Raw genomic sequence first — 56,734 nt, forward strand, 5'->3', positions numbered from 1 at the left:
GCTACGCCACCCCACGCGACACCGACAAGGCGGAGGCCGAGAAGCTCACCACCGCTCTCGTCGCCCTGGCCCAGGGACTCGACACCCGCGCCATCTGACCTCGGCCAGCGTGACGAGGCCCCCCGGCACAGCGTGAACTGCCTCGCCTCAAGATCCTGCGCCTGCTGCGCACAGGCGTGGGGCCGGGTGGGTCAGTGGGCGGCGACGAAGACCCGGGAGGCTACCTCGCGCGGCAACCTGATGCGGTCGCCCGAGCGGTCGATCGACACCCCGTCGCGCTCCTGCGCCACCGTCACCGTCGCGCCCGGGTCGACGCCGGCAGCGTGCAGCTGCCGGAGCACGTCCGCGTCGGTCTGCACGCTCTCGCAGATGCGTCGCACCACGACCGGCCCAGACAGCCCGGGGAACGCCAGGTTGCGCTCGCCCTCGATCGGGGCGGCGGTCGTCTGCTCCGGCGTGCCCAGCTCGTCCAGCCCCGGGATCGGGTTGCCGTACGGCGAGCGGGTCGGCCGGTTCAGCAGGTCGTAGACCCGCTTCTCGACGGCGTCGCTCATCACGTGCTCCCACCGGCAGGCCTCCTCGTGGGCCTCCTCGTAGGGCATCCCGATCACGTTGACCAGCAGCAGCTCGGCGAGGCGGTGCTTGCGCATCACGGAGACCGCGTTGCTGCGGCCGTGCGCCGTGAGCGCCAGGTGGCGGTCGCCCTCGACGGTCAGCAGGCCGTCGCGTTCCATCCGGGCGACGGTCTGGCTGACGGTCGGCCCGCTCTGCCCCAGCCGTTCGGCGATGCGGGCGCGCAGCGGCGGCACCCCCTCCTCCTCCAGCTCGAGGATGGTCTTGAGGTACATCTCGGTCGTGTCGACCAGATCATGCTTCACGTCAGCGGACCTCCGGCCAACGATGCTACCTCGGTGTTCAGCGAACGACCCACGGCGAACCGCCAGGTCGGTGCCGGGATGGTGTTGACTGGTCGCCATGTCCGCCTCCGATGATCTCCTTGTCGAGGCCGGTCGGCTCGCGGTCGAACTCGGCCAGCCCGACCCGCCCACGCTGCTCGACGTGCGCTGGCGGCTCGTCGGCGCGCCGGGTCGGGAGGACTACGCCGCTGGTCACCTGCCCGGCGCGGTCTTCGTCGACCTGGACACGGCGCTCTGCGGGCCGCCCGGCCCCGCCGGTCGCCACCCGCTCCCCGACCCCGCCGCCCTCCAGGCCGCGCTGCGGGCCGCCGGCGTGCGCGCCGGTCGTCCCGTCGTGGTGTACGACGGCGGCGACGGCATGGCCGCCGCCCGCGCCTGGTGGACCCTGCGCTGGGCGGGCCACCGGCCGGTACGGCTGCTGCACGGCGGCTTCCCGGCGTGGCTGGCCGCCGGGCTGCCCGTCAGCACGGAGGTGCCGACCCCGGAGCCGGGCGACGTCGAGGTGCGGCCCGGAGCGTTGCCGGTGCTCGACGCGGGCGAGGCGGCCCGGCTGGCCGCGGCCGACGATGGAGTCCTGCTCGACGTGCGCGCCGCGCCCCGCTACCGGGGCGAGACCGAGCCGATCGATCCGGTCGCCGGTCACGTCCCCGGCGCGGTGAACCTGCCCGCCGGCGAGTACGTCGCCGAGGGCCGGTTCCCCGCCGCCGAGGCGCTGCGCGAACGGTTCGCCGCCGCCGGGGTGGGCGAGGGCCGGCCGGTCGGGGCGTACTGCGGGTCGGGGGTGACCGCCGCGCAGGCCGTGCTCGCGCTGCACCTGGCCGGACGGGCGGACGCCGCGCTCTACGTCGGGTCGTGGAGCAACTGGGTAGCCGACCCGGCCCGCCCGGTGGCCACCGGAGCGACCCCGGCCGGCTGAGCGGGCACCGGGCGCCGGCGGGACCCGACGGCCCAGCGGAAGCCCGCACGGGCGACACCCGGCGGCTGAGCAGCGCGTGCGCGGGCGTGCCGGGGTGCGCGTGCGACGATGGGGCCATGTCCGACGACACTGTGGTGGTGTGGGACGAGTCGCTGCTCGCCTACGACATGGGGGACCATCCCCTCGACCCGGTACGGGTGGAGCTGACCTTCGCCCTCGCCCGGGAGTTGGGCGTCCTCGCGCGTCCCGGGGTGCGGCTGGTGAAGCCGGAGCCGGCCGACGACGCGCTGCTGAGCCGGGTGCACGACCCGCGCTACCTCGCCGCGGTGAAGGTCGCCCCCCGCGATCCCCTCTTCGCCGGCTTCGGACTGGGCACCTCCGACAACCCGGTCTTCGAGGGGATGCACGAGTCCAGCGCACTGGTCACCGGCGCCACGGTGGCGGCGGCCGAGGCGGTCTGGCGGGGGGAGGCCCGGCGGGCGGTCAACGTGGCCGGCGGCCTGCACCACGCCATGCCGGCCCGGGCGGCCGGGTTCTGCGTCTACAACGACCCGGCGGTGGCCATCGCCCGCCTGCTCGACCTGGGCGCCGAGCGGGTCGCGTACGTGGACGTGGACGTGCACCACGGCGACGGGGTGCAGCAGGTCTTCTGGAACGACCCCCGGGTGCTCACGGTCAGCGTGCACGAGACGCCGCTGGCGCTCTTCCCGGGCACCGGCTTTCCCGACGAGACGGGCGGGCCGGGCGCCGAGGGCAGCGCCGTCAACGTCCCGCTGCCGCCCGGGGTGGACGACGCCGGCTGGCAGCGCGCCTTCCACGCGGTGGTGCCGTCGGTGCTGCGCGCGTTCCGGCCGCAGGTGCTGGTCACCCAGTGCGGGGCCGACGCGCACCGGCTCGACCCGCTCGCCGACCTGAACCTCTCCGTGGACGGGCAGCGCGCCACCTACCTGGCCCTGCGGGCGCTCGCCGACGAGCTCTGCGAGGGCCGCTGGGTGGCCACGGGTGGCGGCGGGTACGCGCTGGTCGAGGTGGTGCCCCGGGCCTGGACGCACCTGCTCGCGGTGGCGGCCGGGGAGCCCGTCGACCCGGCGACGCTGACCCCGCCGGCGTGGCGGGAGTTGGCCGCCGCGCGCCGGCCGGGCCGGCAGATCCCGCTGCGGATGACCGACGACGTGGACCCGGCATACGAGCCGTGGCAGCCGACCGGCGAGCCGAGCGCCGTGGACCGGGCGATCGCGGCGGCCCGCAAGACCGCCTTCCCGCTGTTCGGGCTCGATCCGCACGACCCGCGCGACTGATCCGGCGGGCGGAGGGGACCGCACAGGTGACCACGGTGGAACAACCGGTGGACGTGCTGCTCAGCGACGGCAGCACCGTGCAGCTGCGGCCGATCCGCCCGTCGGACGGGCCGGGCATCGTGGCGATGCACTCGCGCTTCTCCGAGCGCACCCGCTACCTGCGCTACTTCTCGCCGTACCCGCGCATCCCCGAGCGTGACCTGCAACGCTTCGTCAACGTCGACCACCGCGACCGGGAGGCGTTCGTGGTGCTGGTCGGCGACCGGATCGTCGCCGTCGGCCGCTACGAGCGGCTCGGCCCGCAGGCCCCCGAGGCCGAGGTGGCGTTCGTGGTCGAGGACGCCTACCAGGGCCGGGGCATCGGCTCGGTGCTGCTGGAGCACCTGGCCGACACGGCCCGCCGCAACGACATCGCCAACTTCGTGGCGGAGGTGCTGCCGGCCAACGGCGCGATGCTGCGGGTCTTCTCCGACTTCGGCTACCAGGTGCAGCGGCAGTTCGCCGACGGCGTGGTGCACCTGAGCTTCCCGATCGCCCCCACCGACGCGACCCTGGAGGTGCAGCGCGGCCGGGAGCACCGCACCGAGGCCCGCTCCGTCGCCCGGCTGCTCGCCCCGCGCGGCGTCGCCGTCTACGGCGCCAGCGCCACCGGGCAGGGCGTCGGCGCGGCGGTGCTCGGGCACCTGCGCGACGGCGGCTACCTCGGCGCGGTGGTCCCGGTGCACCCGGGCGCGACGACGGTCGCCGGGCTGCCCGCGTACTCCTCGGCGGCCGATGCCGGCGTGCCGGTCGACCTGGCCGTGGTGGCGGTCCCACCGGAGGCGGCGATCGAGGTGGTGGCCGACGCGGCCGCCGCGGGGGCGCACGGCCTGGTGGTCATCTCGGCGGGCTTCGCCGAGGCCGGCGGCGAGGGCGCGGCCGCGCAGCGCGCGCTGGTCCGCGCGGCGTACGCGGCGGGCATGCGGGTGGTCGGCCCGAACTGCCTGGGGGTGGCCAACACCGACCCGGCGGTACGCCTCAACGCCACCCTCGCCCCCCGGCTGCCGGTGCCCGGCCGGGTGGGCATCTTCAGCCAGTCCGGCGCGTTCGGGGTGGCGCTGCTGGCCGAGGCCGACCGGCGGGGGCTCGGCCTGTCGAGCTTCGTCTCGGCCGGCAACCGGGCCGACGTCTCGGGCAACGACCTGCTCCAGTACTGGCAGGACGACCCCGGCACCGACGTGATCATGTTGTACCTGGAGACGTTCGGCAACCCGCGCAAGTTCGCCCGGCTGGCGCGCCGGATCGGCCGGGACAAGCCCGTCGTGGCGCTCGCCTCGCCGGCCCGCCCGCCCGGGGTGGGCGACTCCGCCGGCCCGGACGAGGTGGCGGTCGCCGCGCTGTTCGCCCACTCCGGCGTGATCCGGGTCGACACCGTCGCCGAGCTGCTCGACGTCGGGGTGCTGCTGGCCCACCAGCCGCTGCCCGCCGGGCCGCGCGTCGGCGTGGTCGGCAACTCCTCGGCGCTGACCGGGCTGGCGGCCACCGCCTGCGCCGGGCAGGGGCTCACCGTCGCCCGTGGCTACCCGCGCGACGTCGGCCCGCGCGCCGGGGTGGCCGAGTTCACCGCCGCGCTCGCCGAGGCGGGAGCCGACGGCGAGGTGGACGCGCTGGTGGTGGTGTTCGCCCCGCCGCTGCCCGGCCAGCTCACCGACACGGAGGCGGACTTCACGGCCGCGCTGCCGAGCGCGTTCGCCGCCGGCAAGCCGGCCGTGGCGACGTTCCTGGTCGGCCGTACGCCCGCCGGGGTGCCCGCCTATCCGAGCGTGGAGGAGGCCGTGCGCGCCCTCGCCCGGGTCACCGCGTACGCCGACTGGCTGTGCCGGCCCGCCGGGGTGCCGCCGGAGCTGCCCCGGGTGGACCGGGCGGCGGCGCACGCCGCCCTGCGCCCGGAGGCCCTCGACCCGGCGGGACTGCTCGCGGCGTACGGGATCGACGTGGTCGAGTCGGTGCCGGCGCGCTCCGCCGCGGAGGCCGTCGACGCGGCGACCCGGCTGGGTTTCCCGGTGGCCCTGAAGGCCGCCGCCCCCGGTCTGCGGCACCGCCTCGACCTCGGCGCGGTCCGGCTCGACCTGCCCGACCCGGCCACGGTGCACCGCGCGTACGCGGAGATGTCGGCGGTCTTCGGCGCGGACGTCCTGGTGCAGCCGATGGTCCCGCCCGGGGTGGCCTGCGTGGTCGAGCTGGTGGAGGACCCGGCGTTCGGCCCGGTGGTCGGCTTCGGGCTGGGCGGCGTCGCCACGGAGCTGCTCGGCGACCGGGCCTGGCGGGCGGTGCCGCTGACCGACCTGGACGCGGCCGAGCTGGTCGACGAGCCCCGGGCGGCGCCGCTGCTGCGCGGGCACCGCGGCGCGGCGCCGGTGGACCGGGCGGCCCTGGCGGACCTGCTGCTGCGGGTCGGCCGGCTCGCCGACGAGCAGCCCCGGGTCCGCGCGCTGAGCCTCAACCCGGTGCTCGCCCGCCCCGACGGCATCTCGGTGCTGCACGCCACCGTCCGGGTCGGCTCCGCCGTGGCCCGCCCCGACACCGGCCCCCGCCGCCTGTAGAAGGGCCCGAGGTGTAAGGAAGGGCCCCCTGCTATCGCATTTTGTATAGGAAGGGTCCCTTCCTCGCACCGCCGTCCGCACGTCTGCGGTCGAGGAAGGTGCCCTTCCTGACACGTCGCGGTACGGCGGCCGAACCGGTCAGGCCGCCCGGTCGGAGATCTGCTGCACGGACCAGGCGTTGCCGTCGGGGTCGGCGAAGTGGACGAAGCCGACGTTGTCCAGCGGGTCCGGCACCGGGCGCGGGTTCTCCCCGAGCACCTGGATCTCGCTGACCTCGACGCCGCGCTCGACCAGCTCCGCCCGCGCCCGGCGCAGGTCGGGCACGACGAGCTGGAGGCCCTTGAGCGAGCCGGGTGGCATCTCGGGCAGCGGCCCCCTGCCGATCACGATCGAGCAGCCTGAGCCGGGCGGGGTCAGCTGCACGATCCGCGCGTCGTCGCCGAACGTCGTGTCGTGGTCGACGGCGAAGCCGAGCCGGTCGGCGTAGAACGCCTTGGCCCGGTCCACGTCGGACACCGGCACGACCACCACTTCCAGGGTCCAGTTCATGGCTATTGGTAGCCCGTCGGGCAGCCGGGATCAAGGACCACGGCCCGGACGTACGCGAGGCCCCGGCGAACCGCCGGGGCCTCGCGTGGTCCAGGAACGTCAGCAGGCGTACGCCTCCAGGCGCTGCGCCCGCTCCGGGTCACGCAGCTTCAGCAGGGTCACCTTCTCGATCTGCCGGATCCGCTCCCGGGACAGGCCGAATTCCCGGCCGACCTCGTCGAGGGTGCGCTGCCGGCCGTCGTCGAGGCCGAAGCGGAGCCGGATCACGGCCTGCTCCCGCTGGGACAGGGTGGACAGCACGATGCTGACCTCGTTGCGCAGCTCGCCCTGCGCGGCGGCGTCGCCCGGCTCGGCGCTCGGGTCGACGGCGGCGACGAAGTCGCCGAGGGCGCTCTCGCCGTCCTCGCCGACCGCCTGGTCGAGGCTCACCGGCTCCCGGTCGTACGAGATCAGCTCGATGACCTGGAACTCCGGGATGTCCATGGCCCGGGCGACCTCGGCGACGGTGGGCTCGCGGCCCAGCGAGACGGAGAGCTCGCGGCGGGCCCGGACCATGCGGTTGACCTGCTCGACCATGTGCACCGGGATGCGGATCGTGCGGGCCTGGTCGGCCATGGCCCGGGTGATCGCCTGCCGGATCCACCAGGTGGCGTACGTGGAGAACTTGTAGCCCTTGGCGTAGTCGAACTTCTCGACCGCGCGGATCAGGCCGAGGTTGCCCTCCTGGATCAGGTCGAGGAACGCCATGCCGCGGCCGGTGTAGCGCTTGGCGATGCTGACCACCAGGCGCAGGTTGGCCTCCAGCAGGTGGTCCTTCGCGGCGCGGCCCTGCGCGACGATCAGCTCCAGGTCGGCCCGCAGCTCCGTCGAGACGGGGGTGCAGGTCGCCAGTTTCTCCTCGGCGAACAGCCCGGCCTCGATCCGCTTGGCGAGGTCGACCTCCTGGGCGGCGGTCAGCAGCTTCGTCCGGCCGATCCCGTTCAGGTATGCCCGGACCAGGTCCGTGGAGACGCCGCGCTCGTCGGTGGCGTCGAGGTCGGTCAGGGTGTCGGTGGCGCTCGCGGCCTCGGTGGTGCCGGCCGGGCGCGTCCGGTGCTCCGTCATCTGCAGGGCCATCTCAGTTTCTCCCCGTGTCCACGTCTGTGCCGTTCGATCCGGCCCAGTGGTGCCGGTGTGACACACAGCTTGGCGGGCGGGGCGTGAAACGGGAGTGAGGCGATCGGGGAACCGACACGAATTCCGTCGATGCCCTGCTCAGCGTGGGCGGCTCGTCGCCGAGCGCCGGTTGCCGCCGGCGGTTACCGTGCCAGCGGTCGGCCCGCACGGCCGGCCCGTCGGCGACGTCGGCGTACCGAACAGGTTGTGGAGGGTGTCGTGGTCTTCAAGCGGCTCATGCAGGCGATGGGTGTGGGTGGCCCGTCCGTGGAAACCGTGCTGACGAATCCGAACTGCCGCCCCGGCGGCCAACTGGAGGGCGTCATCCACGTGGCCGGCGGCGACCACCTCGTCGACGTGTCGTACGTCGCCCTGGGCCTGGTCACCCGGGTCGAGGTCGAGAGCGGCGACAACGACTACGAGACCACGCAGGAGTTCCACCGGCAGGCCGCGACCGGCGCGTTCCAGCTCGCCCCGGGGCAGCGCCACGACATCCCGTTCCGCTTCGCCGTGCCGTGGGAGACGCCGCTCACCGAGCTGTACGGGCAGCACCTGCACGGGATGACGATGGGGCTGCGTACGGAGCTGGAGGTGGCGCGCTCGGTCGACAAGGGCGACCTGGACGCGGTGGCGGTGCACCCGCTGCCGTCCCAGCAGAAGATCCTGGACGCGTTCCTGCGGCTGGGCTTCCGGTTCGCCCGGGCCGACGTGGAGCGGGGCCACATCTACGGCGTACGGCAGACCCTGCCCTTCTATCAGGAGATCGAGTTCTACCCGGCGCCGCAGTACGCCGGGGCGATCAACCAGCTGGAGGTCACCCTCGTCACCGACCCGCAGCAGATCCAGGTGGTGCTGGAGCTGGACAAGCGCGGCGGTCTGTTCACCGAGGGCCGGGACGCCTTCGGCCGCTTCACCGTCGACCACGCCACCGCCGAACGCACCGACTTCACCCCCCAGCTCGACGGCTGGATCCGTCAGTCGCTGCAACGCCGCGGCCTCTTCTCCTGACGCCACGGCTGACGGCCGCCCTCGCCGACACCACCGCCGCGTTCGCGGGGGCGGCGTCCTGGTGTTCGCCGGCCCTGCCGCGGGTCCGCCGGGCCCGCGGCCCCGTCAGGCCCAGCCGTGGCGCGCGGCGTGCCAGCCGAGCTGCATCCGGGTCTGCACCCCCGCGAGGTCCATGAGGTGGCGCAGGCGCCGCTGGAGGGTCCGCAACGACAGGTCGAGCTGGGCGGCGACGACCGGGTCGGTGAGCCCGGCCAGCAGCAGCGCCATGATCTTCCGGTCGAGTTCGGTCGGGCCGTCGGCCGCCTGGCTGTCGGCGCTGTCGCCGGCGGGGGCGGTCAGCGCCGACGAGTCGAGCGGGTGGGCGTGCCGCCAGACGATCTCGAACAGCGCGTCCATCGCCGCCAGCAGCCCGGTGCGGTGCAGCAGCACCGCGCCGGGCTCGCCGCCGGGCGTGGCGGTCAACGGCACCAGGGCCAGTTCCGCGTCGGCCAGGACCAGCTTGATCGGCAGGTGGTCGACCACCCGCACCTCGACGCCGTCGCGCAGCGACTCCAGCGTCTCGCTGACCACCCCCGGTTCGGCCAGTGTCGGCCGGTCGACCACGACGCGGAAGCGCACCCCCTGACCGACCGCCGCCGACTCCACCGCGTTGGCGCCCGGCGGCACGGCGATGAACGGGGTGGTGACGAAGCTGCGCACCTGCGTGCGGGCGGCGTGCTGCACCTGCGCGAACCGGTGCCGGACGGCGTCGACGCCGCTGACCACCTCGATCAACTCGTCGATGGTGCGCCCCGCGACCGACGAGCGGTACTCCTCGGCGAGCCGGACCAGCGCGAGTTCCGCGTTGTGCAGGGCGCCCCGCTGCTCGCTGATCAGCGCCCCGAGCGCGACGGCGGGCGGCGCCACCGAGAACTGCCCGTCCGGGCCGCGCTTCACCAGGCCGTACGCGGTCAGTTGCGAGAGCACCGCCTCGACCGCCGCGGCGGGCCTCCGCAGGGCGTCGCCCAGCTCGGCCGGGCCGGACTGGCCCCGCCGGACCAGCAGGCCGTAGACCGCCTCGTCCTCGGGGCTCAGCCCCAACGCGCCCAGCATCGGTGGCTGCCTCCCCCTGCCCGCTACGGCAGGCAGAGTATGGGACACGCCCACCGGTCCTGACCAGCCCGGGAATGCCGACGGGTCGTCGGGAAGGGCCCCGGCACGCGCTGCGTCCCGGGGCCCCGCCAACCAGCTCACCGCAGGCCGTACGCCCGGATGAGTTCCTGCCGGATGCCGAAGCCGGCGTCCGTCCTGGCGCCGGCCCGCACCGACACGAAGCCACCCGGCTGCTTCGGCAGGGCGAGCGAGCCGGTCCAGCGGTCACCCGCGCCCTTGCGCAGGGTGACCTTCCGCCAGGTGGCGCCGTCGTCGTACGAGACGTCCAGCGTGACCGACGTGACCGTGCCGGTGCCGGTGCCGCCCGGCTGCGGCCCGGCCTTGACGCTGATCCGCTGCGTGGTGCCCGCCTTGACGTCGCCCCGCAGGTCGGTCTCCAGCGCGTAGTCGAGCTGGAGCAGCGCGAACGGGACGAAGTTGTCGGCGGTGTTGGAGCCGGAGACGAAGTCCCACTCGGTGTGCGTGCGGGTGGACAGCCGCCACCGGTCGGCCGGCCGCGAGGCGTCCAGCACCAGGCGGTACGGCAGCGTGCCGGCGGGCACCGACGTCCACTGCAGGTCCGCGTTCCAGGTGTTCTCGTCCACCAGCTTGTCGCCCTGGTAGAGCCTGAGGTGGGTCGGCACCGAGCCCCACTCCATGTTGCCGCCGTGCTCCAGCACGTCGTCCGACGGGCTCCAGGCCTGCACGTTGAGGGTCATGTAGTCCCCGTAGCGGCTGTTGCGTACCCCGAACGCCCGGCTGAAGGCCGGCCGGACGGCCGGCGCGAACCAGTCCAGCCTGGTCGTGCTGCCCTTGGCGTACGTGTTGAGGTAGGCCGTGTCGGTCCAGCCGCCCTGGTCGTGCACCTCGTGCCAGACCACGTCGGGCGTGACCCACTCGGTGCGGGTGCCCGGGTGCGACTCGGCCTCCGGGAAGCCGAACGAGGGGCTGAAGACCATGTCGTAGCGGTAGCCGGAGCCGGGGGAGTCGACGGCCGCGTGGTAGCGGGCGTCGATCCGGCCCAGGTCCCGCTGCCGGGGGTGGTAGGCGAGCGACCGGTCCGGCACCTGTCCGGGCCAGACCCGGGCCAGGTCGTAGACGTAGCCGGCGTACGGGACCCGGGTGACGGTCAGCTTGCGCGGCCCGCCCCGGGTCGCGGCGATGAGCTGCCTGCCGGCGTCGCGGTGCACGGTGGCGACGGGGATGGCGGATTCGCCGACCCACTCGTTGAGGATGCCGGCACCGTCGTTGACGACCAGCAGCAGCTTCGCCCCGGCGGCCGCCGCGGCGGCGGCCCGGGCGGTCGGGTCGACCGCGTCGCTGCGGGTCACCACCACGGCCCGGCCCTTGACGTCGAGACCGGCGTACGCCTCCGGGGCGCCGGTGCCCGCGTGGACCGGCCGCAGCGTCTCGGTGCCGGCGGTGATCGTGCTGCCCGGCTGGACCGTGGCGTCGATCGGCGACCGGCCGGGGATGCGCAGGCTCAGCATCGGCTCGCCCTTGCGCCACCGCGCCGCCATGGTGAACGAGACCGTGCCGACCCGCTCGGTCGGCAGGAGGTACAGGTCGTCGTAGCGGATCGGCAGCTGGTACGCCGCGCGGAAGTCGCTGCCGTCGGCGTACCCGACGGTGTAGTCCAGCTTGCGCTGCCGGTCCTCGGTCCGCTCGGGTGCGGTGGTGTCGAGCAGGCGGGCCCGGCGCGCGTCCAGCACCACCTCGGCGCCCCGGTCGAGCACGGTCTCCGGGTCCACCAGCAGGGCGAAGCCGAGGCGGTCGGCCCGCTCGCCGGGGACGTCCAGCACGGCCTCCACCGTGTAGGTCCCCTTCGGCAGCCGCAGCGTCCGCTCGCCGGTGACCGGATACTGCCCGGGGTTGACGTCGCCGGCCCGGTTCACCAGGACCGTCGCGCTGGCCGGCTTGCCGTCGCGGCCGATCAGCTTGACCTTCAGGTCGTACCGCTCGTTCTCCTTGAGCAGCCCCAGCGCGGTACGGGTGACCGCCGTGCCGGTGGCGGCGTCGGTGCCGACCAGGTAGCCGGTCAGCTCGCCGTGCGCGTCGCCGCGCGGGTCGCCGGTGACCGCGACGTCGGCGCTGCCGCCCGCCGGCACAGTCACCGAGGAGGTGCCCAGCGCGAACGGGCCGCCGCCGGTCAGGGCGAGGTCGAGGGTCACGGCGGCGGTGCCGGAGTTGGTGAAGGTGACCGACCGGGTGACCGGGGCGTCTGTCGGCTCGTGCGGCCAGTCGAACGTGCCGAAGAACGCCGAGCCGGTGGCGCGTACGGTGCCGCGCACCGCCGCCGCCACGTCCAGCCGGCCGGTGCCGACCTGGTACGGCCGGTAGTCGTCGGACAGGCCCTTCGCGCTGCTCATGAGCGCGTCCTTGAGCTGCTGCCCGGACCAGTCGGGGTGCCGCTGGGCGAGGATCGCGGCGGCCCCGGCGACGTGCGGTGTGGCCATCGAGGTGCCGTCCATGCCCTGGTACGCGCCCTCGCCGGCGGCCTGCTGCGAGCGGGCCGCGACGATCCCGACGCCGGGCGCGGCGAGGTCCGGCTTGAGCGCGCCGGTGCGGGCCAGCGGGCCGGTGCTGGAGAAGCCCGCCAGCGCGTCCTGCTTGTCGACCGCGCCGACCGTCAGCGCGCTCGGCGCGGTGCCGGGCGACCCGATGGTCTGCGGGCCGGAGTTGCCGGAGGCGACGACGAAGAGCGTGCCGTGCCGCGCGGAGAGCGTGTCCACGGCGGCGGTCATCGGGTCGGTGCCGTCGGTCAGCGAGCCGTCGCCGAGGCTCATGTTGACCACGTCGGCCCCGGACTCGGCCGCCCACTGCATGCCGGCGATGATCCAGGAGTTGAGGCCCTGCCCGGCGTTGTTGAGCACCTTGCCGACGATCAGGTCCGCGCCCGGGGCGACGCCCCGGTTGCCGCCGCCGGAGGCCGCGCCGGTGCCGGCGATCGTCGAGGCGACGTGGGTGCCGTGCCCGTTGACGTCGGAGGTGTCCTCGCCCGGCACGAAGCTGACCTTGTCGTCGACCTGGTCGACCAGGTCGGGGTGGCCGGGGTCGATCCCGGTGTCGAGCACCGCGACCCGCACCCCGCTGCCGTCGTACCCGGCGGCCCACGCGGCGGGCGCGCCGACCTGGGGCACGCTCTCCTTCAGCGACGCCGTCACCCGGCCGTCGAGCCAGAGCTTCGTCACCCCGCCGCCGAGGGCCCTGGCCGGTGCCGCCGCCGTGGCGGGCGCGACGGTGGACCAGAGGGTGCGGGCCTGCTTCTTCTCGGTGGTCAGCGCCGCACCCTGGATGCTGGGCAGGTCGCGGACCAGCTTCGCGCCGCGCGGTGGCGCCGGCTTCGCCGTGCGGGCCTTCGCCGGGGTGTACGCCGCGATCAGCGGCAGCGTCGGGGTCTTCGCGTCGTCGTACCCCATCTCGATGAGGTCCGTGACGTTGAACAGTCGCCGGTCGAGCTTGTCGCTGTCCAGCAGCGGCAGGGCCTCGTCGGGCAGGACGTACAGGTCGTCGCCGCTCTGGCGGAAGCGCACGCCGCCGGTGGCGTCGTCGGGCCGGTCGACCTCGGCGGTGGCCTTGCCGTCGGCGGAGGTGGTCACCGTGACCACGTCGCCGGTGATCAGGGTGACCGTGTGGGTGCCTCGGGCGACCGCCGGGCCGGCCGGGCCGGCCGGGGGCGGGGCGGCCGCCGTGGCCGGCGTCTGGATCGCGGCGAGACCGGCCGCGACCAGACCGGCCGACGCGGCGGCGGCGGTCAGCCGCCGCCTCGCGTAGACCCAGGTGAAGGGCTGTGAGGGGGATGACATGCGACGGTTCTACCGTCGTCACTCCACCCGCGTGAACAGTTGCCGGCGGCGGGGTTGTGCCACGGCGCGACTCCGCCACCGGCTTGTCGTCGGTGGTGGTCGGCCTGAGTGGCGATGGCGGGCGGGTGCACGCCGGGCCGGTCAGAGTTCGAGCAGCACCGTGCGGGGGCCGACGTTGACGCTCTCGACCAGCATGTGGGCGCGGAAGCGGCCGGTCTCCACCTTCGCGCCCCGGGTGCGCAGCGCCGCCACGACCTCCGTCACCAGGGGCTCCGCGACCTCGGCCAGGGCCGCCGCGGTCCAGCTCGGACGGCGGCCCTTGCGGGCGTCGCCGTAGAGGGTGAACTGGCTGACCACCAGGACCGGCGCGCCGGTGTCCGCTGCGGACCGTTCCTCGTCGAGGATCCGCAGCTCGTGCACCTTGCGGGCCATGGTCCGGGCGGTCTCGACGGTGTCGGTGTGGGTCACCCCGAGCAGCACCAGCAGCCCGTCGTCGATCGCGCCGACCACCTCGCCGTCGACCGTCACGGCGGCCCGGCCGACGGTCTGCACCACGGCCCGCATCAGTCGGTGACCGGCTCGATGAAGCCGCGCTCGACGAGGTGCGCGACGATCGGCCCGGCCGCCTCGGCCAGCTCCCCGGGGGTGACGTCGTGCGCGGCGGCGAGGAGGGCGAGCTGGTCGCGCAGCGCCAGCCGTCCGTCGGCCCCGCCGACCAGGGCCAGGACGAGCGGGTCGATCTCCTCGGTCCAGCGCAGGCCGTGCGGCATGGCCAGCACCTGCCGGTCCACCGCCCAGCCCTCGTCGCCCATGGTGGCCTCCTGCCGCAGCTGGAGGCCCTCGGCGGCCCGGAAGCGGGCGGCGAGCAGCCCGTCGGTGTCGCGGGCGCGCAGCCAGTCCTGGCGGTCGAACCACGTGTCGACCCGGTCGCCGAGCGGCGCCTCCACCCGCTGGCGCAGGTCCTCCACCCGTACGATCGGGTCGTCGTGGCCCGAGCGGCGCAGCGAGACGATGCCGAAGCCGACCGCCTCCACCTTGTGCGCGTCGAACCAGTCCAGCCAGTCCGCCATCCGGCGCGGGTCGGCCGCCTCGCCGACATCGGTGAGCCACAGGTTGACGTACGCCATCGGGTCGGCCACCTCGCGCTGGATGACCCAGGCGTCCAGCCCCGTGCCGGCGAACCAGCCGGTCACCCGCTCGCCCCAGTCCTCCCCGGCGACGTGCACCCAGTTGGCCAGGTACTGCATGGTGCCGCCCTCGGTGAGCAGGCCCGGCGCGGCGGCGGCCAGTTCCGCGCCGATCGCGTCGCCGACCCGCCCCGAGTCGCGGTAGACGTGCGTGGTGGTGCCGGGGCCCACCACGAACGGCGGGTTGCTCACCACCAGGTCGAAGCGCCGCCCGGCGACGGGGGCGACCATGTCACCGCGGAGGAGTTCCCAGTCCTGGCCGTTGAGTGCGGCGGTGGTGGCGGCGAAACGCAGCGCCCGCGCCGACAGGTCGGTGGCGGTGACCCGCCGCGCGTGGCTGGCCAGGTGCAGGGCCTGCACGCCGGACCCGGTGCCCAGGTCCAGCGCGGCCTCGACGGGCCGGCGGACGGTCGCGCCGATCAGCGTCTGCGTCGCCCCGCCGATGCCGAGCACGTGCTCGGCGTGCAGCGGGCGGCCGGGCCGGGCGCTGGCGGGCACGTCGGCGAGCACCCACCACTCGTCCCCGTACGGCTCCAGGTCCACGCCCATCCGCAGCCCGTCGCCGTGCCGCTCGACCAGGCCCCCGGCGAGCGCCTCGGCCAGCGACAGCGGCGCCAGCGCGGCGGCCACGGCGGCCTCCGGCTCGGTCTGCTCGCAGACGAACACCCGGATCAGGGTGCCGAGCGGATCGCGGTCCTCGCTGGCGCGCAGCGCGGCCCGGAAGTCGTTGCGGGCCACCCCGCCGGTGGCCTGCGGGCCGAGCCTGGTGGCGATGCCGTTCGAGGTGAACCCGGCCCGCGTCAGCGCGGTCCGTAGCGCCTCGACGCCGGCGGGGGAGAGCAACATCTCGTGTCCGTCCACGTCGCCATCCTGCCTGGTGCCCGGCGGCGGGGTCCGGCCACCCGGCGGATCAGCGCACGCAGCCGGGTCACCTGCGCGGCGTCGCTGGCACGGGCCTGCCGACACGTGCGTCGCCAACTGCGGCGTACGCGCCTCCGCCGTCTCCGGTCAGGGCAGGATGGCGCCATGACGCTCGCACTGCCCATCGACCCCGAGGCCAACGAACTCGTCAACCGGGATCCGCTGGCCCTGTTGCTGGGGATGGTCCTCGACCAGCAGGTGCCGATGGAGAAGGCGTTCTCCTCGCCGTACGTGCTGGCGCAGCGCCTCGGGCGCGACCTGGACGCCCGGGAACTGGCGGATCACGACCCGGAGGCGCTGGTCGCCCTGTTCGCCCGGCCGCCGGCGCTGCACCGCTTCCCGAAGGCGATGGCGGCCCGGGTGCAGGAGGTGTGCCGGACCCTCGTCGACCGGTACGACGGCGACGCCGCCGGGCTCTGGTCGGACGTGGCCGACGGCCGGGAGTTGCTGCGCCGGGTCGGTGAGCTGCCCGGCTTCGGCAGGCAGAAGGCGCAGATCTTCGTCGCCCTGCTCGGCAAGCGGTTCGGGGTCACGCCGAAGGACTGGCGGGAGGCGGCCGGCGACTACGGCGACCCGGACGCCCAGCGGTCGGTGGCCGACGTCACCGACGCGGACTCGCTGCGCCGGGTGCGCGAGTACAAGCAGCAGATGAAGGCGGCGGCGAAGGCGAAGTCCGCCGGGGGCTGACGCAACCGCGCCGTCGTGGCGGTCGTTGTAGCCAGGATGGCGACGACGGACAGCCGATGACGGACGAACGCGGCGGGCGGTTGCTGCGGCCGGAGGACAGCTCGCCCCGGGCCACCTTCCTGGAGCTCTTCTTCGATCTGGTCTTCGTCTTCGCGCTGACCCGGGTCTCGCTGCGCCTGGTCGAGGGCACCGGAGGCTCCGTCGGGACGCTGCTGGCCGAGATCGGGCGCACGGGCGTGCTCTTCCTGGCCCTGTGGCTGCTCTGGTCGATCACCACCTGGGTCACCAGCCGGTACGAGCCGGAGCATCCGGTGATCCAGTTCGTCGTGGTCGGGACGATGTTCGGCGCCATGGTGATGGCCGTGGCGCTGCCCCGGGCGTTCGAGGACCGGGCACCCTCGTTCGTGTTGGCGTACCTGGCGGTGATGCTCGGCCGGCCTCTGATCATCGCCACGGCCCTGCGCCGCCATCCGCGCCGCACGGTCCCGCTGCGGCTCTTCGCCTGGGCCGCCGCAGGGGCCGTGCCGTGGCTTGCCGGGGCGGTCGGGCCGGAGGAGCTGCGCCTGCCGCTCTGGACGCTCGCCGTGGCCGTCGACTTCGCCGGCCTGCTGCTCGGCTGGCCGCTGCCCCGGCTGGGCCCGGCACGCACCGCCGGCTGGCTGATCGCCGGCGAGCACCTGGCCGACCGGTACCAGCAGATTTTCCTCATCTCGCTGGGGGAGACCATCCTGGTCATCGGGCTGACCTACAGCGGCGCGGAATTCACCGCCGACCGGGCCGGCGCCTTCGCGACCGCCTTCGCCACCACGGCGCTGCTCTGGCGGATCTACTTCCACCGGGCGGGTCACCTGCTCGCCGAGGCGCTGCGGGTAGCCCGGTCGCCCGGCCGGCTGGGCACCTCCGCCAGCAGCACCCACCTGGTCATCGTGGTCGGCGTGCTGAGCACCGCCGTCGGTTACGAACTGGTGATCGCGCACCCGCACGGCCGTACCGACCCGACCTGGCTCGTCTTCGTCGTCGGCGGCCCGGCGATCTTCCTGGCGGCCCGGGCCCGCTTCGAGTACGAGATCTTCGGCCGGGTGTCCCGGTCCCGGGTGGCGGGCCTGGTGGTGTTGCTCCTGCTGGGCCCGGCGCTCACCCTGGTGCCGCCGATGGTGGCCCTGGCGCTGGTCGCCGTGGTGCTGGCGGGGGTGGCGTCCGCCGACGCGTGGCGCAGCAGGGGCCGCCCGCCCGAGCCGGCCGCGTCGCCGCTCGGGCACGGCGGGACCGGCGGCGGCGAGTTTCCCGCGCCGTGACGGGGCGGGTCAGGCGGCGGTCGGCCGGGAGAGGGCGGCCAGCGCCCGCCGGACGTCGGCGAGGGAGACCGTGGCCGAGTCGTCCAGGTCGGCCAGGCCGGCCTCGATCCACTGCCGCATGAGCGTGGTGACCCCGATGCCGCGCGCGTCGGCGGCGGCGCGGACCTGTTCGTACGTCTCCAGCGGCAGGCGCACCGAGCGGCTGACCATGGGGGTGTCGGTGTCGGGGGTGGGAAGCTCCACCTGCTGGCTCCCGTCGATCAGCTCCGCGAGCCGGTCACCGCCGCTGTGGAACTGCTTGGTCGCGTCGTTACGGTTCATCGTCACCGCCTCCTCATCGGCGAGATCTCCGCACGGCCTCGTCGTAGCGTTTCGCCTCGACGTCGCTCAGCTCGCGGGCGGAGAGGATGTCCCAGTCGTTGTCGGTGCCGTCGGCCTCGGCGAGCAGCACGGCCAGCCGGCGCCCCCGGCGGGCGGCGGCGTAGACGACCATCACGTCGTCGCCGAGGTGTCGGATGACCCGGCGGGTGCTGTGCAGCGCCTCCCAGACTTCCCCGGGCGTGACGTCGTAGACCCTCAGGTTGGCCAACGCCTCGTCGGTGAAGCTGAACCTGCTGCCCACGGCGCGAGCGTACCACGCAAGTAACACGAGGCCGGGTCGAGCGATTTTCGCTGATCACGCGCCGCAGGTGACAGGATGGGGCGTAACCCCCTCGAGGAGGTCCGTGGTGAAGCGTCAGGCGTACCAGCCCATCCTGATCACCGACGCCTCGCGCAGCCAGGACGACCAGCTCACCAGCCGTCAGAAGCGTTACGTGCTGATGATGGGCATCCGGGTGGCCTGCGTGATCGTCGGTGCCGTCCTGGTCGGCGTGCAGGCCCCGCTGCTCTGGCTGTGGCTGCCGATGGTGGCCCTGGGCATGGTGCTCATTCCGTGGCTGGCGGTGCTGCTGGCCAACGACCGCCCGCCCAAGGAGGAGCACCGGCTGGCCAACCGCTTCCAGCCGCGGCACCGGGACGAGACCCCGCCGATGAGCCTCACCGCCGAGGAACGCCCACACAAGATCATCGACGCCGAGCCCTGATCCATCCCACCCTCCCGGGCCCGCAGGTCAGGGGGAGGGGCGGGCACCGATCTGGGAGACCGCGAGGGCGCCGAGGTCGCCGGCGCGGCCCAGCGCCACCGCCGGCTGCGCGCCGTCGAGCCAGGCGGCCAGCAGACCGGCCGCGAACGCGTCCCCGGCCCCCGTGACGTCGACCACCGACACCCGGCGGGCCGGCGCCACGGCCACCGAGGCGTCCCGGTCCACCCAGACCGCCCCGGCCTCGCCCTGCTTGACGACGATCCGCCGGGCGGAGGCCGACAGCGCCCGCCCCTGCGCCGCCGGGTCCAGCCCGCCGGCCAGCACTGTCGCCTCGTCGGCGTTGACCAGGAGCAGGTCGACCCCGCGTACCCAGGACAGGAAGGCCGCCGCGCCGACCCGCCGCAGCGGGGCCGCGGAGGCCGCGTCGACACTGGTGGTGAGCCCGCGCTCGCGGGCGGCGGCCAACGCCCGCAGCCCCGCCGGTCGGGACTCGGCGTCCAGCAGGGTGTACCCGGACAGGTGCAGGTGCCGCGCGTCGGGCGTCGCCGTCAGGGCCGCGTCGACGTCCCCCGGGGTCAGCCGCAGGTTCGCGCCCCGCTCGGTGATCATCGACCGCTCCCCGGCCGTGGCCAGCACGATGACCGTCCCGGTGGCACGGTCGGGGCACACGCGCGTCGCGCAGTCGACCCCCGCCCGCTCCAGCTCGGCCACCCGGTCCCGCCCGGCGTCGTCGTCGCCGACGGCACCGACCAGCGTGACAGGTACGCCCTGCGCGGCGAGCCAGGCCGCGGTGTTGGCGGCCTGCCCGCCGCCGCTGAACCGGATCGCCGCCGGCGTGTCCGACCCGGTGGCCACCGGCCCCGCCAGCACCGCCACCACGTCGGTGATCAGGTCACCGACGACGAGGACGCGGCCTGCGGTCATGCCCCGGCGCGGCGGGCGGCCGCGGCGACGGCGATCCGGGCCGCGAGGTCGGCGTTGCGCAGGATGATCCGGACGTTCACCGCCAGGCTCGCCCCCTCGGTCGCCGAGTGGAAGTGCGCGAGCAGGTAGGGCGTCACGGCCTTGCCGGTCACCCCGTCGCGCTCGAGCAGGGCGAGCCCGTCGGCGAGGGTGCGGTCGTGCAGTTCCGGGTCGAGCTGCTCGTCGGTCGGCAGCGGGTTGGCCACGATCAGGCCGCCGTGGTGTGCGCCGTGCTGCTCGCGGGCCGCCAGCACGTCCGCGACCTGTTCCGGGGAGTCCAGCGACCAGTCCAGGTCGAAGCCGCCGTCGGTGATGAAGAAACCGGGGAAGCGCCGGGTCCGGAAGCCGACCACGCCGACGCCGAGGGTCTCCAGCCGCTCCAGGGTCGCGCCCACGTCGAGGATCGACTTGACCCCGGCGCAGACCACCGCGATCGGCGTACGGGCCAGGGTGACCAGGTCGGCGGACTCGTCGAAGGTCTGCGCCGCCTCCCGGTGCACCCCGCCGAGGCCACCGGTGGCGAACACGCCGATCCCGGCGGCAGCGGCCACCGCGCTGGTCGCGGCCACGGTCGTGGCGCCGTCCGCGCCGGTCGCGGCGGCGAGGGCGAGATCGCGTACGGAGAGCTTGGCGACCCCGTCGACGGTGGCGAGCCGGGTCAGCTCCGCGTCGTCCAGGCCCACCACGAGCCGCCCGCCGACCATGCCGATGGTCGCCGGGACCGCACCCGCGTCCCGGACGGCCTGCTCGATCTCGCGGGCCACCCGCAGGTTGTCCGGCCGGGGCAGGCCGTGCGAGACGATGGTGCTCTCCAGGGCGACGACGGGACGCCCGTCGCGCAGGGCGTCGGCAACCTCGCTGCCGTAGCGGATGTGAAAGTCGGTCACGTCACCACCGTACGGCCCCCGTCCGGGCGACATGAAGTGGACCGGAGCGGGGTGACCTGCCAGACTTGACGGTCGGAGGTGCAGAAGTGAGCACAGAGGTTCTCGAGCGTCCGGAGCTGAAGGACGCCGACACCGGTCCCGAGATGTTCCACTACGTACGCAAGGAGAAGATCGCCGAGAGCGCCGTCATGGGCACTTTCGTCGTCGCGCTGTGCGGGGAGACCTTCCCGGTCACCAAGGCCGCCAAGCCCGGCTCGCCGGTCTGCCCGAAGTGCAAGGAGATCTACGACTCCTGGGGCGAGTGAGCGTGGGCGACCCTCCCGGTCGCGCACGTAACCTTCGCCGGTGACCACCTCCACCGCCCTGCTCCTCGCCGACCTCACCGGGGTGGCGGTCTTCGCCGCCTCCGGGGCCTCCGCGGCGGTGGCCAAACGGCTCGACCTCTTCGGCGTCGTCTTCGTCGGCTTCGTGGCCGCGCTCGGTGGTGGGATCTTCCGGGACCTGGCGATCGACGAGGCGCCGCCGCTGGCCTTCGGCGACTGGCGCTACGCCGCCACGGCCGCCGTCACCGCCGCCGCCGTCTTCTGGCTGCACCCTGAGTTCGCCCGGCTGCGCACCACCGTGCTGGTGCTGGACGCGGCCGGGCTGGCGCTGTTCACCGTCACCGGCACGGTCAAGGCCCTCGACGCCCAGGTGCCGGCGGTGGGGGCCTGCGTGATCGGCATGCTCACCGCGATCGGCGGCGGCCTCGGGCGCGATCTGCTCACCGCCGAGATCCCGGTGGTGCTGCGGCGGGAGATCTACGCCGTCGCCGCGCTCGCCGGCTCGATCCTCGTGGTGCTGCTGGACGCCCTCGGGCAGGCCAACGCCGGCTGGCTCACGGCCGCGGCGGTCGTCGTCTTCCTGCTGCGCCTGGTGTCGCTGCGCCGCCGGTGGTCCGCGCCGGTGCCGACCACGCGGGCGCCCAGGACGGGCATGCGCGGCCGGCGGGAGTGACGGAGGGCGCACTCGCCACGGCAGGAGTGGTCAGGACGGGCAACGTCTGAGGCGTGCCGGCACCCCGGTCGGGGCGGCGTCCGGGTCTACCGGGCGGCGATCTGCGGGTCCGGGGTGCCGAAGGGCGGCTCCGGCGCCTGTCGCTCGTGGCCCGGGCGGAGGCGGTGGGACCGGCGTGGCCCGTATGTCGCGTGGGCCCGGCGGGGCGGCGCTGGTTATGCTGGGTCGGCCTTCGCGGCACCCACTGCGCGGAGGCGTTTTCATGGGCGGCGGTACCCGTGGCCCTCGCCCGGGGTCCGCCGTCAGGCGGTCGGAGAGGAGCTTCCCGTGGCGGCCCGGTTGCCGGCGATCGAGACGTTTCCGGCACTGCGCGCTTGGCAGCGCAAGGCACTCGTGGAATACCTGCGTCGGCGGGACCCCGACTTCACGGCGGTCGCCACCCCCGGCGCCGGAAAGACCACCTTCGCCCTGCGGATCGCCGCCGAGCTGCTGGCCGACGGCACCGTCGAGGCGGTGACCGTGGTGGCGCCGACCGAGCACCTGAAGACCCAGTGGGCGCAGGCGGCGGCCCGGGTCGGCATCCAGCTCGACGCCGCCTTCCGCAACGCCGACCTGCACTCCTCCGCCGACTTCCACGGCGCCGTCGTGACGTACGCGCAGGTGGGCATGGCGCCGCACGTGCACAAGCGGCGCACCCTCACCCGGCGCACCCTGGTCGTCCTCGACGAGATCCATCACGCGGGGGACAGCCGCTCCTGGGGCGACGGGGTGAAAGCGGCCTTCGAGGGCGCCGAGCGCCGGTTGATGCTCACCGGGACCCCGTTCCGCTCCGACGACAACCCGATCCCGTTCGTCAGCTACGAGCGCGGCGGGGACGGCCTGCTGCGCTCCCGCGCCGACTCGGTCTACGGCTACGCCGACGCGCTGCGCGACGGCGTCGTCCGGCCGGTGCTCTTCCTGGCGTACTCGGGGGAGACCCGGTGGCGCACCAACGCGGGGGACGAGTTGGCGGCGCGGCTCGGCGAGCCGATGACCCAGGACCTCGTGGCGCAGGCGTGGCGCACCGCACTGGACCCGGCCGGCGACTGGATGCCGCAGGTGCTGCGGGCCGCCGACGCCCGGCTGACCGTGCTGCGCAACGCGGGGATGCCCGACGCCGGCGGGCTGATCATCGCCAGCGACCAGCAGACCGCCCGCTCGTACGCGAAGCTCATCGCGCAGGTGACCGGCGAGCGCGCGGCGGTGGTGCTCTCCGACGACGTGGGCGCCTCGGCGCGGATCGCGACGTTCGCGGCGTCCGAGCAGCGCTGGCTGGTGGCGGTCCGGATGGTCTCCGAGGGCGTCGACATCCCCCGGCTGGCGGTCGGCGTGTACGCGACCAGCGCCAGCACCCCGCTCTACTTCGCGCAGGCGATCGGCCGGTTCGTCCGCGCCCGCCGCCCCGGCGAGACCGCCTCGGTCTTCCTGCCCAGCGTGCCGCACCTGCTCGGGCTGGCCAGCGAGATGGAGGCCGAGCGGGACCACGTGCTCGGCAAGCCCAAGGACCGCGAGGGCTTCGACGACGACCTGCTGGAGCGCGCCCAGCGCGACGACCAGGCCAGCGGCGAGCTGGAGAAGCGCTTCGCCGCGCTCTCCGCCACGGCCGAGCTGGACCAGGTGATCTTCGACGGCGCCTCGTTCGGCACCGCCGCCCAGGCCGGCACCCCCGAGGAGGAGGAGTACCTGGGCCTGCCCGGGCTGCTCACCGCCGACCAGGTGGCCCTGCTGCTGACCAAGCGGCAGCAGGAACAGCTCGCGGCCCAGCGCCGCCGGGCCGCCAGGCCGGCTGAGGCGGCCGCTGCGGCGCCCACAGCGCCGCCGGCACCGATGAGTGCCGCCCAGCGTCGGGTCGCCCTACGCCGCCAACTGAACGCCCTCGTGGCCGCCCGGCACCACCGCACGGGGCAGCCGCACGGAAAGATCCACGCGGAGCTGCGCCGCCTCTGCGGCGGCCCGCCGAGCGCCCAGGCCACCATCGAGCAGCTCGAGGAACGCATCGCCACCGTTCAGACCCTCTGAACGGCTGTCGACCGGCCCGCCACCGGTGCCCGGGATCGGGCGGATCGGACGTGCCGGGCGGGGAGACGCAAAAGCCGGCCGGAGGCCCCCTCAGGGGGCCTCCGGCCGGCTATGTCGTGGATCTGCGGATCTCAGTTCGCCATCAGATCGGCGCCACGCCAGCTGAACTCCGGGTCCGTCGCGAACCGCACGGTGATCTTCACGAGATCCTCCGCGTACTTGTTCGCGTGGTGCCCACAGAACACCAGCTCGCTCCCACCCGCCAGAGTGATCCGGAGCTTGCCGGCAGCATTGCAGCGGTCGCACCGTTCATCGGCGGCTGGGGGAGCCACCGTCTCGGGCGGCGGCGTGAGGGTCGGGGTCATCGCCTTCCTCCTCTGGTCGTCACCGATGAACACTCTCTTCGGTCTTTGCTCACCTATCGTGCAACACCCTGTCCCGGCGCTGCCTTCCCTGTGTGCCCGCGGGGGACCGAGGTCACACATGGCAGGGACAGTGTGCAGTGCACCAAGGGTGCCACGTCAACGATCACAATCGTGCAACCGAACGATCACCTTCCGACGTTGCACGCCAGGTGGTCAAAACGACACGTTCGGTTGACGATCGCGATCAGTCCAGGTAGTCCCGGAGCACCTGTGAACGCGACGGGTGGCGCAACTTGGACATCGTCTTGGACTCGATCTGCCGGATGCGTTCCCGGGTCACCCCGTAGACCTGGCCGATCTCGTCCAGCGTGCGCGGCTGGCCGTCGGTCAGCCCGAAACGCAGGCGTACCACCCCCGCCTCACGCTCGGACAACGTCTGCAGCACCTGCTGGAGCTGATCCTGCAGGAGCGAGAACGAGACCGCGTCGACCGCGACCACGGCCTCGGAGTCCTCGATGAAGTCACCGAGCTGGCTGTCGCCCTCGTCGCCGATGGTCTGGTCGAGCGAGATGGGCTCCCGGGCGTACTGCTGGATCTCCAGCACCTTTTCCGGTGTGATGTCCATCTCCTTGGCGAGCTCCTCCGGGGTGGGCTCGCGGCCCAGGTCCTGGAGCAGCTCACGCTGGATGCGGCCGAGCTTGTTGATGACCTCGACCATGTGCACCGGGATGCGGATGGTGCGGGCCTGGTCGGCCATGGCCCGGGTGATCGCCTGCCGGATCCACCAGGTGGCGTACGTGGAGAACTTGTAGCCCTTGGTGTAGTCGAACTTCTCGACCGCGCGGATCAGGCCGAGGTTGCCCTCCTGGATCAGGTCGAGGAAGGCCATGCCGCGACCGGTGTAGCGCTTGGCCAGCGAGACGACCAGCCGGAGGTTGGCCTCCAGCAGGTGGTTCTTGGCGCGCTCGCCGTCACGCGAGATCCAGCCAAGGTCCCGCTGCATCTCCCGGGTGAGCTTCTCCTCGCCCTCGTCGGCAGCGCGCAGCCGCTCCGCGGCGTAGAGCCCGGCCTCGATCCGCTTGGCCAGCTCCACCTCCTGCTCGGCGTTGAGCAGCGGGACCTTGCCGATCTGCTTGAGGTAGGCCCGGACCGAGTCGGCGGAGGCGGTCAGCTCCGCGTCGCGACGCGCCTGCTTGAGCGCCTCGGACTCCTCGTCGTCCCACTCGAAGTCGTTGTCGCTGGCCGAGTTGGCGGCGTCGGTCTCGGCGGCGCGGGTCAGCTCCGCCGGCTCCTCGACGACCACGTCCTCGATCGCGGCGGCGAGCTCCTCCGGGTCGATGTCGCCCTCGGCGCCCTCGCCCTTGGCCTTGCCGCCGGCCTTGGCCGGCTTGGCGCCGGCCGCCGCGACCGTCGCCTTGGTGGCCCGGGTCGACTTGGTCGCCTTCGCGGGCGCGGCGGCCTTGGCGGCCACCTCGGCGGTGGTGCCGGCGGCCTTGCGCGGGGCGGCCTTGCGCGGGGCGGGCGCCGGGGCCTCGTCCGCGGCGGGCGCCTGCTTCGGGGCGGGCGCGACGGCCTTCTTGGTGGTCTTGGCGGTGGTGGCCCGGGACGCGGGGGTGGCCGATCGGGCGGCGGCGACGCGGCGGCGGGTGCTCGCCGAGCCGTCGACCACCACGGTCACTCCCGCCTCGGAGAGCGCCCGCAGGATCTTCTTGGCCTGGGCCGGAGTCACCTCGGCGGACTCGACGGTGCGCGCGAGCTGAGCCGACGTGAGCTGGCCGCCGGCGCTCTGCGCGTGGGCGATCAGAGTGTCGGTGAGCGAGCGAACGTCGGCGCCGGTCTGGCGGGGTTCTGTCACGAATGACCTTCCGGAGGCGAAGAGCGAGCACGGCCGGGTCGTCCGACGCAGAGCGGGGCACCTTGCCGGGCGATGTGGTTGAGGGACCCCCGTGTCCCGGGCCGGCCGGTCGCTGGCGGTCCGTGGCGCGTGGGCAGGGTGAATTGTAACGCCGTCCGCCGCGATCATCCTGCGGCGCACGGCGTACCGGCGACAGGACCGCCGATTTGGCACAGAGGTGGACTTTATGGCGATCGTACCCTGCGTGCCGAGCCCGGGCCGTCGGGTCGCGGCAGTCGGCGATGCACCCGCTGAGGTCTGCTCCCCGTGGGACCTCACCTGCCGCCGGTCGGACGTTGCCGCGGCCGGGGGCCGCGGCGCCGGTAGGAAATGCGGCGACGCGGTCGACGTTTTCAAATGGAAAACGGCGACCGCGTCGACACAAAAATGCGTTACAACGCTCGCGGAGCGGGGCGACTCAGTCGATGTAGTCGTTCATCAGGGGGTTGCACCATTCGACGCCACCACTTACCAGCGTGCAGACCTTCCAGTGGATAACGGCGCGCGACATGTTGCCGGTCTCGATGCTGAAGGTCCGTTCCTGTCCCGCACCTTCCACCAGAAGGGTGTAGTTGCCGGTCCGGGCGCCGGACCGGTAGACCTTGACCGGGTGCCGTCCGAGGAAGAGTCCTTTACCGTGAAGGCGTTGCGCTCCGGGATGCAGCAGGCGCCGCTGTTGAACCACGCCTCGCCGTAGATCTTGGTCTGGTTGCCGTAGCGCGCGTACTGGTGGGTGGTCGCGGCGTGCGCGGCGGTGCCCGTCGCCACGATTGCAGTAAGCGCCACCCCGGTGGTGACGATGGCCCTCTTTCCCCATCGACGCGCGCCTTCGAGCAGCTTTCAGCCACTGCATCCCCCGTTCTTTGAGTTGTGTGTGGCCAGCTGGCTGGAATAAACCAGCTGCATTGATCAGCACCTTGTCTAGCCGGTTGTGACGATGTCAATGCGGAGCGAATGCGCGCCGTCACGCACTGTCAGCGAAGGGTGTCGGTGCCCGCCGTGACCTGCCTGCGGCACCACATCGACCTCGCCGGGCCGGCGTCCGGTCGCCCGGTACGGGTAGGCGATGATGAGGCGTGGGCACGGCGCTGCGGAGGGACGTCGACGACGCCGGTGGGGTCGTGCCGGTACCCACCCACCACCCGCACAGAGGGGGCCACCCATGACCAGTCCGGCGCCGACGCCACAGGAGCTGCTCAAGATCGCGATCGAGGTGGCCCGGGACGCGGCGGAGACCGCCCACCGGATGCGCACCGAAGGGGTCTCGGTGGCCGCGACCAAGTCCACCGTCACCGATGTGGTCACCGCCGCCGACCGGGCGGTCGAGCGGCAGGTCCTCGACGCGCTGGCGACCCTCCGTCCCGACGACTCGGTGCTCGGCGAGGAGTACGGCGGGGCCGCGGCGGGCGGGCCCGGCAGCGGGGTCCGCTGGATCGTCGACCCGATCGACGGCACCGTGAATTACCTGTACGGCCTGCCGCACTCCGCGGTCTCGCTGGCCGCCGAGGTGGACGGCATCGTGGTCGCCGGGGTGGTGCGCAACATCAGCACGGGCGACGAGTGGACGGCCACCGCGGGCGGCGGCGCCTGGCGCGGCGGTACGCGGCTGCGCTGCTCCACCGAGACGGACCTCGGCCAGGCGCTGGTGGCCACCGGCTTCGGGTACGACCCGCGGCGCCGGGCGCACCAGGCCCGCGTGGTGGCCGAGCTGATCCCGCACGTGCGGGACATCCGGCGGCTCGGTGCCGCCGCGATCGACCTCTGCTACGCCGCGGAGGGCCGGGTGGACGCGTACTACGAGAAGGGGCTCGCGGCCTGGGACCTCGCGGCGGGCGGCCTGGTGGCCCATGAGGCCGGCCTGCGGGTCGACGGGCTGCGCGGGGTGCCGGCCGGACCGGACATGGTGGTCGCCGCCCCGCCGGCGCTGTTCGAGCCGCTGCACGCCCGCCTCGCCGACCTCGACGCGTCCGGCGGTCCCTGACCGGCCGGACGGCGGTCGGGGACCGCCGGCGGCGACGCGGGGGCGCCCCCACGTGGCCTCGGGAGAGCTTCCCCGCGGCGCGCCCGGTCCGGTCGGCGCGCCGCGGTGGCGGTCACTTCTTCGGTGCCGGGCAGGAGCCGGGGGGCGCTACCGGCGCGCCCAGGTCGCCGAGGGACTGGTTGACCTCGGTGGTGGTGGCGAGCTGCTGGAAGGACCCGCCCAGCACCACGTCGACCGTGTCGTCCGTGCGCTTCGCGTCGTACACCGTGTCGGCGTCGTCGAGGAAGTAGGCTCGCAGCACGTGCGCCGAGCCCACGCCCTTCGGGCCGTACCGCAGCACCGCTATGTCGTCGATCTTCTTCTTCTCCTCGCCGATCTTCTTGACCTGGAACTGCCGGTTGCGGAACTCGTCGCCGATCTGGCGGGCGAGGCCCGGCTGCTCGCTGGCGTTGAGAACGTTGATCTTGACGTCCTTGCGCTCAGGTAGTGCGGTGTTCGCCAGCGGCCACCCCTCAGGGCAGCCCGCGGCGACGCCCGCCCCGCTCTGTGTGTCGCGGACCAGGGCCACGACCACGAAGACCAGGGCCACCAGCGCCAGCAGACCGACGACAACGAGTGCTCGCACTCGCGCAAAGCTCATCAGGGCGCTCCCCAGACAGACGTGGTGGTGGCGGCCGTCGGCGGTCGGGCCGCCCCGCCGGCCGCCGGAGTACGCCGCTGAGGTTAACGGGTGTCCGGCGGTCGCGTGGAAACAGCCGGACATGCCGGCGCGCCAACCGGGAACCGGGTACTACTACCCCTATCTTCGTGTCGCCTGAATCACATTGGGAACAACTTCGCGTGCGGGGGCGTACATCTCAGCCACGAGGGCGGTATACATGCCTCGCCTACTGGGGGGGTAAGGTTCCGCGCTCGCTGGGGGTGTTCGTCTGGACGCCTCCGTCCGTGCTGTCTTCGGGTCGGGTGACCGACACAAGTGGTGGCGGGCCAGCGGAACCGAAACAGCGTCGTCCGGCGTTACAACCGGAAGCGACAACATCGATATGGGAGAGTGAAACCGATGGCCACCGACTACGACGCCCCGCGTCGCGACGAGGTCGACCTCGGCGAGGACAGCCTGGAAGAGCTCAAGGCCCGACGCGTCGACTCACAGTCGGGCGCCGTGGACGTCGACGAGGCCGAGGTGGCCGAGAGCTTCGAGCTGCCCGGCGCCGATCTGGCGGACGAGGAACTCACGGTCAAGGTGCTGCCGATGCAGCAGGACGAGTTCCGGTGTGCCCGCTGCTTCCTGGTGCACCACCGCAGCCAGTTGGCGGTCGAGCGCAACGGCGACCTCATCTGCCGCGAGTGCGTCTGACACCGTAGCGTCCGCACCAGCGGCGGCTCCCTCGTCGGGGCCGCCGCTGCCCGAGTCGCCGTGCGGCATTCCCGGGGACCTGCTTGACTCGTTGACGGGTGACCGTCATGACGACGTCGGTCCATTCGGGAGGTCGGACCATGAGCGAGTGGAGCGAGTCCGGCGGCACGCGTGGCGCGGATGAGGGCCGGGCTGTCGGCGCGGACGACCCCGTCGCGCGGGACGACCACGCCGACGCGGTGCCCGCGCGCGGCACGGACGAGCTGGGTGCGACCGTCGCGGCCCTGACCGCCGACGACGTCGAGCCGGCCCGCCGGCGGCAACTGCTCGGCCGGCTCGTCGGGCAGGCGCGGGCGCGTGGGCTGACCGACCTGTTCAAGCCGAAGAGCGCGGTGCGCTGGATGGTCGACACGGTCGCCGAGGTCGCCCCGCACGTGCCGGTACGCGACCTGGCCACCCTGCGCCGGCACTTCGACGGCCTGGACGGCGAGGCGTTGGCCGAGCGGCTGGTCCGCAACGCCGCGCGGACGACGGCCGGCATCGGCGCCGCCGGCGGGGGAGTGGCGGCGGTCGAGTGGGCGGTCGCCCCGGCCCTGCTCTCCGCGCCGGTCCTGCTGGCCGCCGAGACGGTCGCCGTGGTGGCGGTCGAGCTGAAGCTGATCGGCGAACTGCACGAGGTCTACGGGGTCCCGGTGCCGAGCGGCGGCACCCAGCGGGCGGTCGCGCTGGTGCAGTCCTGGGCCGGCCAGCGGGGGATCAACCCGATGATGCCCGGTGTCGGGGTGGGCGCCGTGCTGGGCACCGCCGCGCGCAAGGAGCTGCGGGACACGCTGCTCAAGCGCTTCGGCCGCAACCTGACCACCCTCGGGCCCTTCCTCACCGGGGCGGCGGTGGCCAGCTACCTCAACCGCCGGGCCACCCGGACCATGGCGGACCAGCTCCGCAGCGACCTGCGTCGCCAGGCCAAGGCACTGCCGGACGCCCCGCCGGCCCTCCCTGGCGCCCGCTGAGCGGGCGGCCGGCACCGAGCACGGGCCGGGTCCCGGACGCCGCCGGACAGCGCCGGAGCGAGCGGACAGCGGCCGGACGGACTCAGGCCCGGGCGGCGTCGCGGGCGGCGAGGAGCGCCTCGGCCAGCTCTACCGGGTGCCGGGTGCTGACCACCCAGAACGGGGTGGGGTCGGCCGGGTCGTCGAGGACCACCTGCACGGCGCCGGGGATCCACGGCCGCTGCACCACGAACGCCAGCGGGTCGGCGCCGACCCCGAGCACCTCACGCCGGCCGGCGGCGTCCAACGGGACGACGTCGGCGACGAACCGGACCGGCAGCCGGGCGTCGTCCACCCGCAGCTCGCCGTCGCGTACGGCGATCCGGATCCGGCCCAGCCAGGCCAGGCCGGCGACGGTCGCCGGGAGCAGCACGACGAAGGGCAGCCAGGCGCGGACGCCGGGGGCGCCCATCCAGACCTCGAGGGCCAGCAGCGCGGCCGCGGCCAGGCCACCCAGCCACAGCCACCAGGGCAGACCGAGCCGCTCGGCGTGCTGCGGGGGCACCGCGGCGGGCGGCGCCGGGGACGGCGAGGATGGTGACAGGCTCACTCCTGCGAGGGTACGGCGCACGACGGGCGACGGAACCGGCAGGATGGCAGGGTCACCCCAGGAAACGGACGGAAGAGGAGAACCGTGACCGACGTCGTACCCGTGCCCGTACGGCAGCTCGACCCCGAGCTGCCGCTGCCGGCGTACGCCCATCCCGGCGATGCCGGCGCGGACCTGGTGGCCGCGGCGGACGTCGAGCTGCCACCCGGCGGCCGGGCCCTGGTCCCGACCGGCGTGGCGATCGCGTTGCCCGAGGGGTACGTGGGCCTGGTCCACCCCCGTTCGGGGCTCGCCGCCAGACTCGGCGTGACGGTGCTCAACGCGCCCGGTACGGTCGACGCCGGCTACCGGGGTGAGATCCTGGTCAACCTGATCAATCATGATCGGGAGACACCGGCGAAGATCTCCCGTGGTGACCGCATCGCGCAGCTCGTCGTGCAGCGGGTGGCACGGGCGGACTTCCGGGCGGTGGCCGAGCTGCCCGCGTCCCGGCGCGGGACCGGCGGCCACGGCTCCACGGGCGGCCACGCCGGCCTGGTGCCGTCCCCGGCGGACGGCGGGCAGGACGCGGCCCCGGAAACACCGGACGGACGGCGGTCGCCGGACGTGCGGCGGGAAGAGCGGGACCGGGCAGGCGGCCGGACGGAAGAGGTGGCAGGGTGAGAGCGAACAGCGGAGGGTTGGCGCAGTGATCTTCTCCCGGAAGCGGGACAGTGCCGGACGGCACGCCCGTGACGAGCGGACGACCGAGGTCCTCGACTCGCACGAGGAGTCGACCCCGGCCCGCGGCCCGTACGACATCTCCGAGGCGCCCGAGGGGGTGCAGCGGCTCGACCTGGGCAGCCTGCACATCCCGGCGGTGCGCGACGTCGAGGTGCGGGTGCAGGCCGACCCGGAGGGCGTGATCCAGCAGGTCGTGCTCGTGCACGGTCCGAACGCGCTCCAGCTCGGTGTCTTCGCCGCGCCGCGCTCCGAGGGCATCTGGGACGAGGTGCGCGAGGAGATCCGCCAGTCGCTGTTCAACGACGGCGCGGCGGCCCAGGAGGTCCAGGGCGAGTACGGCATCGAGCTGCACGCCCGGGTGCGTACCCCGGACGGGCTGACCGACCTGCGGTTCGTCGGCATCGACGGGCCGCGCTGGATGGTCCGCGGCGTCTACCAGGGCGAGGTGGCCACCGACCCGGCCGCCGCCGGCCCGCTGGCCGAGTGCCTCGACGGCCTGGTGGTCGACCGGGGCCAGGAGGCCAAGCCGGTGCGCGAGCCGCTGCCGCTGCGGCTGCCCCGTGAGGTGGCCGACCAGGCGGTCCAGGGGGCGCCGGCCGACGGCAACCCCGCGCCCGCGCCCCGCGAGGCCTGACCGTCCGTCACGACGCGCCGGGACCGGCCCCGTCGGCGTACGCTGGCGGGACGGTTCCGGCGTCGCCGGGGTCGTCCCGGGTGCCGGCGAGGCGTCGGCCCAGCGTGGAGAGGGTGACGCGGAGGTCATGTCGACCGACGAGGGCCGGGGCCCGCTGCGCCGCATGCTGCGACGGCTCACGGCGAGCGAGGCGGAGATCGAGGCGCAGGAGCTGCGCCGGGAGAGCGCCGAGCACGGCGGTGTTCCGGCCGGGCAGTGCACGCGGGGCCAGGTGGTCTCGGTGGCCGGTCGGCTGCGTACGGTCGTCTACACCCCGCGGACCAACCTGCCCACGCTGGAGGCGGACCTCTACGACGGCAGCGACGTGGTCACCCTGGTCTGGCTGGGCCGGCGGCACATCGCCGGGATCGAGCCCGGCCGGCACCTGACCGCGCGCGGCCGGGTGGCGGTGCGCGACGACCGCAAGGTGATCTACAACCCGTACTACGAGCTGGAACCGCCGAAGTGACCCGGTGGCCGCGGCGGACGGAAGGCGTGCGATGACGACGGGACAGCACCGGGCGGCACAACCGGAGAGCGACCCGCAGGGCGAGGAGCCGCTGCCCACCCTCGCCGAGCAGATGGCCGACCAGCTCGGCGGCTGGCGGGGCCTGGTCGAGTCCAGCATCCCGGTGGTCGTCTTCGTGCTGGCCAACATCATCGGCGAGCTGCGGCCCGCCGTGATCGCCTCGGTGGTGGTGGCCCTCGCCATCGCCGGGCTCCGGCTGGCACAGCGCCGCCCGGTCCGGCACGCGGTCAACGGGCTCTTCGGCGTCGCCGTCGGCGCCGCGATCGCCTGGCGCACCGGCGACGAGCGCGACTTCTACCTCCCCGGCATCCTCTACGGCATCGGCTACGGGCTGGCCCTGCTGCTCTCGGCCGCCATCCGGCAGCCCCTGGTGGGGTGGATCTGGTCGGTGCTGGTGGCCAAGGGCCGCTCGGAGTGGCGCGACGACCCGCGCCTGGTCCGGACCTTCACCGGGCTCACCGTGCTGTGGGGCGTGGTGTGGCTGGCCAAGGTGGGCGTGCAGGCGGGGCTCTACCTCGCCCACCAGGACACGGCGCTGGGCGTGGCGCGGCTGGTGCTGGGTTACCCGCCGTACGTGCTGCTGCTGCTGATCACGGTCTGGACGGTCCGCCGGGTGACCCGGGAGGCGGAGTCCGAGGCGCTGCCCGGCGGCTGAGGCCGCCGCCTCAGCGCTGCTCGCGGGTGCGCTCGACGCTGTCCGCCCCGAGCACCACCGCGCGGACCGCGTCCTCGACCTCCGCCGTGCACACGAAGATCAGCTCGTCGCCGGCCTCCAACGGGTCGTCCGGCGTGGGCACCAGCACCCGCTTGCCGCGCAGGATCGCCACCAGCGCCGAGTCGCGGGGCAGCGGGACCGCGCGCAACGGCTCCCCGACGTACGGGGCGGTCGGCGGCAGGGTGATCTCCACCAGGTTCGCCTCGCCCTGCCGGAACGTCATCAGCCGGACCAGGTCGCCGACGGTGACCGCCTCCTCGACCAGGGCGGCCATCACCCGCGGCTTGCTCACCGCGACGTCGACGCCCCACTGCTCGGTGAAGAGCCACTCGTTCTCGGCCCGGTTGACGCGGGCCACCACCCGGGGCACCGCGAACTCGGTCTTGGCCAGCAGCGAGACCACCAGGTTGACCTTGTCGTCCCCGGTGGCCGCGACCACCACGTCGCAGCCGGCGATGTCGGCCTCCTCCAGGCTGGCCAGCTCGCAGGCGTCGGCCAGCACCCAGTCGGCGGCCGGCACCCGGTCGGGGCGGAGCATCCTGGGCTGGCGTTCGATGAGCATCACCTGGTGGCCGTTGTCGATCAGCTCCTGGGCGATCGAGCGGCCCACGTTGCCCGCGCCGGCGATGGCGATGCGCATGCTCACAGCCCTCCTTCCGGCGGCGCCGCCGCCACCGACGTGACCGTCTCCGCGATGTCGTCGGTGACCAGCATGAAGAGCTGGTCGCCCTCCTGGACCACGCTGGAGCTGGTCGGCAGCGTGCCGATGCCGAAGCGGATCAGGTACGCCACCCGGGCCCCGGTCGCCCCCTCCAGGGCGCGTACCGGCCGGCTGACCCAGTCCTTGTGCACCGGCACCTCGATGATCGACACCGTGCTCGTCGGGTCGCGGAAGATTTCCACGTTCCCCTCCGGCACCAGGTGCCGCAGCATCCGTTCGGCCGTCCACCGGACGGTGGCCACGGTGGGGATGCCGAGCCGCTCGTAGACCTGCGCGCGGCGCTGGTCGTAGATCCGCGCCGCCACCCGGGACACGCCGAACGTCTCCCGGGCGAGCCGGGCCGAGATGATGTTGGAGTTGTCGCCGCTGGAGACGGCCGCGAAGGCGTCCGCCCGCTCGATGCCGGCCTGCCGCAGCACCTCCCCGTCGAAGCCGGCGCCGGTGACGGTGATCCCGGCGAAGTCCGGGCCGAGCCGGCGGAAGGCGTCGGCGTCGTGGTCGATGACCGCGACCGAGTGCCCCCGGGACTCCAGGCTGTAGGCGAGGGTCGAGCCGACCCGGCCACAACCCATGATCACGACATGCACCGCGTCCCTCCTCAAGGTGCGCCACACCCGGCCGGTGAGCGTGCCGTCTGCGAGCCTGCCACGTTCCCGGCGCGAGTGCGGACCGACGGTACTCCGCCGCCGCGCCACGTCGTGATCGGCCACCCCACGACGCCCACCCGGGGGGTCGTACGCTTGGCCGTTGTGGCCAGACCCACCTCGCTGCTGAAGCGGCTGCTCCTCGGTCGACCGTTCCGGTCCGACCGGCTCAAGCACACGCTTCTGCCCAAGCGCATCGCGCTGCCCGTCTTCGCGTCCGACGCGCTCTCCAGCGTCGCGTACGCGCCCGACGAGATCCTGCTGACCCTCTCCACCGCCGGCGCCTCGGCGTACTTCTTCTCGCCGTGGATCGCCCTGGCCGTCGTGGTGGTGATGCTCACCGTCGTCGCCAGCTACCGGCAGAACGTGCACGCCTACCCCTCGGGCGGCGGCGACTACGAGGTGGCCACGGTCAACCTCGGGCCCCGGGCGGGGGTCGCGGTGGCCAGCGCGCTGCTGGTCGACTACGTGCTCACGGTCGCGGTCTCGGTCTCCTCCGGGGTGGCCAACCTGGGCTCGGTGGTGCCGTTCGTGGCCACCCACAAGGTGCTGATCGCGGTCACCGCGGTGGTGCTGCTCACCGCGGTGAACCTGCGCGGCCTGCGGGAGTCCGGCACGGCCTTCGCCATCCCCACCTACGGCTTCATCATCGTGATGGTCGGGATGCTGCTCACCGGCCTGGTCCGGGTGTTCGTGCTCGGCCACGACCTGCGCGCGCCCAGCGCCGGCCTGGAGATCCAGGCCGAGCACAGCGTCACCGGCTTCGCCCTGGTCTTCCTGCTGCTGCGGACCTTCTCCTCGGGCTGCGCGGCGCTGACCGGCGTGGAGGCGATCTCCAACGGGGTGCCGGCGTTCAAGGCGCCGAAGAGCCGCAACGCGGCCACCACGCTGCTGCTGCTCGGCACCATCTCGGTGGCCATGCTGGTCGGCATCATCTGGCTGTCCCGCCTCACCGGCCTGCAGTTCGTCGAGGACCCGAGGCTCCAGATCATCTCCGGCCCCGAGGGGTACGTGCAGAAGACCGTCACCACCCAGCTCGGGGAGACGGTCTTCGGCTCCGGCTCGGTGTTGCTCTTCGTGGTCGCCGGGGTCACCGCGCTGATCCTCTTCCTGGCCGCGAACACCGCCTTCAACGGCTTCCCGGTGCTCGGCTCGATCCTCGCCCAGGACCGCTACCTGCCCCGGCAGTTGCACACCCGGGGCGACCGGCTGGCCTTCTCCAACGGCATCGTCTTCCTGGCCGTCGCCGCGATCGTGCTGATCGTCGGCTTCCAGGCCGAGGTGACCAAGCTCATCCAGCTCTACATCGTCGGCGTCTTCGTCTCCTTCACGCTCTCCCAGGCCGGCATGATCCGGCACTGGAACCGGCACCTGCGGACCACGCGGGACCCGCAGGCGCGCCGGCGGATGCTCCGCTCCCGGGCGATCAACACCTTCGGCATGGCGATGACCGGCGCGGTGCTGGTCATCGTGCTCGTCACCAAGTTCCTGCTCGGCGCGTGGATCGCCATCGCCGCGATGGCGATGATCTACGTGCTCATGCTGGGCATCCGCCGGCACTACGACCGGATCGCCGCGGAGCTGACCCCGCCGGACGAGGGCCGCGCCGTGCTGCCCGCCCGCAACCACGCCGTCGTGCTGGTCAGCAAGCTGCACAAGCCGACGCTGCGGGCGATCGCGTACGCCCGGGCCACCCGGCCGGACACGCTGACCGCGGTGACCGTCAACGTCGACGAGAAGGACACCCGGGAGTTGCAGGCGGAGTGGGAGCGGCGGGACCTGCCCGTCCCGCTGACCGTGGTCGACTCGCCGTACCGGGAGATCACCCGCCCGATCCTGAACTACGTGGCCGGCGTCCGCCGGGAGTCGCCGCGCGACGTGGTCACGGTCTTCATCCCCGAGTACGTGGTGGGGCGCTGGTGGGAGCACCTGCTGCACAACCAGAGCGCGCTGCGCCTGAAGGGGCGGCTGCTCTTCGAACCGGGGGTGATGGTGACCAGCGTGCCGTGGCAGCTCGCCTCGACCGCCGGCAAGGACCTGGACCGGCTGGACGCCACACTGAGCCGGGGGCCGGCACGCGGCCCCCGGGTCGCGCCGCGCGGCACCCTGCCGCCGAGCGTCCCGCCCGTCGTGTCCGCGCCGCCCGGCGAGAGCGGCCCGAGTGGTGGAGGTGAACGGTGAGCGCGCACGGGAACGACCGCGGGCTGGAGGAGGCCGAGCGGGTCGAGCTGACCGTGGGGGCGGTCGCGCCCGGCGGGCACTGCGTCGCGCGGGTGAACGGCCAGGTGGTCTTCGTCCGGCACGCGCTGCCCGGCGAGCGGGTGGTCGCCGAGGTCACCGAGGTGCACAAGGGGTTCGTCCGGGCCGACGCGGTGAGCGTGCTCGAGGCCGCCCCGGACCGGGTCGAGCAGCCCTGCCCGTACGCGAAGCCGGGCCGGTGCGGCGGGTGCGACCTGCAACACGTCGCCCCGGCCGCCCAGCTCGACTGGAAGGCGGCGGTGGTGCGCGAGCAGCTCACCCGCCTCGGCGGGCTCACCGACGCCGAGCTGGACGCCCTCGGCGTCCGGGTCGAGGCGCTGCCCGGCGGGCCGCTCGGCTGGCGCTCCCGGGTCCGCTACGCCGTCGACGGGGCGGGCCGGGCCGGCCTGCTCAAGCACCGCTCGCACGAGGTGGTCCCGATCGACCGCTGCCTGATCGCCCACCCCGCGATCCGCGAGCTGCCCGTGCTGGCCCCGACCGGGTCGCGCTGGCCGGACGCGGACGCGGTCGAGACGGTCGCCTCCACGGGCGGGGACGTGGCCGTGACCGCCGTCGCCGACGGGGTGCCCCGCACGGTGAGCGGCCCGGACCGGGTCCGCGAGGTGGCCGCCGGCCGGGAGTGGACGCTGCCGGCGTCGTCGTTCTGGCAGGTCCACCCGGCCGCCGCCGACACCCTCGTCGACGCCGTGCTGGAGCTGGTCGACCCGCGCCCGGGGGAGCGGGCCTGGGACCTCTACGGCGGGGCGGGGCTCTTCGCCGCCGCGCTCGCCGGCCGGGTCGGCGACGCGGGCCGCGTCACCCTGGTCGAGTCGGCGGCCCAGGGCGTCGCCGCCGCCCGGGAGAACCTGCGCGACCTGCCCCGGGTGGAGGTCGTCCCGGCCCGGGTGGAGACCGCGCTGGCCCGCCGCCGGATCACCGGCCCGGTCGACGTGGTGGTGCTCGACCCGCCGCGCTCCGGCGCGGGCGCCCGGGTGGTGCGCGACATCGTGGCCGCCGGTCCCCGCGCGGTGGCGTACGTGGCCTGCGACCCGGCCGCCTTCGCCCGCGACGTGCGCACCTTCGCCGGGCTGGGCTGGCGGCTGACCGTGCTGCGCGGCTTCGACCTGTTCCCGATGACCCAGCACGTCGAGCTGGTCGGTCTGCTCCTGCCCGCCGCCGGGTTGGGAGGGGACCCTTCCTCTACCGAATCCGTCAAGAAGGGGCCCTTCCTCACATGAGGATCGTTGGACTGATGTCGGGGACGTCGTACGACGGGGTGGACGTGGCCGCCGCCGAGTTCACCCCCGACGGGGACACGCTGCGGCTGCGCCCGCTGGGGCACCGCGCCCTCGACTACGACGACGAGCTACGCGAGGCGATCGGCGCGCTGCTGCCGCCCGGGAGCACCACGATCGAGGCGGTCTGCCGGCTGGACAACCGCCTCGGCGAGGTCTTCGCCGAGGCGGCGGCCCTCGGCGTCGAGCTGGCCGGCGGCGCGGTCGACGCGGTGGTCTCGCCCGGGCAGACGGTCTTCCACTGGGTCGCCGACGGGCGCGCGCTGGGCACCCTGCAACTGGGCGCGGTGGCCCGGGTGGCCGCCCGGGTGGGCGTGCCCGTGCTCAGTGACCTGCGCTCGGCGGACGTCGCGGCCGGCGGGCAGGGCGCGCCCCTGGTCCCGGCGTTCGACGCGCTGCTGCTCGACCCGGCCGACGGCGCCGCCCCGCGCGCCGCGCTCAACCTGGGCGGCATCGCCAACCTCACGGTGCTCGCGCCGGGCGCGCCGGTGCTCGGGTACGACGTCGGGCCCGCCAACGCGCTGCTCGACGCGGCGGCCCGCCGCCTCCTCGGGCGGCCCTGCGACCTCGACGGCGCCCGCGCGGCGGCCGGTCGGGTGCACCCCGGCCTGCTCGACGCGTTGCTCGCCGAGCCGTACTACGCGGCGCCGCCGCCCAAGTCGACCGGCAAGGAGCTGTTCCACGCCGGCTACCTGGACGCCCGGCTGGCCGCCCTCGGCGAGGCGGTGCCGGCCGACGACGTGCTCGCCACCCTGACCGAGCTGACGGCCCGGGTGGTGGCCGCCGAGTGCGACCGGCACGGCGTGGCGGAGGTGGTGGCGGCCGGCGGCGGGGTGCGCAACCCCACCCTGACCGCCCGGCTGGCCGCCCTCGGGGCGGGGCGCTGGCGGCTGCGCACCACCGACGAGCTGGGCGTGCCCGCGCAGGCCAAGGAGGCGTACGCGTTCGCCCTGCTGGGCTGGCTCTCCTGGCACGGGCTGCCCGGCGCGCTGCCCTCGGTGACCGGCGCCGCCCGGGCCGCCGTGCTGGGCTCCTGGACCCCGTCCGGGCCGGCGTACCGGGGCGCCCCGGCCGTCCCGGCACCCCGGCGGCTGCGGATCGCGACCTGACTCCCGCAGGGTGCCCCCGGTCACCCGCGATCCACCCGGGGGCTGACCAGGCGCTCAGCACCCCCGGTCGGTGGGCGGGCGTCCGGGCCGTCCTGCGGAGTGTCGGACGGCCGATAGACTCTTGCGTCATGAGCGTTGAAGAGGGCACGGTCCACCACACCGGGCTGCTGGCCACCGTCCGGGGTCCGCAGGACGTCAAGCGGATGTCCGCCGAGGAGCTGGACGTCCTCGCCGCCGAGATCCGTGACTTCCTGGTCGCCAAGGTCTCGCGCACCGGCGGGCACATCGGCCCCAACCTGGGCGTGGTCGAGCTGACGCTGGCCATGCACCGGGTCTTCGACTCCCCGCGCGACCGGCTGCTGTTCGACACCGGCCACCAGGCGTACGTGCACAAGATCGTCACAGGTCGGCAGGTCGGCTTCGACAAGTTGAAGCAGCGCGGTGGCCTCTCCGGCTACCCCAGCCAGGCCGAGAGCGAGCACGACCTCATCGAGAACTCGCACGCCTCCACCGCCCTGTCCTACGCCGACGGCCTGGCCAAGGCCTACAAGCTGCGGGGCGAGCAGCGCAGTGTGGTCGCCGTGGTGGGCGACGGCGCGCTCACCGGCGGCATGTGCTGGGAGGCGCTGAACAACATCGCCACCGCCGGCAACCCGCTGGTGATCGTGGTCAACGACAACGGCCGGTCCTACGCGCCGACCATCGGCGGCCTCGCCGACCACCTCTCCTCGCTGCGGCTCAACCCCGGCTACGAGAAGGTGCTCGACACCGTCAAGGAGGCGCTCGGCTCGACGCCGCTGGTCGGCCGGCCGATGTACGAGGTGCTGCACGCCGTCAAGCGGGGCATCAAGGACGCCGTCGCCCCGCAGGCGATGTTCGAGGACCTCGGCATCAAGTACGTCGGCCCGGTCGACGGGCACGACGTGACGGCGGTCGAGTCGGCGCTGCGGGCGGCGAAGAACTTCGGCGGCCCGGTGATCGTGCACGCCGTCACCCGAAAGGGCTACGGCTACCGCCCGGCCGAGGAGGACGAGGCCGACTGCTTCCACGGCCCCGGCGCCTTCGACGTCGCGACCGGCAAGTCGGTCGCGGCCCCGTCGGTGAAGTGGACCGGCGTCTTCGCCGACGAGCTGGTCGCGATCGCCGACGAGCGGCCCGACGTGGTGGGCATCACCGCCGCGATGGCCGAGCCCACCGGCCTCGCCAAGCTGGCCCGCAAGCACCCGAACCGGGTCTACGACGTGGGCATCGCCGAGCAGCACGCGGCCACCTCGGCCGCCGGCCTGGCCCTCGGCGGGCTGCACCCCGTGGTGGCGGTCTACGCGACCTTCCTCAACCGCGCCTTCGACCAGGTCCTGCTGGACGTGGCGATGCACAAGCTGCCGGTGACCTTCGTGCTGGACCGGGCCGGCATCACCGGCCCCGACGGGCCCAGCCACTACGGCATGTGGGACATGTCGATCTTCGGCGTCGTGCCGGGCCTGCGGATCGCCGCGCCCCGCGACGCCGCCACCCTGCGCGAGGAGCTCCGCGAGGCGGTGGGCGTCGACGACGGCCCGACCATCGTCCGCTTCCCGACCGGCACCGTGGCCGCCGACCTGCCGGCCGTGCGCCGGGTCGGCACCGTCGACGTGCTGGCCGAGGCGGCGCGCAAGGACGTGCTGCTGGTCGCGGTCGGCTCCTTCGGCCACCTGGGCATGGAGGTGGCGACCCGGCTCGCCGAACAGGGCTACGGCGTCACCGTGGTCGACCCGCGCTGGGTCCGGCCGGTCCCGGCCGAGCTGGTCGAGCTGGCCGCCGGGCACCGCCTCGTGGTCACCGTCGAGGACGGCGTACGGGTCGGCGGCGTCGGTGACGCCCTCGCCCAGGCGATGCGGGACGCCGACGTCCGGGTGCCGCTGAAGGACCTGGGCGTACCGGCCGACTGGCACCCGCACGGCAGCCGCGCGCAGATCCTCGCCGACCTCGGCCTGACCGCGCAGGACGTGGCCCGCGACGTCACCGGCTGGATCTCCCGGCTGGACGTCGAGCAGGTCGAGCCGGTGATCGCCGCCGACGACGCGACCGCGCAGAGCTGAGTTTCCGACCGCCGTCGGCGGGTGCCCCGGGAGACCGGGTCACCCGCCGTCGGCGTCTCGCGTGCCGGTCAGCGGACGCCGGGGGAAGGCCGGGTCAGCGGACGCCGGGGGAACGCCGGGTCAGCGACCGCCGAGGGAGCGGTAGTGCGTCTTCTCCGCCTCGGCGAGGCTGAACGTCTCCGACCGGCTCGGCGCCGGCACCACGACCAGCCCCGGCCGGTCCACCAGCCGGGGCGTGTCCGGCGGCGTCGACAGCGAACTGTCGGCGGTCGGCCGCCAGCTCAGCACGGCCAGCGACTGCCCCGGCACCGGCAGCGTGTACGTCTGCAACGGGTTGGCGCGGTCGGCGGGGGAGACCACCGGCGTGCCCCCGTCGGCGGGGCGGTAGACCACGGCGGTCATCGTGCCGTCGGCCGTCTCCCAGCTCAGCTGCTCCAGCTCCGCCGGCTCGCCGCCGCCGAGGGCGACCTCGCCGAGGGTGCGTACGGTCAGCTTGGTCATCGGCCACGACGACGGCACCGAGCGCGGCGCGTCCCGGTCGCCGATGCGCCGGGGGACGCTGCCGAACGGGCCCTCCTCGCCGGCGAGCGCGCAGGTGTCCAGGCCCGTGAGGGCCCGCTTGCCGGAGCCGCTCTCGTCGCGTACGAGGGGGTAGCGCGGGTCGGTGGTGCCGGTGCCGAGGTCCAGCAGCCGGTCGGCGGCCCGGCCCCGGGGCAGCGCCTGGGTGGCTCTGAGCGTGGCGGTCACCGGCACCGCCCGGCAGGCCGGCACGGTCACCGGCTCGGTGAGGCCGTCGGTGTGCCGCAGGGCGCGGCCGTCCGGCCCGAGCAGCCGCTGCACCCGGCCCGACGTGAGGTAGCGCCGCCCGTCGGCGGTGTGCACGGGGAGCACGTCGGAGTAGACGAGGTAGCCGGGGTCGGTGTACTCGGCGGCGCGGGTGACCGCGTACCGGCCGTTCTCGGTGGTGACCTGGAGCAGCCAGGAGGCGCTCTCGCCGGGCACGTCCGCGGCGACCAGGGCCAGCGGCGCGCCGCCGACCTCGCCGGACCAGAGGATCCCGGACGTGGGCAGGTGCACCCGGTCGTCGGCCGGCGACCGCCAGTCGCGTACCGCCTCCGTCACCGCCGACCTGACGGCGGCGTCGCCCGTCAGGGTGCCGCGTGGCGGCCAGACCGTCAGGTCGCCGTCCAGGCTGTCGTAGCCGACCCGCAGGTCGCCCGGCTGCCGGTCGGCCACCGGCCCGCAGGCGGTCGCGGTGAGCAGCAGGGTCAGCAGTGCGGTGGCCGTGATGCCGCGCCGGCGGACTGGAGCCACCTGTACGCCCCCTCGATCGCCTCAGCCGTCGTTCAACGGAAAGCGCCATAGTACGAGATGTCGGATCACCGGGACGCGCCCCCTCGCCCACCGTCCGTGCGCAGGTCGCGGGCGGTGGCCGACGCCGACCACAGAGGACACTGCCGTGGTTTCAGGGTGAATGTCCCGCTCGGGTAGACTCCGCCGACTGTGACGCCTGCCGAGACCCGCGCCGAATCCTGGTCGGAATCCGACGCCGCCGCGGCCCCCGCGTCCGAACCCGTGGCGCCGCCCGTGGGCGGCGGCGCCGGTGACCGTACGCCGGACGGGGCCGCCCGCGCCGACGAGGCCGACGCCCCCGGCGCGGCCGTGGCCACCACCGAAGCGACCGACGCCGCCCCCTCCGGCGAGGCCGGCGGGGCGGACGGCGCGGCCCGGCCCCGGCGGTGGACCCGGCGACGGCAGGACCTCACGGTCTTCGGCCTGTTCCTGCTCGCCGCGGTGTGGGTCACCAGCCAGATCTGGGTGGACCCGGCCGGCCGGGTGGCCTCGCTCTACAGCAGCGACCCGGCCCAGGTGCAGTTCTTCCTCGCCCACTCGGTACGCGTGGTGCTGCACGGCGAGTTCCCGTTCTTCACCGAGCAGTTCAACTACCCCGACGGGGTCAACCTGATGGCCAACACGGCCATCCTCGCGCTGGGCATTCCGATGGTGCCGGTGACGCTGCTCTTCGGGCCTGCCGTGACCTTCGTGGTGCTGGTCACGCTCGCGCTCGCCGGCACGGCCTCGGCCTGGTACTTCGTGCTCTCCCGGCACGTCGTGCGCAGCCCGCTGGCGGCGGCCGTCGGCGGCTGGTTCTGCGGGTTCTCGCCGGCGATGCTGTCGCACGCCAACTGGCACCCCAACATCATCTCGCAGTTCCTGCTGCCGTTCATCGTCTGGCGGGTGCTGCTCATCACCCGGTCCCGGCGGCCGTGGCGCGACGGCGTGCTGCTCGCCCTGATGGTCACCGCCCAGGCGTTCATCAACGAGGAGATCCTGCTCTTCACGGCGCTCGCCTGCGGGGTGTTCCTGCTCGCCGTGCTCGCCCAGCGGCCCGCGCTCTGGTCGGCGGCGTGGCGACCGCTGGCCAAGGCCCTCGCGATCTGCACCCTGCTCGCCGGGTCGCTGCTGGCGTACCCGCTCTACGTCCAGTTCGCCGGGCCGATGGCGTACCACGGACTGAGCGACGCGGTCCGCGACTACGGCAACGACATCGCGGCCTTCTTCGCGCCCGGCTCGCCGACGATCGGCGGCGACGAGCGCGCCAACGTCAACCTCGCGCCGAACTACTCCGAGGAGAACGCCTTCTTCGGTTGGAGCCTCGCCCTGATGGCCGTCGGCATCGTGGCCTGGCTGCGCCGGGAGACGCTGGTCCGGGCGCTCGCCGCGACCGGGGCGTTCTTCGCGGTGCTCTCCCTCGGCGAGCGGGTGTCCTGGTGGCACCGGGAGCTGTTCACCGGCCCCTGGGAGTGGCTGGTCCGGCTGCCGCTGCTCGACGCGGTGGTGCCCACCCGCTTCGGCCTGATCACCAGCGTGGTGGTGGGCATCCTGCTGGCGCTCGCCGTCGAGCGTTCCCGGACGCTGCCGGTCGAGCGGCGCACGCTGCGTACGCTCACCGTTGCCGGGCTCGTCCTCGCGCTGCTGCCGATCGCGCCGATGCCGCTGAAGGTGACCTCCCGCCCGCCCGTACCGGACTTCATCACCGCCGACCGGTGGCGCGGCTACGTCGGTGAGGACCAGACGCTGGTGCCGATCCCGGTGCCGAACATGGGGCACACCCACGGCATGCGCTGGGCCGCCTCCACCAACCTTGACTTCAAGATCCCCGGCGGCTACTTCCTGGCGCCGCGCAACGGCAACACCGGCGACCCCGGCCGCTTCGGCGGTCGGCCCAGCGGCGTCGGGCGGCTGCTGGAGGAGGTCGCCTCGACCGGCCGCATCCCGAAGCTGGACGACCGACAGCGCCGCCGCTCGCTCGACGAGCTGCGGCACTGGCGGGCGGCCATCCTGGTGCTCCCGGTCGGCCAGCACCACTCCGAGCAGCTGCGGCGCACCGTCGAGCAGCTGGTCGGTCCCGGCCGCCGGGAGCTGGACGTCTGGGTCTGGGACGTTCGGACGCTGACCGACCAGCCGACCTGATGAGCGCCCCGGCGGCGACCGGCACCGCCGAGGCGGCACCCGCCCGGCGGTCCCGCCGGCTGCCGGTGCGCGCGCCGGACGCGCTGGTCGTCGCCGGCTACCTCGCCCTGGCGGTGCTGCTGACCCTCGGCCAGTGGGGGCGCCCGGGGCGGCTGTTCCACCAGGCGGGGGACCAGGTCCTCTTCGAGTGGATGCTGGCCCGCGCGGCCCGGGCGGTGACGGGCCTGGAGAACCCGCTGTACAGCGGGGAGCTGAACGCCCCGGACGGGGTGAACCTGATGGCCAACACCTCGGTGCTGGGCCTGGGCGTGCCGCTGACCCCGGTCACCCTGCTCTTCGGCTCGCAGGCCGCGTTCCTGGTGGCCGTGGTCTGCTGCCTCGCCGGCACGGCGACCGCCTGGTACGCGGTGCTGCGCCGCCGGCTCGTCGACTCCCGGGCGGCGGCGGCCGTCGGCGGGCTCGTCTGCGGCTTCGCCCCCGGCATGGTCGCGCAGGCCGGGGCGCACCTGCACATGGCGGCGCAGTTCCTGGTGCCGGTGATCCTGGCGCTGGTGTTCCACCCGGACCCGCGCCGGGTGTGGCGGCACGGGACGCTGCTCGGGCTGCTGGTGGCGTATCAGCTCTTCCTCGGCGAGGAGGTGCTGGCCTTCCTGGTCCTCGCCGCCGGGACGTTCGCGCTGGCGTACGCGGCGGCCGACCGGGAGAGCGCGCGTCGGCGGGCACCCGCGCTGCTCGGCCGCCTCGCGGTCGGGGTGGCGGTGGCGCTGCCGCTGCTCGCGTACCCGCTGTGGTTCCAGTTCTTCGGCCCGGGCCACTACCGGGGGATGCCCTTCCACGCGCACGGCTACCAGCTCGACGCCGCGTCCTTCACCGCCTCGGCGCGGCAGACGGTGCTCGGCGACGACCACCTGCCCGGCCTGCTCGCGCCGAACCCCACCGAGGAGAACTCCTTCTTCGGCCCGGGGCTGCTGGTGCTCGCCGTGGTGATCGTGATCTGGCTGTGGCGCCGGCCGCTGGTCCGCGCGCTGGCCGCCTGCGGGCTGCTCTTCGCGCTGCTCTCGCTGGGCGAGCAGGTCCGCCTGGACGGCACGTCCACCGGCATTCCCGGGCCGTACCGGCTGGTCGCCGAGCTGCCGCTGCTCGACCACGCGGTGCCGGCGCGCTTCCCGCTGGTCTGCGTCCCGGTGCTGGGCATCCTGCTCGCCCTCTCCCTGGACCGGCTGCGCCCCGCAACCGGAGCGGACCGGCTGCGCCCCGCAAGCGGGGCCGACCGGCTGCGCCCCGAGGCCGGGGCCGACCGGCCGCGCCCCGGGAACGGGGCCGAGGCCCGGGTGGGTGCCGTGCCGGTGCGGCTGCTCTGGGGCGGGGCGGTGGCCGCCGCGCTGCTGCCGCTGATCCCCACCCCGATCCGGACCGTGCCGGCCTGGCCGGTGCCGGCGTTCGTGGCCGAGGGCGGCTGGCGGCCCCACGTGCCGCCGGGCCGGACCCTGGTCCCGGTGCCGCCGGTGACCGGCGCGGGGCTCAGCCCGGCGATGCTCTGGTCGGCCCGCACCGGGCTGGCCTTCCCGGCCCCGGGTGGCTACTTCATCGGCCCCCGGAGCGCCGACGACCCGGCCGCCCGGTGGGGCGCCCCGGACCGCCCCACCGCCGAGCTGCTGCGCCGGGTGGCCGAGACCGGCGAGGTGCCGGTGGTCACCGACGAGCACCGCCGGCAGGCGGTCGAGGACCTGCGGCACTGGCGGGCCGCCCTGGTGGTGCAGGGCGGACTGCACCACGGCGACCCGGTGCGCCGTACGCTCGACGCGCTGCTCGGGCCCGGCCGGGAGGTGGCCGGCGCCCACGTCTGGGACGTCCGCCCACTGGTGGGCTGACGGCTCAGTCGACGAGCGGCCGGACGTCCCAGAGCCACACGTCGTCGACGCGCTGGGGCGGGCCGATCAGCGCGGTCATCAGCTCGCGCAGGACCGCCTCGCGGGGATGCGCGCCGAGGACGACCACGGACGCCCGCCAGAAGCGCAGGTCCTCGACGGCCTGGCGGCGGTTCTCCTCCGTCAGCGCGGGGACCGTGTTCTTGTCCATCGTGGAGTAGACCAGGGCGCTGGTCGGACGGTTGGGCGCGCCGAAGACGCCCTCGCCAAGCTCGTTCGGCCCGATGAAGTAGCCGCCCGGGATCGGGAACGCGTGCTGCGTCAGCGCGCTCCAACGCAGCGTGGGCAGGCCGTGCACGTTGCTCGGGATCGGCACCGGCACCAGGGTCCGGCCCTCCGGCACGTACGGGCGCCAGCCGCCGGCGGTGATGAAGTGCGGTGGCGGGTCGACGGGCTCCGCGGGCAGCGGACGCGGGAACAGCGGCAGCACGGCGAGCGCGACGGTCGCGTACCCGACCGGACGGAGCCAGCGGCGGCGCGGCCCGGCGGCGTCGGCACCGGCCGCGCGGTCGTCGCCGTCGGAGCCGGCACGGGGGGCCGGCACCGGCGGGCGGCCGCTGCCGGCGACGGTGTCCCAGGCCAGGGCGAGCAGCACGCCGAGCGCCGCCGCCACCACCAGGGCCAGCCGGGTCGGCATCATCATCTCGACCAGCGGCAGGTCGTCGGAGATGTAGGCCCACGGGCCGTCCGTCTCCGTCTCCACCCCGTTGATCCGCACCTTCGGGCCGATCGAGGCCACCGTGAAGACCACCACCAGCACCGCGAGGATGCGGGCGGCGAGCGAGCGGCGGACCAGCAGCACCAGCGCCACCAGCGACAGCAGCACCAACGGCCAGCCGAACCAGGTGTTCTGCTCGGTCAGGCCGATGGTCTTCTCCACCGCCTCGTCGCCGGCCACGGTGTCGCGGGCGAAGGTGACGAAGGCGGCCAGGTCCTCGCCCCAGCTGTGGAACACCCCGCCCTGCAACCCCCGGTAGGACTGCGGGCCGTTGAACTGGAACCAGATCGGGTAGGCCGTCAGCAGCAGCGCCAGAGCGCCGCCCACGCCGAGCGCGGCGGCGAAGGTGCCGGCCACCGCCCGCGTCCGCGCCGGCCGCATGATCGCGTACGCGACCACGACGACCAGGCAGGCCAGCGCGGTGAGCAGCAGCATCTCCTCGTTGATGAAGATCTGGTACGCCACCAGCAGGCCGAGCACGATCCCGTTGCGCCGCCACCGGCCGGGCTCGCCGAGCCGGAGCACCCGCACCACGATCAGCGGCAGCAGGAAGTTCGAGACGAAGTTGGGCTGGCCGTTGGCGTGGTGCACGATGCCCGGCGCGAAGCCGAGGAACGCGCCGCCGACGAAGGCCGCCGCGCGGGAGCGCACCAGGTGCCGCGACAGCATCCAGTACGACGTGCCGGCCGTCGCGGCCAGCGCGCCGCCCAGGTAGAGGGCGTACATGACCTGCGGGCCGAGGAGCATGGTCAGCGGCGCCAGCGGCAGCGTCACCCCGAGCAGCGAGGTGTTCGCCATCATGTTCACCCCGTCCGGGGCGTTCTGTCGCTCGGTGAACAGCGGGTTCTCCAGGTGCCGCACCGAGTACGCGCCGTGCGAGAAGAGCCACTCGAACCAGCTGTGGTCGGTGGGCAGGTGCGAGGACACCCGGTTCTGCACGTCCACCCAGTAGTTCAGGCACACGAAAACGCCGAGCAGGACATAGGCTCCGATGGCCAGTACGTCGGCGCGGGAGGGCCTGCGCCGGGGCCGGCGCGTCGGCTCGGCCGCGACGGGCTCGGAGACGGAGTTCAGCGAGGGGTTTACCACCGGCACAGCCACGACGCGCCATCGTACAGGCGCTCCGGCGTCGCTTTTGCCTCAGCCGGTGTCCCCACGGCCGATTTGCCGGTCCGCCGGAGGCCACGGTGTGACGGGGAGGACGGCACGTGACGGTCATCGACCTGGGCGAGGTGCGCGACGAGCCGGGCCGCGAGGCGCCGTCGCCCCGCCCGCCGCGCGCCGTCGGCCGCCCGTTGCGGGTCGCGCTGGTGCTCGCGTTCCTCGTGGCCACCGTGGCGGCGGCCGTCCCGGTGCCGGCCCGGGTCGGGCTCGTCGTGCCGGCCCGGCTCGGGTCGGAGGCGTTCCTGCACGGCGACCGGCTCTACGTGGTCGAGCCGGCCGAGAGGGAGCCCGAGGGAACCGTCGAGGTGCGCGCGTACGCCCTGCCCGCGCGGGCGCCGGCCGACGCCGCCCCGCCCAGCCCGGTGTGGCGCTCCCGGGTCGCGGGGGCGGGCCGGTTCTGGCAGGTCCAGACCGGGCCGGGATCGGTGCTCTTCTCGGTCACCGGGGACCAGGACGACGGGCAGACGATCGCCCTGGACGCCGCGACCGGCCGCGGGCTCTGGCGGCAGCCCGGCTACCCCTGGTGGGACCCGACCGGGATCCTGCTGATGCAGACCGGCGGGGAGGAGGGCGGCGCCGTGCGGTCGGTGGATCCGGCCTCCGGGCGGGCCCTCTGGTCGGTGCCGACGACGCGCGGGGGCGCGACGTACAGTCTCCGCGACGGGCGGGTCGAGCGGATCGTCCTGGTCCCCGCCGAGGGGCGGGTCGAGGTGCGCGACCCCCGCTCCGGCGCCCTGGTGCACGCGGCGGACCTGGGTCTCGACGAGGCCTCCGGGCACGTGGTGGTGGCGTTCGACCTGCTGCTGGTCGTCCGGCCGAGCGCGGGCGTGGTGACCGCCTACGGGCTGGACGGGTTGCGGCGGCGGTGGGAGGCGCGCGTCCCCATGGTGGAGCACGTCACCGAGTGCGGCGAGTTGGTGTGCGTGCCCGGGGGGAACGGGTTCGTCGCGCTCGACCCGGCGACCGGCGCGCTCCGGTGGGTCGGCGACCGGTGGTTCGGGGTGCTGTCGGCACAGGACGGCCGGCTCCTGGCGGTCGCGGCCGGGCCCCTCGGTGACCGGCTGGGCGTGCTCGACGCGGCCACCGGTCGGGAAGTGGCCGACCTGGGCACCTGGCAGCTGATGACCTGGCACGCCGACGAACGGATCCTGGCCGTGCGGCCGGCCGCCGCCGGTGGCGGGGTGGTGGTCGCCGAGCTGGACGTCGCCGAGGGCCGGGCCCGGGTGCTGGACGTGCTCCGCGGCGCGTCCGGGGACTGCCGCAGCCGGGCCGACACCGTGGTGTGCCGGCTGCAGACCGGCGAACTCGGCGTCTGGCGCTATCCCGGTTGAGCCGCCGCGCGTCCGGTGCCGTGGACGGCTGCCGGGGTCACCAGTTGGGCTGCTCCGGCGCCGGGGGGAGCGGCACACCGGGCGGCCGGAGCACGTACGCCACCCCGCCGCTGCCACCCTGCCAGGCGGCCTCGAACCGGTCCCGGTCGACGGTCCGGCGCACCGCGTCGTCGTCCGGGGCGTACGGGTCGTTGAGCACCGGCGCGCCCGTGGCGGTGAAGCCCACCAGCACCATCAGGTGCCCGGCGGTGTCGTAGTCCAACCCGGGCACCTCGCCCGACCTGAACGCGGCGGAGACGATCAGCGGGATGCCGGTGGCCACGAACGCCTCCGCCTCGGCCAGCGACCGCAGCCGGGTGACGAAGGCGTCCACCCCGTGCAGCCCCGCGTACGCGGTGTTGAACGGCCAGTTGCCGGCCCCGGCGAAGGCGTGGTCGTAGCAGTGCCGCGCGGCGTGCACCACCACCGGGCGAGGGCCGGGCGGAGCCACCCAGGCGTACCGGGTCGGGGCGGGGGCGGCGTCCCAGAAGGCCAGCACCATCGAGGTGCAGGTGGGGCTGCACCAGGCGTCCCCGCCGCCACCCCATTGCGGGTGGGCGCCGGCGTGCAGCCGCTGCGAGTAGCGCGGCACGTCCAGCACCGTGCCCCAGGCGGCCGGCGCCGTCGCGGCGGACCCACCGGCAGGGGCGGGACCCGGGGCGCGGGACCCGGGCCCGGCGACCGGGGCGGGCCCGGCCGCCACCGGCGGGGAGCCCGCTGCGGTGGGCCGGGACGCCCAGGCCGCTGCCGTCGGGCGCGGGCCCGCGGCGACCGCCCCGACGGCGCGCAGAACCGGGGTGGCGTCGGCGTCCTCGGGCCGGAGCAGGGTCACCCGGACCTGCCAACCGGTGACGGTCGCGCCCGTCACCACCAGCGTGTCCGTGTCCACCCGGGCGTCGGCGTCGCGCTGCCCGGGCACGGACGTCCGGCGGATCGCGTGGTCGTCGGCCGCCCAGTCGGCGAGGACGTACCACCCGGTGGCCGGCGCGTCGTCGTGCCAGCCCCGCAGCTCCACCCGCAGCCAGCAGTCGCCGGGGGTGTCCCCCGTCCACGAGGGCACGACGTCGCGCACGGCGAAGCCGACCGGCACGGGCGGGGACGTCCAGCTGCCGGCCGCGTACCGGCGGGTGCGGCCGTCGGCGTCGGTGTGGTCGAGCCGGTCGGCCGGGTCGGCCAGTTCGAGGCCCCGTCCGCCCGCGCGCAGCCCGGACAGGCTGCCCAGCCCGGCGTCGCCGGGAAGGCGGAAGCCCCGGTAGGTGACGTCCCGTCGGATCGTCGGCGCCGCGTCGGTCATGCGTCTTCCCGTCCGTCGTGAAGGTTGCCGCCAAGAGCATTGCGTACGACGAAGGTTTTCTGCAACGGGCCGGGCCGGGACGGCGGGTGCGGCCCGGTTTGGCTGCCGGCACTAGGTTGTGGGTGGTCAGGGGCACGAGGAGGCCGGGATGCGGGTACTGGTGGTCGAGGACGAGCGCAACCTCGCCGACGCGATCGCGCGGGGGCTGCGCAAGCGGGGGATGGCGGTGGACGTCGCCTACGACGGCGACAGCGGCCACGAGATGGCGTTCGTCACCCGTTACGACGTGGTGGTGCTCGACCGGGACCTGCCCGGCGTGCACGGTGACCAGATCTGCGCCGAGCTGGCCGCCTCCGGCACGCTCACCCGGGTGCTGATGCTGACCGCCAGCGGCACCGTCGCCGACCGGGTGGAGGGGCTGCAAATCGGCGCGGACGACTACCTGCCGAAGCCGTTCGCCTTCGACGAGCTGGTCGCCCGGGTGCAGGCGCTCGGCCGGCGGGCCACCCCGGCCGCGCCGCCGGTGCTCGAACTCGCCGATCTGGTCCTCGACCCGGCCCGCCGGGTGGCCACCCGGGGCGGCCAGCCGGTCGACCTGACCAACAAGGAGTTCGGCGTGCTCTGCGAGCTGCTCAAGGCGCGCGGCGCGGTGGTCTCCAGTGAGGAGCTGCTGGAGCGGGTCTGGGACGCCAACACCGATCCGTTCACCACGATCGTCCGGGTCACCGTGATGACGCTGCGCAAGAAGCTCGGCGACCCGCCGCTGATCGAGACGGTGGTCGGTGCGGGCTACCGCACGGCGGAGGCGGTGGGGCTGTGAGCGTGAGGAGTGAGCCGGGTTTGCGAGCCCCGCAGTCGCGAACGAAGGTGGGGCTGTGAGCGTGAGGAGTGAGCCGGGTTTGCGGGCCCCGCAGGCGCGGACGAAGGCCGGTGCCGCGACCCGGCGGGCCCGGCTGCGGCCCACGCTGCGGCTGCGGCTGACCCTGCTCAACGGGGTGCTGCTGGTCGGCGCGGGCGCGATCCTGGTGCTGCTGGCCTGGCTGCTGGTCCGCGACGCGCTGCGCCCGACCGACGAGCTGCTGCCCGGCACGATGGTGGTGCTGGCGGACGGTCGGTCGCTGGACGCCGCGCAGTGGCAGCGCCAACTGGTCGACGCCGCCAGCGCGGAGCTGCTGGTCAAGGGCCTGGTGGCGCTGCTGGCGATCAGCGTCGTCGGGGTGGCCGGCGCGTACGCGGTCGCCGGCCGGGCGCTGCGCCCGCTGCACCAGGTCACCGCCACCGCCCGCCGGTTGGGCGAGACCACCCTGGACCAGCGGATCGGCTATTCGGGTGCCGACGACGAGGTTGCCGAGCTGGCGGAGACCTTCGACGAGATGCTGGACCGCATCGCCGCCGCGTTCGAGGCGCAGAAGCGCTTCGTGGCCAACGCCTCGCACGAGCTGCGGACCCCCCTCGCGGTGATGCGTACCGAGATCGACGTGACGCTCAGCGACGACGAGGCGGACGCCGCCGAGTACCGCCGGATGGCCACCGTGGTCCGGGACGCCTCCGAGCGGGCGAACGGGCTGGTCGACGCCCTGCTGGTGCTCGCCCGCAGCGAGGCCCAGGCGGGCCGCCGGCTGGGCCGCCGCACCGAGTGCGACCTCGCCGCCGGCACCGCCAACGCCCTGTCGGCGGTACGCCGGGAGGTCGAGCGGATCAAGCTGCGGGTGCAGACCTCGCTGGAGTCCGCGCCGGTCGTCGGCGATCCCGGGCTGCTGGACCGGCTGGCCGGCAACCTGATCGAGAACGCGATCCGCTACAACCACCTGCACGGCCGGGTCTGGGTGCGTACCGGGTCGGACGGGTGCCGGTCGTGGCTGGTGGTGGGCAACACCGGTTTCGAGGTGGACCAGGCCGACGTGCCCGGCCTGTTCGAGCCGTTCCGGCGCGGAGGGCGGGAGCGTACCGGCGCGCGCGGCTCGGGCCTCGGGCTCTCGATCGTCCGGGCCGTCTGCGACGCGCACGGCGGCACCGTGAAGGTGGTCGCCCAGACCGGTGGCGGGCTGGAGGTCACGGTGACCCTGCCGGCGGCGGAGGCGGCCCCGGCCGTCACCGCCCAGGAGCCGGCCGCCCGGCGGTGACGGGCCACCCCGGGGTTGCGGGGAGGGTGGGCCCGATGGAAGGATCACGGCGTCAGCTCGAGGACCGGAGGGGGGTGCGTCGATGTTCACCGTCATGATCTCCGCGCCCCGTCTCGCCGGCTGACCCTCACGCACGCGGGGCGCCTCATCCCCAGCGGAGGAACTCCGTGTATCCACGGATCCACAACAGCAGTTTCGACTGTCACGACACCTACGCCCTCTCCGGCTCCTGGCCGGCGGTGCCCGGGTACGCCCGGCACGCCGACGCCGCCCCCGGCGGTCCGGAGGCGGCGCTGCCAGCGCCGGACGGCACCACCCCGCACGTCTTCCTCCCACAGGTCCCCGGGGCCGGGACGGTGCAGGACCGGGCGCGCGTCCGTCTCGAACCGGCCGGCCGGACCCGGGCGCGGGAGGCCGAGCGGGCGCTCGGCGTCGGCGCGACGCAGCGGGCGGGTACGACCATCGAGGAGGAACACCCGTGAGCGCACGGATCCACAACGTCTGCATCGACTGCCGCGACACGTACACGCTGTCCGGCTTCTGGGCGCAGGTCTTCGACTGCCCCCGCCAGCCGGACGACTTCCCCGGCGACCCGGAGGCCATGCTGCTGCCCCCGGGAGGACCGGAGGTGCTCTTCCTGGCGGTGCCGGAGGGCAAGGAGGTGAAGAACCGCCTGCACCTCGACGTCGAGCCCACCGACCGGACCCGGGACGAGGAGGTCGCGCGCCTGGTGGGCATCGGTGCCACCCAGGTCGCCGACCAGCGCCGCGCCGACGGTTCGGGCTGGGTGGTGCTCGCCGACCCGGAGGGCAACGAGTTCTGCGTGCTGCGCAGCGCCGCCGAGCGGACCGCCACGGCGGGCTGACGTGAGAGGGGCCCGTCCACCGTCGTGGGCGGGCCCCCGCGCTGCCGAACGGGTCAGGACTTCTGCTCGACCTGTCCGCGGATGGTGGCGAACTCGGCGTGGGCCTGCTGGCCCGTCTTGAAGTAGATGATGACCATGCCGACGCTGCCCTTGTCGCTCCACACGCAGACGCCGAGCGGCACGTCCTGCGCCTTGGCGTCGCCGCACTTGGCCTCGCCGCCGAGCGGTCCCGGATCCACGGTCTTCATCTCGCCCAGCCGCACGTCGCTGGTACGCGCGCCCCTGATGGTGTCCTCGAGCGTCTTGGCCGGGTCCGGGTTCAAGCCGGACGCGGCGGCGATCATCACGAGGTTCCTGCCGGTGAGGGTGCCGTAGAACTCGCCGACGGTGCTGCTGGCGCCGGGGATCGTCTTGTTGAGTTCCGCTTCCAGCTCCCGGGCGCCGGCCTGGAGGGTCGGGTCCGTCGCCCTGGGCCGCCCGGCGAGGGTCGCCGGCGCGACGACCCGGGTACGGGTGGCGTCGACGGTCTCCTTGACGTCGTCCTTGACGGCGAAGGCGACGATCGCCGCGCCGCCCAGGCAGAGCACCAGTACCACGGCGAGCGAGATCAGCACGATCTTGCCGGCGTTCGACTTCCGCGACGCCGGCGGGCCGCCGTACGCCCCCGAGAGGCCCCCGTACGGCGGCCCGTACCCGCCTGGCTGCGACGGCGGCGGCCCGTATCCGCCGGCCTGCGGGCCGTACCCGCTCGGTTGTGCGGGCGATGGTCCGTATCCGCCGGGCTGTGCCAATGGCGGTCCGTATCCGCCGGGTTGTGCGGGCGGCGGTCCGTGTCCGCCGGGCTGTGGCGGCGGGTACGAGCCGTACGGGCCGCCCCCGCCGTCCGGCGGCGGGTAGGAGTTGGCGGGTGGGTAGGACATCGGTCAGCTCCGGGTCTGCGCGAGGGAGATGGTGGTCCGTGCGGCCCCGGCCACGCCCGACGCCCCGCGTCGATCGTGGACGGCGGCGCGCACCGGTCGGGTGCCGGTCAGTACTTCTGCTCGATCTGGCTGCGGAAGGCGACGAACTCCGCCGCCGTGGCTGCCGAGGAGGAGAAGAACATCACGATGAGCCCGACGCTGCCGTGGTCGGCCCACGCGCAGACGCCCAGCGGCACACCGGCGGACTCGCCGTCGCCGCACTTGGCCAGGCCGCCGAGCGGCCCGGGGGCGATGGTGGTCAACCGCTTGACGGCCAGGTCCTTCGAGATGCCCTTGACCGCGTCGTCGAGCTCCCGTTCCGGGTTGAGCACGAAGGTGCTGGCGGCGATCACCATGACCATGTTGCGCTCGTCGGCGCTGCCGTAGAAGGCACCGGCGACGCCGGTCTCGCCGCGTACCGAGGTCCGTAGCTCGCGGACCATGTCGTCGGCGGCCTTCCGCAGGGTCGGCTCGGTGCTCTTCGGACGGCCCCCGAGCGTCTCCGGCGTGACGACCCTGATCTGCGGGGCGTCGCTGGACTCCGGCGACGGGGTGGCTTCGGAGGAGGTGTCGGCGCTCGGCGTGGCGCTCGGCGCCGCCGCGGTGGGGGACGCGGTCGGCGTGGGCCTGGGGTCGGTGCCCTGGTCGCCCTCGTAGGCGAGGTAGGCGATGCCACCTCCGCCGAGGCAGAGCACCAGCAGCCCGACGATGCCGAGGGTCAGCACCAGCTGGTGGGGCCTCGCCGGCCGGCCCGCGCCGGGAGGGGGCGGCGGGTAGCCGGCGTACGGGCTGGCCGGGAACCCGCCCTGCGGCGTCACGGGATAGCCGCCGTACGGCTGGGTGGGGTGCGGCTGGCCCGACGTGGGCCCGGGGTACGGCTGGCCCGAGGTGGGCCCGGGGTACGGCTGGCCCGAGGTGGGCCCGGGGTGCGGCTGGCCCGAGGTGGGCCCCGGGTACGGCTGGGCGGAGGTGGGCCCCGGGTACGGCTGGGCCTGCGGGGGGTGGGGGTGCGGCGTGGTGGGCCAGCCGCCACCCGCCGGCGGCTGCCCGCCCGGCGGTGAGGCCCAACCATCAACGGGCGGTGCCGGGTAGCCGTCCGGTCGCGGCGGATGGAAGTCGTAGGGGGTGTCGTGCTCCGGCTGCCCGGACCAGGGATCGACCGGCGGTGAGGACATGATCAGCTCCAGGCGAGGGTGCGAACGGGTGATCGTAGCCAGCCACGGCACGCTACCGCTGTCCCGACCCCGACCGTATCGGCCGCAACGACGAACGCGGTGGCCACCTCCATCCAAGCTGGACGGGGCAACCACCGCGAACGCGGGGGGCGTTGGTGTAAGGAAGGGCCCCTTCCTAACGCAAAGCGTTAGGAAGGGGCCCTTCCTTACACCTTTCAGGCGGGCAGGCTGGCCGCACCGGGGGGCAGGAACCGCTGGCCGGTGACCCGCTCCGAGGTGCCGGTCCGGTCCAGGTACGGCGT

General features: G+C 74.4%; 53 protein-coding genes (2 of these 53 running past the window's edge). 29 read left to right on the plus strand and 24 right to left on the minus strand.

Annotated elements, in window-relative coordinates; all coding sequences use genetic code 11:
- Positions 1–98: the 3' portion of a hypothetical protein gene (locus EV374_RS07650; protein WP_486485628.1), read on the plus strand. Its footprint begins 424 nt before the window's first position; 98 of the gene's 522 nt are visible here — the last part of the coding sequence; its start codon lies off the left edge, out of view; the stop codon is at positions 96–98.
- Between the two features lie 93 nt (positions 99–191).
- Here EV374_RS07650 and EV374_RS07655 read toward each other — a convergent pair whose 3' ends face one another.
- Positions 192–878 carry an iron-dependent transcriptional repressor DtxR gene (locus EV374_RS07655; RefSeq protein WP_132232993.1) on the minus strand — a complete coding sequence of 229 codons (687 nt, stop codon included), beginning with the start codon at positions 876–878 and terminating at the stop codon, positions 192–194.
- 97 nt (positions 879–975) lie between these two features.
- Here EV374_RS07655 and EV374_RS07660 point away from each other — a divergent pair, with 97 nt between their 5' ends.
- From EV374_RS07660 to EV374_RS07670, 3 genes are all read left to right on the plus strand, one after another.
- Positions 976–1,833, plus strand: coding sequence for a sulfurtransferase (locus EV374_RS07660; protein WP_132232995.1), 858 nt, complete (start codon positions 976–978; stop codon positions 1,831–1,833).
- A gap of 116 nt (positions 1,834–1,949) precedes the next feature.
- Complete coding sequence (locus EV374_RS07665) at positions 1,950–3,131, plus strand: acetoin utilization protein AcuC (RefSeq protein ID WP_132232997.1); 1,182 nt, start codon at positions 1,950–1,952, stop codon at positions 3,129–3,131.
- Positions 3,132–3,157: 26 nt separating this feature from the next.
- A complete protein-coding gene (locus EV374_RS07670; RefSeq protein ID WP_132232999.1) occupies positions 3,158–5,713 on the plus strand; it encodes a bifunctional GNAT family N-acetyltransferase/acetate--CoA ligase family protein in 2,556 nt (851 codons plus the stop codon).
- 138 nt (positions 5,714–5,851) lie between these two features.
- Here EV374_RS07670 and EV374_RS07675 read toward each other — a convergent pair whose 3' ends face one another.
- Entirely contained in the window at positions 5,852–6,262 is a 411-nt protein-coding gene (locus EV374_RS07675) for a VOC family protein (RefSeq protein ID WP_132233001.1), read from the minus strand.
- Positions 6,263–6,361: 99 nt separating this feature from the next.
- Positions 6,362–7,378 carry an RNA polymerase sigma factor SigB gene (sigB, locus tag EV374_RS07680; protein ID WP_393004116.1) on the minus strand — a complete coding sequence of 339 codons (1,017 nt, stop codon included), beginning with the start codon at positions 7,376–7,378 and terminating at the stop codon, positions 6,362–6,364.
- 258 nt (positions 7,379–7,636) lie between these two features.
- On the opposite strand from sigB, the gene EV374_RS07685 reads away from it, so the two are divergent.
- Positions 7,637–8,425, plus strand: coding sequence for a sporulation protein (locus EV374_RS07685; protein WP_132233242.1), 789 nt, complete (start codon positions 7,637–7,639; stop codon positions 8,423–8,425).
- Positions 8,426–8,530: 105 nt separating this feature from the next.
- On the opposite strand, the gene EV374_RS07690 is transcribed toward EV374_RS07685, so the two are convergent.
- The 4 genes from EV374_RS07690 to EV374_RS07705 form a co-directional block, all read right to left on the minus strand.
- The gene (locus EV374_RS07690) at positions 8,531–9,517 is read right to left on the minus strand and encodes a helix-turn-helix domain-containing protein (RefSeq protein WP_132233003.1); all 987 of its coding nucleotides are present in this window, start codon (positions 9,515–9,517) and stop codon (positions 8,531–8,533) included.
- Between the two features lie 137 nt (positions 9,518–9,654).
- A complete protein-coding gene (locus EV374_RS07695; protein ID WP_132233005.1) occupies positions 9,655–13,362 on the minus strand; it encodes a S8 family serine peptidase in 3,708 nt (1,235 codons plus the stop codon).
- A gap of 141 nt (positions 13,363–13,503) precedes the next feature.
- Complete coding sequence (gene dtd / locus EV374_RS07700) at positions 13,504–13,926, minus strand: D-aminoacyl-tRNA deacylase (RefSeq protein ID WP_132233007.1); 423 nt, start codon at positions 13,924–13,926, stop codon at positions 13,504–13,506.
- The gene (locus EV374_RS07705; RefSeq protein WP_207913939.1) at positions 13,926–15,410 is read right to left on the minus strand and encodes a DUF7782 domain-containing protein; all 1,485 of its coding nucleotides are present in this window, start codon (positions 15,408–15,410) and stop codon (positions 13,926–13,928) included. Before EV374_RS07705 ends, dtd begins: the two co-directional genes overlap by 1 nt.
- A gap of 165 nt (positions 15,411–15,575) precedes the next feature.
- On the opposite strand from EV374_RS07705, the gene EV374_RS07710 reads away from it, so the two are divergent.
- Entirely contained in the window at positions 15,576–16,157 is a 582-nt protein-coding gene (locus EV374_RS07710; RefSeq protein WP_132233009.1) for an HhH-GPD-type base excision DNA repair protein, read from the plus strand.
- Positions 16,158–16,213: 56 nt separating this feature from the next.
- A complete protein-coding gene (locus EV374_RS07715; protein WP_132233011.1) occupies positions 16,214–17,452 on the plus strand; it encodes a low temperature requirement protein A in 1,239 nt (412 codons plus the stop codon).
- 9 nt (positions 17,453–17,461) lie between these two features.
- Here the strand turns inward: EV374_RS07715 and EV374_RS07720 are convergent, their stop codons facing one another.
- On the minus strand, positions 17,462–17,773 hold the full coding sequence (locus EV374_RS07720) for a hypothetical protein (RefSeq protein WP_132233013.1): 312 nt from the start codon (positions 17,771–17,773) through the stop codon (positions 17,462–17,464).
- A gap of 13 nt (positions 17,774–17,786) precedes the next feature.
- Positions 17,787–18,074 (minus strand): hypothetical protein, encoded by a 288-nt coding sequence (locus tag EV374_RS07725; protein WP_225851882.1) that lies wholly within the window; start codon positions 18,072–18,074, stop codon positions 17,787–17,789.
- 106 nt (positions 18,075–18,180) lie between these two features.
- Between EV374_RS07725 and EV374_RS07730 the strand changes: the two genes are divergently transcribed.
- Complete coding sequence (locus tag EV374_RS07730) at positions 18,181–18,537, plus strand: DUF3099 domain-containing protein (RefSeq protein ID WP_132233017.1); 357 nt, start codon at positions 18,181–18,183, stop codon at positions 18,535–18,537.
- A 27-nt stretch (positions 18,538–18,564) separates the two neighbouring features.
- Here EV374_RS07730 and EV374_RS07735 read toward each other — a convergent pair whose 3' ends face one another.
- Both EV374_RS07735 and EV374_RS07740 read right to left on the minus strand, forming a co-directional pair.
- The gene (locus EV374_RS07735; protein ID WP_132233019.1) at positions 18,565–19,461 is read right to left on the minus strand and encodes a carbohydrate kinase family protein; all 897 of its coding nucleotides are present in this window, start codon (positions 19,459–19,461) and stop codon (positions 18,565–18,567) included.
- The gene (locus tag EV374_RS07740; protein ID WP_132233021.1) at positions 19,458–20,387 is read right to left on the minus strand and encodes a pseudouridine-5'-phosphate glycosidase; all 930 of its coding nucleotides are present in this window, start codon (positions 20,385–20,387) and stop codon (positions 19,458–19,460) included. Before EV374_RS07740 ends, EV374_RS07735 begins: the two co-directional genes overlap by 4 nt.
- A gap of 86 nt (positions 20,388–20,473) precedes the next feature.
- On the opposite strand from EV374_RS07740, the gene EV374_RS07745 reads away from it, so the two are divergent.
- From EV374_RS07745 to EV374_RS07755, 3 genes are all read left to right on the plus strand, one after another.
- Positions 20,474–20,692 (plus strand): DUF3039 domain-containing protein, encoded by a 219-nt coding sequence (locus EV374_RS07745; protein WP_089001394.1) that lies wholly within the window; start codon positions 20,474–20,476, stop codon positions 20,690–20,692.
- Positions 20,693–20,732: 40 nt separating this feature from the next.
- A complete protein-coding gene (locus EV374_RS07750) occupies positions 20,733–21,383 on the plus strand; it encodes a TRIC cation channel family protein (protein WP_132233023.1) in 651 nt (216 codons plus the stop codon).
- 327 nt (positions 21,384–21,710) lie between these two features.
- Entirely contained in the window at positions 21,711–23,441 is a 1,731-nt protein-coding gene (locus EV374_RS07755; RefSeq protein WP_132233025.1) for a DEAD/DEAH box helicase, read from the plus strand.
- 131 nt (positions 23,442–23,572) lie between these two features.
- Here the strand turns inward: EV374_RS07755 and EV374_RS07760 are convergent, their stop codons facing one another.
- The 3 genes from EV374_RS07760 to EV374_RS07770 all read right to left on the minus strand — a co-directional run bounded on the left by EV374_RS07760 (position 23,573) and on the right by EV374_RS07770 (position 26,385).
- Complete coding sequence (locus EV374_RS07760) at positions 23,573–23,806, minus strand: DUF7455 domain-containing protein (RefSeq protein WP_074474066.1); 234 nt, start codon at positions 23,804–23,806, stop codon at positions 23,573–23,575.
- Positions 23,807–24,050: 244 nt separating this feature from the next.
- On the minus strand, positions 24,051–25,661 hold the full coding sequence (locus tag EV374_RS07765; RefSeq protein ID WP_132233027.1) for an RNA polymerase sigma factor: 1,611 nt from the start codon (positions 25,659–25,661) through the stop codon (positions 24,051–24,053).
- 457 nt (positions 25,662–26,118) lie between these two features.
- Complete coding sequence (locus tag EV374_RS07770) at positions 26,119–26,385, minus strand: hypothetical protein (RefSeq protein ID WP_132233029.1); 267 nt, start codon at positions 26,383–26,385, stop codon at positions 26,119–26,121.
- A 477-nt stretch (positions 26,386–26,862) separates the two neighbouring features.
- Here EV374_RS07770 and EV374_RS07775 point away from each other — a divergent pair, with 477 nt between their 5' ends.
- Positions 26,863–27,681 carry an inositol monophosphatase family protein gene (locus EV374_RS07775; RefSeq protein WP_132233031.1) on the plus strand — a complete coding sequence of 273 codons (819 nt, stop codon included), beginning with the start codon at positions 26,863–26,865 and terminating at the stop codon, positions 27,679–27,681.
- Positions 27,682–27,793: 112 nt separating this feature from the next.
- Here EV374_RS07775 and EV374_RS07780 read toward each other — a convergent pair whose 3' ends face one another.
- Positions 27,794–28,306 carry a LytR C-terminal domain-containing protein gene (locus EV374_RS07780; protein ID WP_207913941.1) on the minus strand — a complete coding sequence of 171 codons (513 nt, stop codon included), beginning with the start codon at positions 28,304–28,306 and terminating at the stop codon, positions 27,794–27,796.
- A 435-nt stretch (positions 28,307–28,741) separates the two neighbouring features.
- Between EV374_RS07780 and EV374_RS07785 the strand changes: the two genes are divergently transcribed.
- On the plus strand, positions 28,742–29,038 hold the full coding sequence (locus tag EV374_RS07785) for a DUF4193 domain-containing protein (RefSeq protein ID WP_013284790.1): 297 nt from the start codon (positions 28,742–28,744) through the stop codon (positions 29,036–29,038).
- Positions 29,039–29,178: 140 nt separating this feature from the next.
- Positions 29,179–30,048, plus strand: coding sequence for a hypothetical protein (locus tag EV374_RS07790; RefSeq protein ID WP_486485629.1), 870 nt, complete (start codon positions 29,179–29,181; stop codon positions 30,046–30,048).
- Positions 30,049–30,130: 82 nt separating this feature from the next.
- On the opposite strand, the gene EV374_RS07795 is transcribed toward EV374_RS07790, so the two are convergent.
- On the minus strand, positions 30,131–30,631 hold the full coding sequence (locus EV374_RS07795) for a DUF3093 family protein (protein ID WP_207913948.1): 501 nt from the start codon (positions 30,629–30,631) through the stop codon (positions 30,131–30,133).
- 90 nt (positions 30,632–30,721) lie between these two features.
- Between EV374_RS07795 and dut the strand changes: the two genes are divergently transcribed.
- The 4 genes from dut to EV374_RS07815 all read left to right on the plus strand — a co-directional run bounded on the left by dut (position 30,722) and on the right by EV374_RS07815 (position 33,217).
- The gene (dut, locus tag EV374_RS07800) at positions 30,722–31,300 is read left to right on the plus strand and encodes a dUTP diphosphatase (protein WP_486485630.1); all 579 of its coding nucleotides are present in this window, start codon (positions 30,722–30,724) and stop codon (positions 31,298–31,300) included.
- Positions 31,301–31,325: 25 nt separating this feature from the next.
- Complete coding sequence (locus EV374_RS07805; RefSeq protein WP_132233035.1) at positions 31,326–31,994, plus strand: DUF3710 domain-containing protein; 669 nt, start codon at positions 31,326–31,328, stop codon at positions 31,992–31,994.
- Positions 31,995–32,121: 127 nt separating this feature from the next.
- On the plus strand, positions 32,122–32,502 hold the full coding sequence (locus tag EV374_RS07810) for an OB-fold nucleic acid binding domain-containing protein (RefSeq protein WP_132233037.1): 381 nt from the start codon (positions 32,122–32,124) through the stop codon (positions 32,500–32,502).
- 31 nt (positions 32,503–32,533) lie between these two features.
- Entirely contained in the window at positions 32,534–33,217 is a 684-nt protein-coding gene (locus EV374_RS07815) for a DUF3159 domain-containing protein (protein ID WP_132233039.1), read from the plus strand.
- Positions 33,218–33,227: 10 nt separating this feature from the next.
- On the opposite strand, the gene EV374_RS07820 is transcribed toward EV374_RS07815, so the two are convergent.
- Positions 33,228–33,917 (minus strand): potassium channel family protein, encoded by a 690-nt coding sequence (locus tag EV374_RS07820; RefSeq protein WP_132233250.1) that lies wholly within the window; start codon positions 33,915–33,917, stop codon positions 33,228–33,230.
- A 2-nt stretch (positions 33,918–33,919) separates the two neighbouring features.
- A complete protein-coding gene (locus EV374_RS07825; RefSeq protein ID WP_132233041.1) occupies positions 33,920–34,585 on the minus strand; it encodes a potassium channel family protein in 666 nt (221 codons plus the stop codon).
- Between the two features lie 162 nt (positions 34,586–34,747).
- Here EV374_RS07825 and EV374_RS07830 point away from each other — a divergent pair, with 162 nt between their 5' ends.
- From EV374_RS07830 to dxs, 4 genes are all read left to right on the plus strand, one after another.
- The gene (locus EV374_RS07830; RefSeq protein ID WP_132233043.1) at positions 34,748–36,823 is read left to right on the plus strand and encodes an APC family permease; all 2,076 of its coding nucleotides are present in this window, start codon (positions 34,748–34,750) and stop codon (positions 36,821–36,823) included.
- Complete coding sequence (locus EV374_RS07835) at positions 36,820–38,118, plus strand: TRAM domain-containing protein (RefSeq protein ID WP_132233045.1); 1,299 nt, start codon at positions 36,820–36,822, stop codon at positions 38,116–38,118. The genes EV374_RS07830 and EV374_RS07835 overlap by 4 nt, the downstream gene beginning before the upstream one ends.
- Positions 38,115–39,284, plus strand: coding sequence for an anhydro-N-acetylmuramic acid kinase (locus tag EV374_RS07840; protein WP_132233047.1), 1,170 nt, complete (start codon positions 38,115–38,117; stop codon positions 39,282–39,284). Before EV374_RS07835 ends, EV374_RS07840 begins: the two co-directional genes overlap by 4 nt.
- Before the next feature lie 128 nt (positions 39,285–39,412).
- Entirely contained in the window at positions 39,413–41,362 is a 1,950-nt protein-coding gene (dxs, locus tag EV374_RS07845) for a 1-deoxy-D-xylulose-5-phosphate synthase (RefSeq protein ID WP_132233049.1), read from the plus strand.
- A gap of 120 nt (positions 41,363–41,482) precedes the next feature.
- Here dxs and EV374_RS07850 read toward each other — a convergent pair whose 3' ends face one another.
- On the minus strand, positions 41,483–42,676 hold the full coding sequence (locus EV374_RS07850; protein WP_132233051.1) for a hypothetical protein: 1,194 nt from the start codon (positions 42,674–42,676) through the stop codon (positions 41,483–41,485).
- Between the two features lie 189 nt (positions 42,677–42,865).
- Between EV374_RS07850 and EV374_RS07855 the strand changes: the two genes are divergently transcribed.
- Together EV374_RS07855 and EV374_RS07860 are read left to right on the plus strand one after the other, a co-directional pair.
- The gene (locus EV374_RS07855; protein WP_486485631.1) at positions 42,866–44,836 is read left to right on the plus strand and encodes a glycosyltransferase family protein; all 1,971 of its coding nucleotides are present in this window, start codon (positions 42,866–42,868) and stop codon (positions 44,834–44,836) included.
- Positions 44,836–46,707, plus strand: coding sequence for a DUF6311 domain-containing protein (locus tag EV374_RS07860; protein WP_132233053.1), 1,872 nt, complete (start codon positions 44,836–44,838; stop codon positions 46,705–46,707). Before EV374_RS07855 ends, EV374_RS07860 begins: the two co-directional genes overlap by 1 nt.
- A 4-nt stretch (positions 46,708–46,711) precedes the next feature.
- Here EV374_RS07860 and EV374_RS07865 read toward each other — a convergent pair whose 3' ends face one another.
- Positions 46,712–48,583, minus strand: a complete 1,872-nt coding sequence (locus EV374_RS07865; protein ID WP_132233055.1) for a glycosyltransferase family 87 protein — start codon at positions 48,581–48,583, stop codon at positions 46,712–46,714.
- Positions 48,584–48,690: 107 nt separating this feature from the next.
- Between EV374_RS07865 and EV374_RS07870 the strand changes: the two genes are divergently transcribed.
- Entirely contained in the window at positions 48,691–49,977 is a 1,287-nt protein-coding gene (locus EV374_RS07870; protein WP_132233057.1) for an outer membrane protein assembly factor BamB family protein, read from the plus strand.
- A 37-nt stretch (positions 49,978–50,014) separates the two neighbouring features.
- Here the strand turns inward: EV374_RS07870 and EV374_RS07875 are convergent, their stop codons facing one another.
- Positions 50,015–51,310 (minus strand): C39 family peptidase, encoded by a 1,296-nt coding sequence (locus EV374_RS07875; protein WP_132233059.1) that lies wholly within the window; start codon positions 51,308–51,310, stop codon positions 50,015–50,017.
- A 148-nt stretch (positions 51,311–51,458) separates the two neighbouring features.
- Between EV374_RS07875 and EV374_RS07880 the strand changes: the two genes are divergently transcribed.
- The 4 genes from EV374_RS07880 (at position 51,459) to EV374_RS07895 (ending at position 54,298) form a co-directional block, all read left to right on the plus strand.
- Entirely contained in the window at positions 51,459–52,130 is a 672-nt protein-coding gene (locus tag EV374_RS07880; protein ID WP_132233061.1) for a response regulator transcription factor, read from the plus strand.
- Positions 52,131–52,263: 133 nt separating this feature from the next.
- On the plus strand, positions 52,264–53,433 hold the full coding sequence (locus EV374_RS07885) for a sensor histidine kinase (RefSeq protein ID WP_132233254.1): 1,170 nt from the start codon (positions 52,264–52,266) through the stop codon (positions 53,431–53,433).
- A 167-nt stretch (positions 53,434–53,600) separates the two neighbouring features.
- Complete coding sequence (locus tag EV374_RS07890; RefSeq protein ID WP_132233063.1) at positions 53,601–53,915, plus strand: VOC family protein; 315 nt, start codon at positions 53,601–53,603, stop codon at positions 53,913–53,915.
- Positions 53,912–54,298: a VOC family protein gene (locus EV374_RS07895; protein WP_132233065.1), complete on the plus strand. Its 387-nt coding sequence runs from the start codon at positions 53,912–53,914 to the stop codon at positions 54,296–54,298. Before EV374_RS07890 ends, EV374_RS07895 begins: the two co-directional genes overlap by 4 nt.
- 53 nt (positions 54,299–54,351) lie before the next feature.
- Here the strand turns inward: EV374_RS07895 and EV374_RS07900 are convergent, their stop codons facing one another.
- From EV374_RS07900 to EV374_RS07915, 3 genes are all read right to left on the minus strand, one after another.
- On the minus strand, positions 54,352–55,218 hold the full coding sequence (locus tag EV374_RS07900; RefSeq protein WP_207913942.1) for a hypothetical protein: 867 nt from the start codon (positions 55,216–55,218) through the stop codon (positions 54,352–54,354).
- A 107-nt stretch (positions 55,219–55,325) separates the two neighbouring features.
- Entirely contained in the window at positions 55,326–56,432 is a 1,107-nt protein-coding gene (locus tag EV374_RS07905) for a hypothetical protein (protein ID WP_165947724.1), read from the minus strand.
- Positions 56,433–56,647: 215 nt separating this feature from the next.
- Positions 56,648–56,734 carry the end of a 3-hydroxyacyl-CoA dehydrogenase NAD-binding domain-containing protein gene (locus EV374_RS07915; RefSeq protein WP_132233071.1) on the minus strand. The gene runs 1,983 nt beyond the window's last position, so 87 of the gene's 2,070 nt are visible here — the last part of the coding sequence; its start codon lies off the right edge, out of view — the gene reads right to left on this strand; it ends in the stop codon at positions 56,648–56,650.

This window comes from Micromonospora sp. CNZ303 (genome assembly GCF_004345505.1).

Bases quoted from the DNA above. Each gene is read 5' to 3' on its own strand.
- EV374_RS07660 (WP_132232995.1), top strand. From the start codon at position 976: ATGTCCGCCTCCGATGATCTCCTTGTCGAGGCCGGTCGGCTCGCGGTC.
- EV374_RS07665 (WP_132232997.1), top strand. From the start codon at position 1,950: ATGTCCGACGACACTGTGGTGGTGTGGGACGAGTCGCTGCTCGCCTAC.
- EV374_RS07675 (WP_132233001.1), bottom strand. From the start codon at position 6,262: ATGAACTGGACCCTGGAAGTGGTGGTCGTGCCGGTGTCCGACGTGGAC.
- sigB (WP_393004116.1), bottom strand. From the start codon at position 7,378: ATGGCCCTGCAGATGACGGAGCACCGGACGCGCCCGGCCGGCACCACC.
- EV374_RS07690 (WP_132233003.1), bottom strand. From the start codon at position 9,517: ATGCTGGGCGCGTTGGGGCTGAGCCCCGAGGACGAGGCGGTCTACGGC.
- EV374_RS07695 (WP_132233005.1), bottom strand. From the start codon at position 13,362: ATGTCATCCCCCTCACAGCCCTTCACCTGGGTCTACGCGAGGCGGCGG.
- dtd (WP_132233007.1), bottom strand. From the start codon at position 13,926: ATGCGGGCCGTGGTGCAGACCGTCGGCCGGGCCGCCGTGACGGTCGAC.
- EV374_RS07710 (WP_132233009.1), top strand. From the start codon at position 15,576: ATGACGCTCGCACTGCCCATCGACCCCGAGGCCAACGAACTCGTCAAC.
- EV374_RS07715 (WP_132233011.1), top strand. From the start codon at position 16,214: ATGACGGACGAACGCGGCGGGCGGTTGCTGCGGCCGGAGGACAGCTCG.
- EV374_RS07720 (WP_132233013.1), bottom strand. From the start codon at position 17,773: ATGAACCGTAACGACGCGACCAAGCAGTTCCACAGCGGCGGTGACCGG.
- EV374_RS07735 (WP_132233019.1), bottom strand. From the start codon at position 19,461: ATGACCGCAGGCCGCGTCCTCGTCGTCGGTGACCTGATCACCGACGTG.
- EV374_RS07760 (WP_074474066.1), bottom strand. From the start codon at position 23,806: ATGACCCCGACCCTCACGCCGCCGCCCGAGACGGTGGCTCCCCCAGCC.
- EV374_RS07775 (WP_132233031.1), top strand. From the start codon at position 26,863: ATGACCAGTCCGGCGCCGACGCCACAGGAGCTGCTCAAGATCGCGATC.
- EV374_RS07785 (WP_013284790.1), top strand. From the start codon at position 28,742: ATGGCCACCGACTACGACGCCCCGCGTCGCGACGAGGTCGACCTCGGC.
- EV374_RS07790 (WP_486485629.1), top strand. From the start codon at position 29,179: ATGAGCGAGTGGAGCGAGTCCGGCGGCACGCGTGGCGCGGATGAGGGC.
- EV374_RS07810 (WP_132233037.1), top strand. From the start codon at position 32,122: ATGTCGACCGACGAGGGCCGGGGCCCGCTGCGCCGCATGCTGCGACGG.
- EV374_RS07815 (WP_132233039.1), top strand. From the start codon at position 32,534: ATGACGACGGGACAGCACCGGGCGGCACAACCGGAGAGCGACCCGCAG.
- EV374_RS07820 (WP_132233250.1), bottom strand. From the start codon at position 33,917: ATGCGCATCGCCATCGCCGGCGCGGGCAACGTGGGCCGCTCGATCGCC.
- EV374_RS07840 (WP_132233047.1), top strand. From the start codon at position 38,115: ATGAGGATCGTTGGACTGATGTCGGGGACGTCGTACGACGGGGTGGAC.
- dxs (WP_132233049.1), top strand. From the start codon at position 39,413: ATGAGCGTTGAAGAGGGCACGGTCCACCACACCGGGCTGCTGGCCACC.
- EV374_RS07860 (WP_132233053.1), top strand. From the start codon at position 44,836: ATGAGCGCCCCGGCGGCGACCGGCACCGCCGAGGCGGCACCCGCCCGG.
- EV374_RS07875 (WP_132233059.1), bottom strand. From the start codon at position 51,310: ATGACCGACGCGGCGCCGACGATCCGACGGGACGTCACCTACCGGGGC.
- EV374_RS07880 (WP_132233061.1), top strand. From the start codon at position 51,459: ATGCGGGTACTGGTGGTCGAGGACGAGCGCAACCTCGCCGACGCGATC.
- EV374_RS07900 (WP_207913942.1), bottom strand. From the start codon at position 55,218: ATGTCCTACCCACCCGCCAACTCCTACCCGCCGCCGGACGGCGGGGGC.
- EV374_RS07905 (WP_165947724.1), bottom strand. From the start codon at position 56,432: ATGTCCTCACCGCCGGTCGATCCCTGGTCCGGGCAGCCGGAGCACGAC.